At 65.3% G+C, this 57,671-nt stretch carries 46 protein-coding genes, 3 tRNA genes and 1 other RNA gene; 24 read left to right on the top strand and 26 right to left on the bottom strand.

Annotated features, from left to right (window positions below):
• Window positions 1–35 precede the first annotated feature (35 nt).
• The 6 genes from AC13EK_RS22920 (at window position 36) to aqpZ (ending at window position 2,656) form a co-directional block, all read left to right on the top strand.
• Window positions 36–314: a hypothetical protein gene (locus tag AC13EK_RS22920; RefSeq protein WP_483022397.1), complete on the top strand. Its 279-nt coding sequence runs from the start codon at window positions 36–38 to the stop codon at window positions 312–314.
• The gene (locus AC13EK_RS22915; protein ID WP_004211707.1) at window positions 307–642 is read left to right on the top strand and encodes a cell division protein ZapA; all 336 of its coding nucleotides are present in this window, start codon (window positions 307–309) and stop codon (window positions 640–642) included. The genes AC13EK_RS22920 and AC13EK_RS22915 overlap by 8 nt, the downstream gene beginning before the upstream one ends.
• An 11-nt stretch (window positions 643–653) precedes the next feature.
• Window positions 654–810, top strand: a non-coding RNA gene (gene ssrS / locus AC13EK_RS22910) — 6S RNA.
• A 28-nt stretch (window positions 811–838) separates the two neighbouring features.
• Window positions 839–1,420, top strand: coding sequence for a 5-formyltetrahydrofolate cyclo-ligase (locus AC13EK_RS22905; RefSeq protein ID WP_069335836.1), 582 nt, complete (start codon window positions 839–841; stop codon window positions 1,418–1,420).
• Between the two features lie 5 nt (window positions 1,421–1,425).
• The gene (locus tag AC13EK_RS22900) at window positions 1,426–1,668 is read left to right on the top strand and encodes a DUF2842 domain-containing protein (RefSeq protein WP_010337236.1); all 243 of its coding nucleotides are present in this window, start codon (window positions 1,426–1,428) and stop codon (window positions 1,666–1,668) included.
• A 256-nt stretch (window positions 1,669–1,924) separates the two neighbouring features.
• The gene (gene aqpZ, locus AC13EK_RS22895; RefSeq protein ID WP_069335835.1) at window positions 1,925–2,656 is read left to right on the top strand and encodes an aquaporin Z; all 732 of its coding nucleotides are present in this window, start codon (window positions 1,925–1,927) and stop codon (window positions 2,654–2,656) included.
• Window positions 2,657–2,759: 103 nt separating this feature from the next.
• On the opposite strand, the gene AC13EK_RS22890 is transcribed toward aqpZ, so the two are convergent.
• The 3 genes from AC13EK_RS22890 to AC13EK_RS22880 form a co-directional block, all read right to left on the bottom strand.
• Window positions 2,760–2,836, bottom strand: a tRNA-Asp gene (locus AC13EK_RS22890).
• Between the two features lie 80 nt (window positions 2,837–2,916).
• Window positions 2,917–2,993 (bottom strand) — tRNA-Asp (locus AC13EK_RS22885).
• 41 nt (window positions 2,994–3,034) lie between these two features.
• Window positions 3,035–4,189 carry an AI-2E family transporter gene (locus tag AC13EK_RS22880; protein WP_069335834.1) on the bottom strand — a complete coding sequence of 385 codons (1,155 nt, stop codon included), beginning with the start codon at window positions 4,187–4,189 and terminating at the stop codon, window positions 3,035–3,037.
• Between the two features lie 165 nt (window positions 4,190–4,354).
• Here AC13EK_RS22880 and AC13EK_RS22875 point away from each other — a divergent pair, with 165 nt between their 5' ends.
• Entirely contained in the window at window positions 4,355–4,825 is a 471-nt protein-coding gene (locus AC13EK_RS22875) for a hypothetical protein (RefSeq protein ID WP_069335833.1), read from the top strand.
• A 48-nt stretch (window positions 4,826–4,873) separates the two neighbouring features.
• Here AC13EK_RS22875 and AC13EK_RS22870 read toward each other — a convergent pair whose 3' ends face one another.
• The 4 genes from AC13EK_RS22870 to thyA all read right to left on the bottom strand — a co-directional run bounded on the left by AC13EK_RS22870 (window position 4,874) and on the right by thyA (window position 9,670).
• On the bottom strand, window positions 4,874–6,169 hold the full coding sequence (locus tag AC13EK_RS22870) for a dihydrolipoamide acetyltransferase family protein (protein ID WP_277788548.1): 1,296 nt from the start codon (window positions 6,167–6,169) through the stop codon (window positions 4,874–4,876).
• A 94-nt stretch (window positions 6,170–6,263) separates the two neighbouring features.
• The gene (locus tag AC13EK_RS22865; protein ID WP_069335795.1) at window positions 6,264–7,268 is read right to left on the bottom strand and encodes an alpha-ketoacid dehydrogenase subunit beta; all 1,005 of its coding nucleotides are present in this window, start codon (window positions 7,266–7,268) and stop codon (window positions 6,264–6,266) included.
• A gap of 53 nt (window positions 7,269–7,321) precedes the next feature.
• A complete protein-coding gene (locus AC13EK_RS22860; protein WP_069335794.1) occupies window positions 7,322–8,617 on the bottom strand; it encodes a 3-methyl-2-oxobutanoate dehydrogenase (2-methylpropanoyl-transferring) subunit alpha in 1,296 nt (431 codons plus the stop codon).
• 117 nt (window positions 8,618–8,734) lie between these two features.
• Window positions 8,735–9,670 (bottom strand): thymidylate synthase, encoded by a 936-nt coding sequence (gene thyA / locus AC13EK_RS22855; protein ID WP_069335793.1) that lies wholly within the window; start codon window positions 9,668–9,670, stop codon window positions 8,735–8,737.
• A 204-nt stretch (window positions 9,671–9,874) separates the two neighbouring features.
• Between thyA and AC13EK_RS22850 the strand changes: the two genes are divergently transcribed.
• Together AC13EK_RS22850 and AC13EK_RS22845 are read left to right on the top strand one after the other, a co-directional pair.
• Window positions 9,875–10,150, top strand: coding sequence for a JAB domain-containing protein (locus AC13EK_RS22850; protein WP_483022396.1), 276 nt, complete (start codon window positions 9,875–9,877; stop codon window positions 10,148–10,150).
• Window positions 10,151–10,254: 104 nt separating this feature from the next.
• Window positions 10,255–10,331 (top strand) — tRNA-Pro (locus AC13EK_RS22845).
• Between the two features lie 171 nt (window positions 10,332–10,502).
• Here AC13EK_RS22845 and AC13EK_RS22840 read toward each other — a convergent pair.
• Genes AC13EK_RS22840 through AC13EK_RS22830 form a run of 3 tightly spaced genes read right to left on the bottom strand, consistent with a single transcriptional unit; the run spans window position 10,503 to window position 16,583 of the window.
• The gene (locus AC13EK_RS22840; RefSeq protein ID WP_069337550.1) at window positions 10,503–12,320 is read right to left on the bottom strand and encodes a response regulator; all 1,818 of its coding nucleotides are present in this window, start codon (window positions 12,318–12,320) and stop codon (window positions 10,503–10,505) included.
• Entirely contained in the window at window positions 12,310–13,185 is an 876-nt protein-coding gene (locus AC13EK_RS22835; protein ID WP_048937350.1) for a CheR family methyltransferase, read from the bottom strand. The genes AC13EK_RS22840 and AC13EK_RS22835 overlap by 11 nt, the downstream gene beginning before the upstream one ends.
• On the bottom strand, window positions 13,170–16,583 hold the full coding sequence (locus tag AC13EK_RS22830; protein ID WP_277788547.1) for a response regulator: 3,414 nt from the start codon (window positions 16,581–16,583) through the stop codon (window positions 13,170–13,172). Before AC13EK_RS22830 ends, AC13EK_RS22835 begins: the two co-directional genes overlap by 16 nt.
• 205 nt (window positions 16,584–16,788) lie before the next feature.
• On the opposite strand from AC13EK_RS22830, the gene AC13EK_RS22825 reads away from it, so the two are divergent.
• Both AC13EK_RS22825 and AC13EK_RS22820 read left to right on the top strand, forming a co-directional pair.
• Window positions 16,789–18,402: an FAD-dependent oxidoreductase gene (locus AC13EK_RS22825; RefSeq protein WP_069337552.1), complete on the top strand. Its 1,614-nt coding sequence runs from the start codon at window positions 16,789–16,791 to the stop codon at window positions 18,400–18,402.
• Between the two features lie 3 nt (window positions 18,403–18,405).
• On the top strand, window positions 18,406–19,089 hold the full coding sequence (locus AC13EK_RS22820) for a DUF6624 domain-containing protein (RefSeq protein WP_069337553.1): 684 nt from the start codon (window positions 18,406–18,408) through the stop codon (window positions 19,087–19,089).
• A 9-nt stretch (window positions 19,090–19,098) separates the two neighbouring features.
• Here AC13EK_RS22820 and AC13EK_RS22815 read toward each other — a convergent pair whose 3' ends face one another.
• A complete protein-coding gene (locus tag AC13EK_RS22815) occupies window positions 19,099–19,548 on the bottom strand; it encodes a MarR family winged helix-turn-helix transcriptional regulator (RefSeq protein WP_069337554.1) in 450 nt (149 codons plus the stop codon).
• Between the two features lie 128 nt (window positions 19,549–19,676).
• Here AC13EK_RS22815 and AC13EK_RS22810 point away from each other — a divergent pair, with 128 nt between their 5' ends.
• Window positions 19,677–20,105, top strand: coding sequence for an organic hydroperoxide resistance protein (locus AC13EK_RS22810; protein WP_069337555.1), 429 nt, complete (start codon window positions 19,677–19,679; stop codon window positions 20,103–20,105).
• Window positions 20,106–20,163: 58 nt separating this feature from the next.
• On the opposite strand, the gene putA is transcribed toward AC13EK_RS22810, so the two are convergent.
• Window positions 20,164–23,772, bottom strand: coding sequence for a trifunctional transcriptional regulator/proline dehydrogenase/L-glutamate gamma-semialdehyde dehydrogenase (putA, locus tag AC13EK_RS22805; RefSeq protein ID WP_277788546.1), 3,609 nt, complete (start codon window positions 23,770–23,772; stop codon window positions 20,164–20,166).
• 98 nt (window positions 23,773–23,870) lie between these two features.
• Here putA and AC13EK_RS22800 point away from each other — a divergent pair, with 98 nt between their 5' ends.
• On the top strand, window positions 23,871–24,356 hold the full coding sequence (locus AC13EK_RS22800; protein WP_004211443.1) for an Lrp/AsnC family transcriptional regulator: 486 nt from the start codon (window positions 23,871–23,873) through the stop codon (window positions 24,354–24,356).
• On the opposite strand, the gene AC13EK_RS22795 is transcribed toward AC13EK_RS22800, so the two are convergent.
• From AC13EK_RS22795 to AC13EK_RS22755, 9 genes are all read right to left on the bottom strand, one after another.
• Entirely contained in the window at window positions 24,353–24,556 is a 204-nt protein-coding gene (locus AC13EK_RS22795; protein ID WP_069337557.1) for a hypothetical protein, read from the bottom strand. The two genes, AC13EK_RS22800 and AC13EK_RS22795, sit on opposite strands and share 4 nt — an antisense overlap.
• 76 nt (window positions 24,557–24,632) lie before the next feature.
• Window positions 24,633–25,862 (bottom strand): SGNH/GDSL hydrolase family protein, encoded by a 1,230-nt coding sequence (locus AC13EK_RS22790; RefSeq protein ID WP_170828706.1) that lies wholly within the window; start codon window positions 25,860–25,862, stop codon window positions 24,633–24,635.
• Between the two features lie 391 nt (window positions 25,863–26,253).
• A complete protein-coding gene (locus tag AC13EK_RS22785) occupies window positions 26,254–29,118 on the bottom strand; it encodes a TonB-dependent receptor (RefSeq protein WP_069337558.1) in 2,865 nt (954 codons plus the stop codon).
• A gap of 133 nt (window positions 29,119–29,251) precedes the next feature.
• Window positions 29,252–31,933, bottom strand: a complete 2,682-nt coding sequence (galB, locus tag AC13EK_RS22780) for a beta-galactosidase GalB (RefSeq protein WP_069337559.1) — start codon at window positions 31,931–31,933, stop codon at window positions 29,252–29,254.
• 11 nt (window positions 31,934–31,944) lie between these two features.
• Window positions 31,945–33,405, bottom strand: a complete 1,461-nt coding sequence (locus tag AC13EK_RS22775) for a mannitol dehydrogenase family protein (RefSeq protein WP_069337560.1) — start codon at window positions 33,403–33,405, stop codon at window positions 31,945–31,947.
• 4 nt (window positions 33,406–33,409) lie between these two features.
• Complete coding sequence (locus AC13EK_RS22770) at window positions 33,410–34,684, bottom strand: MFS transporter (protein ID WP_069337561.1); 1,275 nt, start codon at window positions 34,682–34,684, stop codon at window positions 33,410–33,412.
• A gap of 138 nt (window positions 34,685–34,822) precedes the next feature.
• The gene (gene manD, locus AC13EK_RS22765) at window positions 34,823–36,034 is read right to left on the bottom strand and encodes a D-mannonate dehydratase ManD (RefSeq protein ID WP_004211435.1); all 1,212 of its coding nucleotides are present in this window, start codon (window positions 36,032–36,034) and stop codon (window positions 34,823–34,825) included.
• 86 nt (window positions 36,035–36,120) lie between these two features.
• Window positions 36,121–38,499, bottom strand: coding sequence for a glycoside hydrolase family 3 N-terminal domain-containing protein (locus tag AC13EK_RS22760; protein ID WP_069337562.1), 2,379 nt, complete (start codon window positions 38,497–38,499; stop codon window positions 36,121–36,123).
• Between the two features lie 3 nt (window positions 38,500–38,502).
• Window positions 38,503–40,827, bottom strand: a complete 2,325-nt coding sequence (locus AC13EK_RS22755) for a glycoside hydrolase family 3 N-terminal domain-containing protein (RefSeq protein ID WP_268801841.1) — start codon at window positions 40,825–40,827, stop codon at window positions 38,503–38,505.
• 201 nt (window positions 40,828–41,028) lie between these two features.
• Here AC13EK_RS22755 and AC13EK_RS22750 point away from each other — a divergent pair, with 201 nt between their 5' ends.
• From AC13EK_RS22750 to AC13EK_RS22740, 3 genes are all read left to right on the top strand, one after another.
• Window positions 41,029–43,188 carry an alpha-glucuronidase family glycosyl hydrolase gene (locus AC13EK_RS22750; RefSeq protein WP_069337564.1) on the top strand — a complete coding sequence of 720 codons (2,160 nt, stop codon included), beginning with the start codon at window positions 41,029–41,031 and terminating at the stop codon, window positions 43,186–43,188.
• Between the two features lie 74 nt (window positions 43,189–43,262).
• Window positions 43,263–44,336, top strand: a complete 1,074-nt coding sequence (locus AC13EK_RS22745; RefSeq protein WP_069337565.1) for a LacI family DNA-binding transcriptional regulator — start codon at window positions 43,263–43,265, stop codon at window positions 44,334–44,336.
• 273 nt (window positions 44,337–44,609) lie between these two features.
• Entirely contained in the window at window positions 44,610–45,488 is an 879-nt protein-coding gene (locus tag AC13EK_RS22740; protein WP_069337566.1) for a hypothetical protein, read from the top strand.
• Between the two features lie 668 nt (window positions 45,489–46,156).
• Here the strand turns inward: AC13EK_RS22740 and purB are convergent.
• On the bottom strand, window positions 46,157–47,473 hold the full coding sequence (gene purB / locus AC13EK_RS22735; RefSeq protein ID WP_069337567.1) for an adenylosuccinate lyase: 1,317 nt from the start codon (window positions 47,471–47,473) through the stop codon (window positions 46,157–46,159).
• A gap of 287 nt (window positions 47,474–47,760) precedes the next feature.
• On the opposite strand from purB, the gene AC13EK_RS22730 reads away from it, so the two are divergent.
• Window positions 47,761–48,174: an EF-hand domain-containing protein gene (locus tag AC13EK_RS22730; protein WP_026109251.1), complete on the top strand. Its 414-nt coding sequence runs from the start codon at window positions 47,761–47,763 to the stop codon at window positions 48,172–48,174.
• A 140-nt stretch (window positions 48,175–48,314) separates the two neighbouring features.
• On the opposite strand, the gene AC13EK_RS22725 is transcribed toward AC13EK_RS22730, so the two are convergent.
• The gene (locus AC13EK_RS22725; RefSeq protein ID WP_004211421.1) at window positions 48,315–48,500 is read right to left on the bottom strand and encodes a hypothetical protein; all 186 of its coding nucleotides are present in this window, start codon (window positions 48,498–48,500) and stop codon (window positions 48,315–48,317) included.
• 223 nt (window positions 48,501–48,723) lie between these two features.
• Here AC13EK_RS22725 and AC13EK_RS22720 point away from each other — a divergent pair, with 223 nt between their 5' ends.
• From AC13EK_RS22720 to pyrF, 7 genes are all read left to right on the top strand, one after another.
• On the top strand, window positions 48,724–49,872 hold the full coding sequence (locus AC13EK_RS22720; RefSeq protein WP_069337571.1) for a fumarylacetoacetate hydrolase family protein: 1,149 nt from the start codon (window positions 48,724–48,726) through the stop codon (window positions 49,870–49,872).
• Window positions 49,869–50,627, top strand: a complete 759-nt coding sequence (gene xylB / locus AC13EK_RS22715) for a D-xylose 1-dehydrogenase (RefSeq protein WP_048937366.1) — start codon at window positions 49,869–49,871, stop codon at window positions 50,625–50,627. The genes AC13EK_RS22720 and xylB overlap by 4 nt, the downstream gene beginning before the upstream one ends.
• A 1-nt stretch (window position 50,628) precedes the next feature.
• On the top strand, window positions 50,629–51,504 hold the full coding sequence (locus AC13EK_RS22710) for an SMP-30/gluconolactonase/LRE family protein (protein ID WP_069337568.1): 876 nt from the start codon (window positions 50,629–50,631) through the stop codon (window positions 51,502–51,504).
• 29 nt (window positions 51,505–51,533) lie between these two features.
• Window positions 51,534–52,946, top strand: a complete 1,413-nt coding sequence (locus AC13EK_RS22705) for a sugar porter family MFS transporter (protein ID WP_069337569.1) — start codon at window positions 51,534–51,536, stop codon at window positions 52,944–52,946.
• Window positions 52,943–53,800 (top strand): aldose 1-epimerase, encoded by an 858-nt coding sequence (locus tag AC13EK_RS22700; protein WP_483022405.1) that lies wholly within the window; start codon window positions 52,943–52,945, stop codon window positions 53,798–53,800. Before AC13EK_RS22705 ends, AC13EK_RS22700 begins: the two co-directional genes overlap by 4 nt.
• Window positions 53,801–53,868: 68 nt before the next feature.
• Window positions 53,869–54,216, top strand: coding sequence for a lipopolysaccharide assembly protein LapA domain-containing protein (locus tag AC13EK_RS22695; protein ID WP_004211415.1), 348 nt, complete (start codon window positions 53,869–53,871; stop codon window positions 54,214–54,216).
• Complete coding sequence (gene pyrF / locus AC13EK_RS22690) at window positions 54,213–54,887, top strand: orotidine-5'-phosphate decarboxylase (protein ID WP_010337957.1); 675 nt, start codon at window positions 54,213–54,215, stop codon at window positions 54,885–54,887. The genes AC13EK_RS22695 and pyrF overlap by 4 nt, the downstream gene beginning before the upstream one ends.
• 57 nt (window positions 54,888–54,944) lie before the next feature.
• Here the strand turns inward: pyrF and AC13EK_RS22685 are convergent, their stop codons facing one another.
• The 3 genes from AC13EK_RS22685 to AC13EK_RS22675 all read right to left on the bottom strand — a co-directional run bounded on the left by AC13EK_RS22685 (window position 54,945) and on the right by AC13EK_RS22675 (window position 57,531).
• Window positions 54,945–56,045, bottom strand: coding sequence for a glycoside hydrolase family 43 protein (locus AC13EK_RS22685; protein WP_234792406.1), 1,101 nt, complete (start codon window positions 56,043–56,045; stop codon window positions 54,945–54,947).
• A gap of 204 nt (window positions 56,046–56,249) precedes the next feature.
• Window positions 56,250–56,672 carry an acyl-CoA thioesterase gene (locus AC13EK_RS22680; protein ID WP_026109254.1) on the bottom strand — a complete coding sequence of 141 codons (423 nt, stop codon included), beginning with the start codon at window positions 56,670–56,672 and terminating at the stop codon, window positions 56,250–56,252.
• 205 nt (window positions 56,673–56,877) lie between these two features.
• Window positions 56,878–57,531, bottom strand: coding sequence for an outer membrane protein (locus tag AC13EK_RS22675; protein ID WP_004211411.1), 654 nt, complete (start codon window positions 57,529–57,531; stop codon window positions 56,878–56,880).
• Window positions 57,532–57,671 lie beyond the last annotated feature (140 nt).

Genomic DNA, 57,671 nt, shown 5'->3' with positions numbered 1-57,671 from the left:
AGTCGATTTGGGTTCCCTTTGTCGCGTCAATCCCCATGCGTCAACCGCAGGCGGGGCATGGTGCGCGGCAAGCCGTCCAAACAGCGCTTTTGCAAGGCGAAAACATTGGCTATGCAGAAAATATGGCAAGCGACCGCATGATGCAGGCGATCGGCACGCTGGAGCGCGCGATCAGTCGGCTTGAACAGAATGTGGCCAGCCTTTCGCAGGCTGTCCCCCATGGCAAGTCCGGCATCGACCAGATGGCCGCCCAGGCGGCATTGCAATCGCTGGACGATCTGATCGGGGAATTGCGGGGGCGCACCGATGGCTGAAATCATGCTGCAGATCGCCGGCCGCCCCTATCAGCTGCGCTGCCGCGATGGCGAGGAAGCGCATATGGCGCATCTGGCCCAGATCATCGAGGACAAGGCCTATCAGGCGCAGCGCAGCACGCCGGGCCTGACCGAGGTGCGCACGCTGCTGTTCGCGGCGCTGTTCATGGCGGACGAACTCAACGAACTGAAGCGCGCCGCGGCGGGCCGGCAGGAGCAACTGGCGCTGGATGGCGATGACGAGCCGGCCGCCCGCGCGGTCGAGGCTTTGGCCGCGCGCGTAGAAAAGCTGAGCGAGGCTCTTGCCGCCCGCGCCGCCGACGCCTAGATTGGCGGAGACGGGCACTGCCTGGTGCGAGCTTTAGCGAACATCCCTGAGGCGATAATCACATCCACGGGGGCTGTCCCTGGGCGGGCTCTGGCCCGATCTACATGGTCCCCACCTGACGTTGAGGCGTCAGAGGATATTCCAGCAAACGGCCAAGGCGGTCCCGTCACCCTCCTCTTCCCAGCAAAGGCACCCCATGCCCGACGACAGTGATGCCGCCGACAAGTCGACCCTGCGCGCGATCGCCCGGCAGCGGCGGCGCAACTTCGTCGCCTCGCTCGACGCGCTGACCCACAGGCTGGCGTTCAAGGCCATCCCCTCCCCGCTCGCCCAGCGCATCGCCGACGCGCAGGTAATCGCGCTCTACATGGCGCTGGATGACGAGGCGCCGGCGCAGCGGCTGGCCCCGCAACTGGGCGTGATGGGCAAGCAGGTGGCGCTGCCGCGCGTGCTCGATCGCCTCGGCAGCATGGATTTCCTGCTGTGGCGGCCGGAGGACCAGTTGTTCCCCGGCCTGTTCGGCACCAGCCACCCCGAGCCGTCGGGCGGTGCGGTGGTGCCGGATGTCATCATCGCGCCGCTGCTGGGTTTCGACCAGCGGATGAACCGCCTTGGCCAGGGCGGCGGCTATTATGACCGCGCCTTTGCCCGCCATCCCGATGCCTTGCGCGTCGGCCTTGCCTGGTCGGCGCAGGAACTGGATGATGTGCCGGCCGACCCATGGGATCTGCCGCTCGACATGATCCTGACCGAAACCGCCGTGATCGAGGCAGCCTGACCCCGATGAGCATCGACCCGCGCCATTATCATCAGCCCAGCTGGCGCAAGCCGGCCGGCATGTTCGCGATCCTGGGGCTGATCCTGGGCTGGGCCGTGCTGGTCGGCAGCCTGTCGCCGCTGATCGGCCAGTTGCCGATGTGGGGCCAGGTGCCGGTCTATATTTTCCTGGGCCTGATCTGGATCTGGATCCTGCCGCTGCGGCGGCTGCTTGCCTGGATGGAAACGGGGCGCTGGCGTCAGGGTTAATCCCGATGCCCAGCCCATGGTGTTTCGCCTTATCCCTGAGCGTTAGGCGACCATAGCGGACGCATCGCGGCCATGCGCGATGCCGGCGGCTCGCCGGAAACGGGGGCAACGGCATGTCCATGCGCCAGTCACCAGCATCGGCCGCCCATGCCGCGGACCGCTCCCTTCGATCATCCTGCATTCTCCGGGCGGCGCCACCCCGCACCGGTCTCAAACCATGTCCGGTGGCAGGCGCACAGTGCAACAGGAGGCGTTGATGGTTCCATTGAGCAAGCGATTGTTTGCCGAATGTTTCGGCACATTCTGGCTGGTGTTCGGCGGGTGCGGCAGCGCCGTGCTGGCGGCGGCCTTTCCCGATGTCGGCATCGGCCTGCTGGGCGTGGCCCTGGCCTTCGGCCTCACGGTGCTGACCATGGCCTTTTCGATCGGCCATATTTCGGGCTGCCACCTCAACCCGGCGGTGACGATCGGCCTGTGGGCCGGCGGCCGCTTTCCGGCCCGCGACATCGCCCCCTATATCGTCGTGCAACTGGTGGGCGCGGTGATCGCAGCCGCCCTGCTGCTGTTCATCGCCAGCGGCCAGCCGGGCTATGAGCTGGCGCCCAATGGCCTGGCGGTCAATGGCTATGGCCTGCATTCGCCGGGCGGCTACACGCTCGAATCAGGGCTGGCGATCGAGGTGGTGCTGACCTTTGGCTTCCTGAGCGTGATCCTGGGTGCGACCGACAGCCGCGCGCCGGCGGGCTTTGCCCCGATCGCGATCGGCCTGGCGCTGACGCTGATCCACCTGATCAGCATCCCGGTCACCAACACATCGGTCAATCCGGCGCGCAGCACCGGTCCTGCCCTGCTGGTCGGCGGGTTGGCGCTGCATCAGCTCTGGCTGTTCTGGGTGGCGCCGATCATCGGTGCGCTGGCCGCCGGCGGCGTCTATCGCTGGCTCGCCAACGAACCGCTGCCGCCGCACGTGACGGGCGAGCATCTCTGAGACGAATCGTCACGGGCCGATGCCGTTGGTGTCGGCCCGCTGGCCTGTATCGATGTGAGGGAAAAAAGGATCGCCTGGCGATCGGATCACTTCGAGAATGAAGTGGCGCGAGTGACGGGGCTCGAACCCGCGACCTCCGGCGTGACAGGCCGGCGCTCTAACCAACTGAGCTACACCCGCGCAGGGCGGCATCCTATCGTGACCCATGGTCACCAGATGATGCAAATCTGTTTACCTTCCGACTTTCCGGTCAGGGAAAGTGGCGCGAGTGACGGGGCTCGAACCCGCGACCTCCGGCGTGACAGGCCGGCGCTCTAACCAACTGAGCTACACCCGCGTTCGGTGTGGGCGGCCGTCTATGCGGGTCCGGCCAAGCTGTCAACCGTCCTCGCCATCAGTTTCTTCACTTGTTGCATTTTCTTTGCGACGGCTGACCGTCAGCGTCCCCTGTTCGAACAGGAAACCGGCAATGTCGGGCGTGCCGGCGGCGGCCACCACGGTCTGCACGATGATGAGCAACGGCACGCCGAGCAGCGCGCCAGGCGTGCCCCAGACCCAGCCCCAGAAGGTCAGCGAGACGAGAATCAGCAGCGGGTTCATCGTCAGGCGACGGCCAAGGATGGTGGGCGTGATGACATTGGCCTCCACCAGATGGAAGCCAATCTGGAGAAAGGCGGGCAGCAGCGCCGTCCAGACATCGTCGAACACCATGAGGCCGCCCAGCGCCAGCAACAGCGCCGCGAGCATCGGTCCGAAATAGGGAATGAAGTTGAGCAAGGCGACGATGCCGCCCCACATCCAGGGCGAGGGCATGCCGATCAACCAGAGCGCCAGCGCCACGGCGAGCCCCAAGCACAGGTTGATGGTGGCGATCGTCATCACATAGGCGGAGGTCGCGTCGACCACATTCTGGATCACCCGCGCGACCGCCATGGCACCGTCGAAACTGCCCCGGCTGTTGATCGTGCGACGGCGCAGCCGGGTCCAGCCGGCCAGGAAGAAATAGATGATGAGCAGCGCGAACACCATCTGGATGATCGCCGACGGGGCGGAGGCGGCCGCGAACTGCAGCAGCGATCCGGGCGTTTCCACCGCTGCCCGGTGCGCGACCGATGCCGGCCCCGCGACCAGCATCTGGACGGTTTCGTCGACGAATCGCTGAGCCTGCGAATAAAAATCGATGAGCGGCGCCAGCGTCGCCTGAATCTTGGGCAGGCGCTGGGGCAGGATGCGGAACCAGTCGGTCGCCGGCACCACGATCAGCACCAGCGCGGTGTTGGCGACACTGAGGAAGGCGACGACTGCCAGCAGCGCCGACAGGCCCGAGGGCAGCCCGCGCCGCTCCAGCCATTCGAGCAGCGGCACCAGCGCGATCGCGATCACCAGCGCGGCGGTCAGCGGCAGGAAGAACTCGGCGCCCGCGCGCAGGGCGAAGGGCAAGGCCAGCAACAGGCCGACACCCGAGGACAAAGCGATCGACGCCAGCAAACGGTCGCGCCGCCGATTGACTTCCAGTTCCTCGTTGGTGGTCACGCCCGATCCGTCCCCTGTGCAGCAGCCCTGCCGCTCTGCACCCGGCGCTGCGGCCGGTCAAATGACATCGGCGAATCGCATCAGGAAGACGGCAAACAGGGACTTAACCAAATATTGGGGAGACTGGCGGTAGGAGATGCGGACATTCGATAAGGGGGATATCGCATGGCAAGAGGGTTGATCGCGGGACTGGGCCTGATCGCAGGCATGACCGCATCCTGGCAGGCCGGGGCGCAGGACATGCGGCTCGACAGCCGGACCTTCGTCGAACGGGTGCAGACCGACATTAATGGCCGCCCGCGCCGCACCGTCGCCAATGCCGAACGCGCCATGTCGGGCGACCAGTTGATCGTCGTGGTCGACTGGCGCCATGAAGGCAGCCGAACGGCCCATGGGCTGACCGTGGTTCGCCAGGTGCCGCGCGGCACGCTGCTCGACCTGACCGATCCCACCATGCAGGCATCGGTCGATGGCGGCGCCCATTGGGGCCGACTGGAGCAACTATGGCTGCCGACGCCGCTGGGCGGTGTCCGCCGCGCCACAGCCGAAGATGTCACCCATATACGCTGGCGCCTGCCCGACAGCGTGGCACCGGGACAATCGGGGCGGCTGACCTATCGGGCGCAGGTGCGCTGACGCAGGCGGGACCGGGGCGACGTTGGCCGTCTCGGTCCCGTGCATTCATCAGCCCTCGAACAGCAGGACCGGCGTTTCCAGCAGCTTGCGCACGGCCTGGACGAAGCTGGCCGCGTCCCATCCGTCGACGACGCGATGGTCGCAACTGATCGACAGGTTCATCAGCTTTGCCGCGACGATCTCCTTACCCCGGAACATCGGCCGCTCGATCACGCGGTTGGGGCCGATGATCGCCACTTCGGGCCGGTTGATGACCGGGGTGGTGGCGATACCGCCGAGCGGCCCCAGCGAGGTCAGGGTCAGGGTGGAGCCCGACAGTTCGGCCGATGTCGCCTTGCCGCTGCGCGCGGCGTCGGCGAGGCGACGGATCTCGGTCGCCAGCTGCCAGACATTCCTGTCCTGCGCGTCGCGGATCACCGGCACCATCAGCCCCGCGTCGGTCTGCGTCGCCATGCCAAGATGGACGGCGCCATGGCGCGTCACCACGCCCGCTTCGTCATCATAACGGGCGTTGAGCATGGGGAAGTCGGGCAGCGTCCTGCAGATCGCCACGATCAGCAGCGGCAACATGGTGAGCTTGGGCCGATCGCCGCGATGGGCATTGAGCTGTGCCCGCGCCTCCTCCAGCGCGGTGACGTCGATTTCCTCGACATAGGTGAAGTGCGGGATGTGACGCTTGGACGCGGCCATATTCTCGGCAATGCGGCGGCGCATGCCGATGACCTTCACCTGCTCGTCGGCGCGCGGTGCCGTGCGGCCAGCCGGGCGATAGCCCTGCCCCGCACCATAGAGAAGATAGGCGTCGAGATCGGCGTGGCGGATATAGTCGCCATTGGGCTTCACCAGGGCGAGGTCGATGCCCAGTTCCCTGGCGCGTGCGCGGACGGCAGGAGACGCGAGGATGGGCGCGGCAGCATCAGCCCCCCTCCCTTCCAGGGAGGGGTTAGGGGTGGGTACCGGCGAAGCCGGTGCTTCTGGCTCAACGGCAGGCAGCTCGCTTTGCTCGCCACCCACCCCCGGCCCCTCCCTGGAAGGGAGGGGAGTATCAATGGAGGCCTCGACCGTTTCGACCAACGGCGCGGGCGCTGCTACCGCCCCTTCGCCTTCCGTCTCGATCTCCACCAGCATCGATCCGATCGACACCTGATCGCCCGGCTCACCCGCCAGGCGGACGACGGTGCCCGCGACCGGGCTTTCCATCTCGACCGTCGCCTTGTCGGTCATCATGTCGGCGATCGGCTGGTCTTCCTCGACCCGGTCGCCGACCTGGACGTGCCAGCCGACAATCTCCGCCTGCGCAATGCCTTCGCCGATGTCCGGCAGCTTGAATGTGAACAGCGCCATTACATCCTCCCCCCTTCGTGCAGGGGCGTAGGAATGATCCGGCAAATGTCGTGCATGGCACGAACGGAACAGGGAGGTGTAACGACCATAGCCCTCAGTCCTTCATGATCTTGTTGATGGCTTCGCGGATGCGCACGGGGCCGGGGAAATAGGCCCATTCCAGACTGTGCGGATAGGGCGTGTCGAAGCCGGTGACGCGCTCGATCGGCGCTTCGAGATGGTAGAAGCAGCGTTCCTGCACCAGCGCCGACAGTTCGGCACCAAAGCCGCTGGTCCGCGTCGCTTCATGTACGATCAGGCAGCGGCCGGTCTTCCTGACCGACGCCTCGATCGTGTCGATGTCGAGCGGCACCAGGCTGCGCAGATCGACGATCTCGGCATCGATGCCCAGCTTTGCCACGGTATTTTCGACCACATGGACCATCGTCCCATAGCAGAGGATGGTCAGCGCCTCGCCGGACCGGGCGATGCGCGCCTTGCCGAGGTCGATGCGATAATAGCCCTGCGGCACCTGGGCATCTGCATGGCCCGCCCAGCTCTTGGCCGGCGTGTCATAATGACCGTCGAACGGGCCGTTATAGATGCGCTTGGGCTCGAAGAAGATGACCGGGTCATTATCCTCTATCGCCGCGATCAACAGACCCTTGGCGTCATAGGGGGTGGACGGGATCACCGTCTTAACCCCGGACACATGGGTGAAGATGCCTTCCGGGCTCTGGCTGTGGGTCTGGCCGCCGAAGATGCCGCCGCCAAAGGGCGAGCGCACCGTCATCGGCGAGATGAACTCGCCGGCCGAACGATAGCGCAGCCGTGCCGCCTCGCTCACCAACTGGTCGAGCGCGGGGTAGATATAGTCGGCGAACTGGATTTCGGGCACCGGCCGCAGGCCATAGGCGCCCATGCCGACCGCAACGCCGATGATGCCGCATTCGGTGATCGGCGTGTCGAACACGCGGTTCTTGCCATATTTCTGCTGGAGGCCGGCGGTGGCGCGGAACACGCCGCCGAAATAGCCGACATCCTCGCCCATCACCACGACATCGGGGTCGCGGCCCATCATCACGTCCAGCGCGCTGTTGATCGCCTGGATCATGTTCATCTGGACGGGTTCGTTCGGGCCGCCGGCGGCGACCGTTTCCATGCGCATGTCGTTCACAGCCCTGCCGCCTTCCATTCGTCGAGCATCTGCTGCTGCTGTTCTTTCAGGTGCCAGGGCATGTCCTCGAACACGTCCTGGAACATGCTTTCCATCGGATGGTGGAGGCCATGGCCCAATATGCCGTTCTTTTCGGCCTCGCGCGCGGCGTCGCGGACCATCTCGGCCAGTTCCTGGTCCATCGCGGCGTGGCGTTCCTCGTCCCAGATGCCCAGCGTGATGCAATGCTGTTTCAGCCGCGCGATCGGATCGCCGAGCGGCCATTTGCTGCTTTCCTCGGCCGAGCGATAGGCGGTCGGATCGTCGGACGTGCTATGCCCTTCGACGCGATAGGTGAAATGCTCGATCAGGGTCGGACCGCCATTGGCGCGGGCGCGGTCGGCGGCCCAGCGGGTGGCGGCATAGACGGCCAGCACGTCATTGCCGTCGACGCGCAGCCCGGCAATGCCATAGCCGATCGCGCGCGCGGCGAAGGTGGTCGCCTCCGCCCCGGCAAAGCCAGAGAAGCTGCTGATCGCCCACTGGTTGTTCACCACATTCATGATGACGGGCGCGCGATAGACGCTGGCGAAGGTGCAGGCCGAATGGAAGTCGCCCTCCGCGGTCGAGCCCTCGCCGCACCAGGTGGCGGCGATGCGGGTGTCGCCCTTGGCCGCGCTCGCCATCGCCCAGCCCACGGCCTGGGGATATTGGGTGGTGAGGTTGCCGGAGATGGAGAAGAAGCCGGCCTCGCGCGCCGAATACATGATCGGCAGCTGGCGCCCCTTCATCCGGTCGCCCTTGTTCGAGTAGATCTGGTTCATCATGTCGACGATGGACCAGTCCCGCGCGATCAGTATGCCCTGCTGGCGATAGGAGGGGAAGCACATGTCGTCGCGAGACAAGGCGAGCGCGGCGCCGATCGACACCGCCTCCTCGCCGGTCGACTTCATGTAGAAGCTGGTCTTGCCCTGGCGCTGGGCGCGGAACATGCGGCCGTCGAAAGCGCGGGTCAGCGCCATGTAGCGCAGCATCCGCAGCAGCGTGTCGGCCGGCAGCTTGGGATCCCAGGCGCCGACCGCATGACCATCCTCGTCCAGCACGCGGACCAGCCCATAGGCGAAGTCACGCATCTGCGAAGGATGGGTCGCCTCGTCCGGGCGCGGTGCCGCGTCGGCCGCGGGAATGTCGAAATGGGTGAAGTCCGCGCTTTCACCGGGCCGCGCGGGCGGCTCGGGCACATGCAGCTGCAGCGGCGGCAGGTTGCGTCCCTGCCCGTCCGTCACAGCGCCGGATTCGATCGAATCGGTCATCCTGCCTCCTATTGTGCGTTGCAATAATATTGCTTGTCGCAATTATTATATTTCAACGCCGCGCAAGGCAAGCCTTACTGACCCAATTCCTTTTCGCCTGTCGCCTTCGCTGTCACCTCAGACGGCAACGGGCGCGGAAATATGGGCCTGCGGCGCATAATCCTGCACCTCGAAATCCTCGATCCTGTAGTCGAAAATGCTCGAAGGCCGGCGATTGATCCGCAGCTTCGGCGCGCCAGCCGGGGTGCGGCTGATCTGCTCCTCCACCAGATCGGCATGGTTGAGGTAGAGATGGACGTCGCCGCCCTGCCAGACCACCTCGCCCGGTTCCAGATCGCATTGCTGGGCCAGCATCCGGGTGATCATCGACAGGCCGAAGATGTTGAAGGCAAAGCCCAATCCCAGGTCGCAGCTGCGCTGGAAGAGCAGGCCGTTGAGGCGGCCGTCCGACACCTGGAACTGATAGGTCATGTGGCAGGGCGGCAAGGCCATCTGTGCCACCTCCGCGACATTCCAGCCGGTGAAGAGCAGGCGGCGCGAACCGGGGTTGGTGCGAATCGCCTCGACCAGTGCTGCGATCTGGTTGTGCCCCTGCGCCGCCCGGCGGAACAGGCCGTCGCCGGCCGGCTCGTAGCGCGGCCAGTTCACCCATTGGGCGCCATAGACCGGACCAAGATCGCCCCATTGCCGGGCAAAGGCCTCATCCTCGATGATTCGCGCCTCGAACGCGTCGCGGTCGATATCCTCGCCGGTCGCCTTGCGGTAGCTGTCGAGCGGCCAGTCGGTCCAGATATGGACATTCTGCTTCACCAACTCGCGGATATTGGTGTCGCCGGTCAGGAACCACAGCATCTCGCGCGCGGCAACCTTCCAATAGACCCGCTTGGTGGTGAGCAGCGGCACCGCGTCGTCCGCCAGCGAGAATCGCAGGGTCGCGCCCAGGATCGACCGGGTGCCGACACCGGTTCGGTCGATCCGCTCGTCGCCATGGCGCCAGATATGGCGCATCAGGTCGAGATATTGCTCTTCATAATGGGGCGGCTGCGGCGACATGGCGTGCAAGGTCGATGATCCTGGGATGGGAATGAATCTGGACGTCCCGTCCATGTAGCATCCCCCCTGCCCCGCTGTCCCGACCAAAGGTCGCGCCATAACGGATACGACTGCCCGCCCGGCCCGCCCCGTGCCGCCACCACGGATCATTCCGCGTCTCCACTCCCCGCTCATTGCTGACAGGCTGCGTGCCCAGGGGGTGCGATGCTGACATTGGCGATTCTCGACGAGGAGGGCCAGCCGCGTGACCGGCTGCACCCCGATGGCAACTGGCCCTGCCTGGTGGCTCATCTGCTGGCCAGCGATGCCCGCCGGGTCATCCTGCACCAGCGGCGCGGCACGGCGGCACCGCAGCCGGTCGACATCGCCCTGACCCGCAGCCTGCACCGCCGGCTGCGGGCGCTCGACATCCACCTGGCCGATCATCGGATCGACACGCCGAACGGCTGTTTCAGCTTCCGCGATGCGGGTCTTTTGTAGAATTTTCAAAAAAGCGCATCAGGTGGCTTGCCAGCCCTCAAACCCCTCTCTATAGGCGCACTCCTGCCTTACGGGGCCGCCCCAAAAGCGGCTTCGGCACCGGTCGGGGAATAGCTCAGCCTGGTAGAGCACTGTCTTCGGGAGGCAGGGGCCGGAGGTTCGAATCCTCTTTCCCCGACCAACTTATTCGCCCGGACTTCGGTTCGGAACGATAAGCAGAAAAACCCCGGACTTCCATCGGAAGTCCGGGGTTTTTGCGTTCTGTTTCCTTGCATGCCCTTTGGACCGCGGACCGACCGAGGGCATAACGAACCCGGTTCGGTACGCCCCCTGTCCTGACTTCAAGAGCCTATTACTTCTCGGTTGCCGGCACCGCCAATTTGGCAATCGCGTCGATCAAGTCGGCGACCTTGAATGGCTTTTCGATCACCGGCACCGCATCGAACGCCTCGGGCAGATGATCGCGCCCATAGCCGCTGACGAACAGGAAGGGTATGGCCCGGTCCGCCAGGACACGCGCAACCTGCTCCACCCCCTCACCCTGGAGATTGCCGTCAAGCAGCACCAGGTCGCACTCCGCCTGATCGATCAGGGCCAGCGCATCGGCCACGGTCGCAGCCTGCCCGACGATATGGCCGCCCGCATCCTCCAGCGTCGCGGCCAGCTCGAAGGCGACCAGCGGCTCATCCTCGATCAGCAGCAGCCGGCGGCCATCCAGATGCGCCTTGCCGTCACTGCCACTGGCGCTCGCGCCCTGTTCGCGGGGCGCCGGACGCGCCTTCTTGCGCAGGCGCGGGCTGGAGGCATAGGGCAGCGTCAGCGTCCATGCCATGCCCTCGGCACCATAATGGGGCTGGGCACTGCCACCGTCGGAACGCAGGCTGCGTTCGATCAGCGCGGTGCCGAAGCCGCGACGGCTGGGCGGTTCGACCGCCGGACCGCCCCGTTCGCGCCAATCCAGAACCAACTGGTCATTGGTCAGGCGCCATTCCAGCTCGACACGGCCTGTCGGCACCGACAGCGCACCATATTTATGGGCGTTGGTCACCAGTTCGTGCAGCACCAGCGCCAGGTGCAGCGCCGGTTCGGGCCGCAGGTCGACCTCCGGCCCGTTCCAATGGAAGCGTTCTCCGTCGATCGCGCCGATCGTCACCTGCCCCTCGATCAGATCGCCCAGCCGCGCGGCCTGCCAGGTTTCGCCGCTCAGCAGCGAATGGGCGCTGGCCAGCGCATGGATGCGACCGATGAAGGTCGGGGCGAAATCGGACGGGCCCGACGAATGGCGCAAGGTCTGAGTGGCGATCGCCTGGACCGACGCCAGCGTGTTCTTCACCCGGTGATTAAGCTCACCGATCAGCAGCTTCTGCGTCGCCTCCGCCCGCTTGCGTTCGGTCACGTCGAGGATCTGCAGGCTGATCGAGAAGAGCCGGCCAGCGGCATCGCGCAGCGCCGAGCAATAGCATTCGCAATCGAGGGTCAGTCCCTCGGCCGTGTGGAAGCGCAACAGGCGGTTGGTGCGCGGCACGGTGCCGGCGATCATCTCGTCCATCAGGCCGGCAAAGTCGCCGCGCTGGCTGTCGTCCAGCCATTTGAGTTCGGACGCACCAAAACCCGCCACTTCTGCCGCACGCCAGCCGAACAGTCGTTCCGCCCCCTTGGACCAGGCGACGACATGGCGCTGCGCGTCGATTTCCACGATCGCCAACGGGCTGTTGTCGCCATGGGCCTGGATGCGGGCCAGCGCCGCGGCATGGCTGTCACGTTCCCGCGCCAGTTCCTGCCGCTGCTGGAACAGCTCGACGAACAAGGCGACCTTGTGCCGCAGGATATGGGGGTCGACCGGCTTGAACAGATAGTCGATCGCACCGCTTTCATAGCCGCGAAACTGGCGCCGCTCGTCGGTCGCCACGGCGGTCAGGAAGATGATCGGCACACGCCGGGTCCGTTCCGTGCCGCGCATCAGTTCGGCCAGCTCAAACCCGTCCATGCCCGGCATCTGCACGTCGAGCAGCGCCAGCGCGACATCCTCCACCAGCAGCAGTTCGAGCGCCTGCATGCCCGATCGCGCCTTGATGAGGGTCACGCCCTCGTCCGCCAGCAGCGCTTCGAGCGCGGTCAGATTTTCCTCGACATCGTCGACCGCCAGGATCTTGGTGGGCTCAGGCTGCATGGTCGAGCGCCTTCAGATCCTGCAGGTTGCGGCGATAGATTTTCTCGCCCTCGTCGAAATCGGCAAAGCCATCGGAATAGCGCGAGAAGCGCAACGTTTCCTTCGAGCCCAGCCCCAGGAAGCCGCCGCGGACCAGCGATTCCCCGAACAGGCCGAGCGCGCGGTCCTGCAATTCGCGATCGAAATAGATGAGCACATTACGGCTGGACACCAGCTGTACCTCCCCGAAGACCTGGTCGCTCGCCAGATTATGTTGTGCAAAGACCGCACGGCGACGCAGCGTCTTGTCGAAGACGGCAGCGCCATAGGCGGCAGTATAATAATCGGACAGCGAGGCCTTCCCGCCCGCGAGCCGATGATTTTCGCTGAATTGCGGCAGACGATCGATCGCGTAGATGCCCGCCTCCGCCTTTTCGAGCGCGGCCGGGCTGATGTCGGTGCAGTAGAAGATCGTGCGATCCTCCAGCCCTTCCTCGCGGAACAGGATCGCGAGCGAGTAGAATTCCTCGCCATTGGCGCATCCGGCGATCCATACCTTGAGCGAGGGATAGGTCTTGAGATGCGGCACGACCTGCTCGCGCAATGCCCGGAAATAGGCGGGATCACGGAACATCTCGCTCACCTGAATGGTGAGGAAGCCCATCAGGTCGGCGAATACGGCGGGATCGCGCAGCAGCAGATGCTGAAGCTGGGACAGGCTGTCGCAGCCATGCTGATGCTGGGCACGGGCCAGCCGGCGATGCAGCGATCCGCGCGAATAGCCGCGAAAGTCGTAATGATAATGGCGGAAGATCGCTTCGAGCAGCAGGTCGAGCTCCAGCTCGTCCCGCGGCCCGAAATGTTCTTCCATCAGCGCGGCATCCATACACGCACCAGGCTGAGCAACTTGTCGACGTCGAGCGGCTTGGCGAGATAGTCGTTGGCACCGGCCGCCAGACATTCCTGCTGGTCCTGCGCCATCGCCTTGGCCGTGAGCGCGATGATCGGCAGGCCCACGCCCCAGCCCTGCTTGCGGATTTCGCGCATCGCGGTCAGCCCGTCCATTTCGGGCATCATCACGTCCATCAGCACGAGATCGACCTTGGGCGCATCGGCGCGCGCAGCCTCTTCGAGCGCGACAAGCGCCTCGCGGCCATTGCGTGCGATACGGACATGAACCCCATGGGGTTCGAAAATGCTCGTGAGAGCATAAACGTTCCGTATATCATCCTCGACAACCAGAATATTTTTGCCTTCCAGCGCCTCGTCGCGGCTGAGCGAACGGGCGATCAACTGCTGCTGGGGTTCGGGCAGTTCCGACACCACCTGATGCAGGAACAGCGTCACTTCATCGAGCAGCCGTTCGGGCGATTTGGCGCCCTTGACGATGATCGACTTGGAATAGCGGCGCAGGCGCAGTTCCTCCTCCGCGCCAAGGTCGCGGCCGGTGTAGACGATGACTGGCGGGAAGCCGACGCTGTCGTCTGCGCTCAACCGTTCGAGCAGATCGAAACCGGACGCATCGGGCAGGTTGAGATCGAGCACCATGCAGTCGAAGGTCTCGCGGCCCAGCATCTCGAAACATTGGGCGGCCGAATGGGCCTCCAGCGTCTCGACCTCACGCGAGGCGAGCAGCAGCTTGATGCTCTCGGCCTGCTGGGCGTCATCCTCGACCACCAGAACCCGGCGCATGCGCTGAGCCATGCGCGCCTCCAGCCCTTCGAGCATGTCGATCAGCGCATCGCGCTTCACCGGCTTGAACAGATAGCCGATCGCGCCGCTGGCCAGCGCCGCCTGGCTGTCATCATCGACCGACACGACATGGACCGGGATGTGGCGGGTGCGCATGTCGCGCTTGATCCGGTCGAGCACCGACAGGCCGGTATGGTCGGGCAGGTTCATGTCGAGGATGACGGCATGGGGCAGATATTGCCGAGCCATCAGCGCGCCTTCGTCGGCGGTGCCGGCGATCAGGCACTGGAAGCCCTGTTCATGCGCGATGTCGCACAGGATTCGGGCGAAGACCGGATCATCCTCCACGATCAGGATCAGGCGCGAATCCCCGGACAGGGTTTCGCGATCATCCTGGGTATCGACCAGGCTGGCGACACGCTGGCGCGCGGGCGCCACCGGCTGGGGCCGCGGCGCTTCGGCCAGGCTGATCGAAGGCAGATGACTGAGCGCGGGATCGAAGCGATCGGGCAGCAGCAGCGAGAAGGCACTGCCCTCACCCGGCTGGCTTTCGACGCGCAGTTCGCCGCCCAGCAGCCGCGCCAGTTCGCGCGAGATGGATAGGCCAAGGCCGGTGCCGCCATATTTGCGGCTGATCGTGCCATCGGCCTGGCGGAAGGGTTCGAAGATCAGCTTCTGCTGCGCTTCCGCAATACCGACGCCACTGTCCTGCACGGTGAAGGCGACCCGGCCATCCGCATGCCGGCCGACGGTCAGCGCGACCTCGCCCCGATCGGTGAACTTGATCGCATTGGACAGGAAATTCTTCAGCACCTGCTCGACGCGCTGCGGATCGGTTTCGATCTCGACCGGATCGGCGCCGGCGGCGAGGCGGAAGGACAGGCCCTTGGCCTGGGCCGAAGGCGCGAAGATCGCCTGCAGCTTGTCCAGCATCGGCGCGATCCGCACCGAACGCGGCTGCAATTCCAGCTTGCCCGCCTCGATCTTGGAAATGTCGAGAATGTCGTTGATCAGGGTCAGCAGGTCATTGCCCGACGTCTCGATCGTCTCGGCATGACGCACCTGATCGGCGCTGAGATTGCCGGCACGATTTTCCGCCAGCAGGCGTGCCATGATGAGCAGCGAGTTGAGCGGCGTGCGCAGCTCATGGCTCATATTGGCGAGGAATTCGGACTTGTAGCGGCTGGCCTGATCCAGCTCGGCGGCCTGTTGCTGGAGCGACAGCTGGGCACGGGCGAGATCGTCGCGCTGCGCCTGCATGTGGCGGGCCTGCTCCTCCAGCTGGACATTGGTCTGTTCCAGCTCGCTCTGCTGCGCCTCCAGGCGGGAGGCGGAGTCCTGAAGCTGGCGGCTCTGGGTTTCCAGCTCGTCATTATTGGCGCGCAGTTCCTCGCCCTGGGCCTGCAATTCCTCTGCCTGGCGCTGGGTTTCCTCCAGCGCGTCCTGCAACCGGGCGCGGAAACGGGCCGAGCGCAGTGCGATGCCCATGCCGGCGCTCGCTTCCTCCAGCAGTTCGAGCACGCGGTCGTCGACCGGATCGAAGGCGCCCAGCTCCAGCACCGCATTGACGACGCCGTCGGTCACGGTCGGCACGATCAGCAGATGGCGGGGACGATCGCGGCCAAAGGCCGAGCCGATCGTCAGATAATGATCGGGCACGTCATGCAGCAGCTGCGCCCGCCCTTCAGCCGCGACCTGGCCGAGCAGCCCTTCCTTGGCGACGAAGCGCTGCGGCATGTCGGCGTCGGCCGGCACGCCCAGCGTCGCGACGCGGTTGAACTGGCCTTCCTCCCCCTTGAACAGCGCCCCGCCCTGGAAGCCGAGATAGCGCGCGAGGAAGGCGAGGATCGCCTCCCCCAGTTGCTCGACGCTCTGGTCGCCACGCATGGCGTCGGCCAGCCCCAGATGCCCCGCCTGCAACCAGGCCTGGCGCGCGCGCGCCTTGCTGTTGCGGCGTACCAGCAGATAGACGGCGATGGTCAGCACCACGCCCAGAAGGCCGGTGACGAGGCCCGACATGATCGCGGTCTGCGAGGCCGATGCCATGTCGGCGAGGCGGATTTCCCGCAGTCGCAATTCCTCACGCGCCATCGTGTCGAGCTGGGCCCGGACGGCGTCCATTTCCTGCTTGCCGCGGCCGGTGGTGACGATCGTCAGTGCCTGGATGATGCTCTGGTTGCGCCGCGCCTCGATCGTTTCCCTGAGTTCGGCAAACTTGGCATCGACATGACGCCGCAGGCGGGCGAGATTATTCTGCTGGGTCGGGTTGTCGCGGGTCAGCCTGGCCAGCGCATCGAGCCGGCCGGGCATGGTCGCCACCGCATTCTCATAGGGCTCCAGATAGCCGCGGTCGCTCGTCAGCAGATAGCCGCGCTGGCCAGTCTCGGCATCCTGCGCGGTCGAAAGCAGCTCATCGAGCGCGATCAGCACATTATGGGTATGGCGGATCGCCCGGTCGCTCTCGCCCAGGCCCTGGATATTGAGATAGGCGACGGCGCCGCTTACCAGGAAGAAGGCAATCCCAAGGAACAGGCCCAGCGCCGCCCATGCATCCGTGCGCCCGCTGACGGAGCCAAATTTCGCCTTGCCCATTATCATCCTGTTGTCGTTGCCGTGACGGAGGTGCCGACTAAGGGGCATTTCCGCACGAAAGCAAGCGCCACCTTGCGCCGGAGCGCCAAGGCTGATCGAGATCAACCTATTGATGCGCCAGATCGCATCCCGAGCGCCCGCGACCATTGCGCACAGGCTGCGCCATTGCCATCATCGCGCGACACGGAGTGGCGGGAGGCCGGCGATGGAAACGATCGGACGCGATCTGCGGGAGATGCAGCGTGTGCCGCTGACGGCCGAGCATGTCGCGGCGCTGCGGGCCGAAGGCAGCGAGGCCATTTATCCCGCCGGCACCTACATCGTCCGGCCCGGCGACCCGGTCGACCGCTTCATCTATGTCGAGGATGGCGAGATCGAGGTGGTCAATCCGTTCGGCGAGGAACGGCATGTCCCCTCCACCATCGGCCCGACCCAGTTCATGGGCGAGATTTCCTTCCTGGGCGGCGGCAGCTGGTCGATCCCGATGCGTGCGGTGCGCGACACCCGCGTGCTGGAAGTGCCGCGCCCGGCGATGCTACGGCTGATGGCGGCGATCCCGGAAATGTCGGACATCATCATCACCGTGCTGGCGGCGCGACGCCGGCGACAGCTCGACATGGGCGACAGCACCCTGGTGCTGATCGGCGAGGATGAGGACCGGGCGGTGCGCTGCATCGCCGAATTCGCCAGCCGCAACCGCCTGCCCTACACATCCCACGCACTGGGCAGCGACGACGCCCGGCGGGTCGCTGCCAGTTGCGGGGCGCAGGCGGACCAGCCCGCCGTGATCTTCGGTCGCGACAATGTCGTTGCCGATCCCACGCCCGAGAAGGTCGCCAAGCTGTTCGGCCTCGACCGCGGCTTTACCGAGAATGAGACGGTCGACCTGCTGATCGTGGGCGGCGGGCCGGCTGGCGTGGCGGCCGCCGTCTATGCCGGGGCCGAAGGGCTGAACGCGCTGGTGGTGGAGGATATCGCGATCGGCGGCCAGGCCGGCACGTCGAGCCGGATCGAAAATTATATGGGCTTTCCCACCGGCATTTCGGGCGCCGACCTCGTCTGGCGCGGCGAGGTGCAGGCGATGAAGTTCGGCACCCGCTTCCTGATGCCGCGTCGGGTGACGGCGCTGGAGGAAACCGGCGACCGCCATTATTGCGGGGTCTTCGACAATGGCCAGCGCATCTGCGCCCGCGCGGTGCTGGTCGCGACCGGCGTGGAATATCGCCGCCTGCCGATCGCGCGGCTCGCCGATCTGGAGGGTGCCGGCATCTATTATGCCGCGACCGAGAATGAGGCGCGCTATTGCCGCCAGGCCGAAGCCGTGGTGGTCGGTGGCGGCAACAGCGCCGGCCAGGCGGCGATGTTCCTCAGCCGCAGCGCGCGCCATGTCCATCTGCTGGTGCGCGGGCCTTCGCTCGCCTTGTCGATGTCCAGTTACCTGTCCAGCCGGCTGGAGGCCGACCCGGCGATCAGCATCCATTATGACACCGAAATTGACAGTCTGCATGGCGATGTGCAGCTCGACGCTGTGACCATCCGCCAGGCCGATGGCAGCGCGCGCGAGATCGCCTGCTGCGCCCTGTTCATCATGGTCGGCGCGGCGCCTAATACCGGCTGGCTGTCGGGACTGGTGGCGCTCGACGACAAGGGGTTCGTGCTGACCGGCGATGCGGTCGAGGCCCCCTCCCCCTATGAAACCTCACGCGCCGGCATCTTCGCGGTCGGCGACGTGCGCGCCGGATCGGTGAAGCGCGTCGCCTCTGCCGTGGGCGAAGGGTCGGTCGTGATCTCGCGCATCTGGAGTCATGTGAATGGGTGAAGCATGAAGGCAGCGCTTCTTTTCCTGCAGGCCGCCACCGGCGCCATGGCCCCTGCCCCGACGATGGACGCCATGCGCCAGCAGGTGACCGATGCCTATCGCCAGGAGGAGGCGCGGCAGGCCGCATTGCCACCGGCGAAGGACGATGCCGAGAAGATCATCCGGCTGGGCACGCTGGATCAGGTCGGTCGCATCACCATGATGAAACTGGACTGGTCATCGGTGCCCGCCGACCAGCAACCGGTATGGCGCGGAGCCATATTGGCCGAGATCAGTCGCCATGACAGGCTGAATCAGGAACGGCTCAAGACGTTGATCCCGGACGAAGGATGGTTCCGGATCAGCGTCTACGGCAAGGAAGCGGCCCGCGCCGCCTTCCTGATCGTCCAGCATGCCGTCGAAGATCCGGCGCTGATGCGCGGGACGCTGAACCGGATGGAGGCCTTGCTGCCGGATGGCGAGGCCGAGGGCCAAGCCTATGCGATGCTCTATGACCGGGTGGCGATGACATTCGACAAGAAGCCGCAGCGCTATGGCACCCAGGTCAATTGTGTCGACGGCCGATGGCAGCCGACCGACCTGGAAACACCCGATACGGTGAATTCGCGCCGCCAGGCGATCGGCATGTCACAGACCATCGAGCAATATCTGGCGATGTTCGATAACGCCCAGTGCCCGAGGGCATAGCGCGCCCGGTCAGGCCGCGCGCTGCAGCTTCTCCCGCAGCGTTACCAGCGACTGGTTGAGCGCAGCGATTTCCTCGATCGAGATGCCGACGGCCTCCATCAGTTCGGCGGGGACGCAGGTCGAGACGTCCTGTGCCGTGGACTGGCCCTGCTGCGTCAGGCGCACCCGCACCACACGTTCATCGGCGGTGTCACGCTGGCGGGTGACGAGGCCCGCCGCCTCCAGCCGCTTGATCAGCGGGGTCAGCGTGTTGGATTCGAGGAAGAGCTGCGCCCCCAGTTCGCCGACCGTCTGGTCGTCGCGCCGGGCCAGCGCCACCATCACCAGATATTGGGGATAGGTGAGGCCGTAGCGATCGAGCAGCGGCTTGTAGAGCCGGTTGAAGGCCAGCCCGGTCGAATAGACGCCGAAGCAGAGAAAATCGTCGAGCGCGCCGCGCGCGGTATCTGGGCTGGTCATGGCGATACTCCTTGCCCCGAAATATAAATCGCACGCGATATGATCGCAAGGGTTGACGACTCGCATCGACTGACACATATAGATCGCACGCGATTCAATCGCAGATGATTAAACAAAAGGACCGACCGATGAGCAGCAAGATCCTCTATTCCACCAGCGCCACCGCAACCGGCGGCCGCGACGGCAAGGCCGCAACCACCGATGGCAGCTTCGCGGTGACGCTAGGCACGCCCAAGGAACTGGGCGGCAATGGCCAGGGCAATAATCCCGAACAGCTGTTCGCGTCGGGCTATGCCGCCTGCTTCCTGGGCGCGATGAAGTTCGCCGCCAGCCAGGACAAGGACCTGCCCCGCGTGCCCGCCGACGCCAGCGTCACCGCCACGGTCGGCATCGGCCCGCGCAGCGGCAAGGGCTTTGGCCTGGACGTCGCGCTGGAGATCAGCCTGCCGGGCGTCGACAAGGCTGCTGCCAAGGCGCTGGTCGCCGAAGCGGATACGATCTGCCCCTATTCGCACGCCACGCGCGGCAATATCGACGTGCGCCTGAGCGTCGCCTGACGCGCGGCGACCTGCCACAAAGAAAAAGGGCGGCCCGTGCAGGCCGCCCTTTTCATCATCAGCCGATCATCATCAGGCTGGCATTGCCGCCCGCGGCGGTCGTGTTGATGGAGGTCGACACCTCCTCCAGCAGCCAGTCGAGATGCCAGGCGCGCTCGTCGCCGGGCGCGGCTGCGTGGACGGTGACGATCGGCCCATCCAGTTCGGCCACCGCCTGGGTTGCGGCGAGGATCTGGTCGGCATCCCCCTCCACCAGCATCGCGGCGAAAGGCGCGTCCGGCTGGGCGAGGAAATGAGCGGCGACGCTGGCGGGCAGGCCCTGCGGCAGCGGAGCGCCCTCGATCACGGCGCGATTGCCGGTCGCCAGCACGGCGGCCATCTGCGCGAGCAGGCCGCGCCGCGTGCCCGGACGCAGCAACAGCAAGCCGCGCGGATGCAGCGCATAGAGGTTGCTCTCGCCGACCGGGCCGGGCAGCGCCAGTTCGACACCCAGCGCCGACGCATCGCCATAATGGCGCGCGACCGCCGCCGCCTCATGATCGTCCTGCGCTTCCAGCCAGCTGACGAAATCATGGATCGGCGAAGCGAGATAGCCGACCCGCTCGGCAAAGACCGGCGCGGTGCGGGTCAGGCGGCCGAGATAGAGCGGCCCGCCCGCCTTGGGTCCGGTGCCCGACAGGCCGCGCCCGCCGAACGGCTGAACCCCGACGATCGCGCCGATGACGTTGCGGTTCACATAGATATTGCCGGCCTTCACCCGCGCGGTGACGCGCGCCACCGTCTCGTCGAGACGAGTGTGCAGGCCGAAGGTCAGGCCATAGCCGGTGGCGTTGATCGCATCGACCAGCGCATCCATCCGCTCGCGGCGGAAGCGGATGACGTGCAGCACAGGGCCGAATATTTCGCGGCTGAGGTCCGCGATGCTGTCCAGTTCGATGATGGTCGGCGCCACGAAGGTGCCGTGCGCCGCCTCTTCGGGCAGTTCCTGCTGCTCGACCTTGCGGCCGAGCGCGCGCATCGCGGCGATATGCTGTTCGATGCCCGCCTTCGCCTCGGCCGTGATGACCGGGCCGGTGTCGACCGCCAGCCGATCGGTACGGCCGATGCGCAATTCCCTGAGCGCCCCCTTCAGCATGGTGAGGGTGCGATCGGCGACATCCTCCTGCAGGCACAATATGCGCAGCGCCGAGCAGCGCTGGCCAGCGCTGTCGAAGGCGGAGGCGATGACGTCGGCCACCACCTGTTCCGCCAGCGCCGAACTGTCGACGATCATCGCATTCTGGCCGCCGGTTTCGGCGATCAGCGGGATCGGCTTGCCCGCGGGCGAGAGGCGGGTGGCGAGCTGGCGCTGGATCAGCCGGGCGACCTCGGTCGAGCCGGTGAACATGACGCCTGCCGTTTCCGGCGCAGCGACCAGCGCGGCGCCGATCCGGCCGTCGCCGGGCAGCAGTTGCAGCGCATCGCCGGGCACGCCGGCTTCATGCAGCAGGCGCACGGCTTCGGCCGCGATCAGCGGGGTTTCCTCGGCGGGCTTGGCCAGCACCGGATTGCCGGCGACCAGTGCCGCCGCGACCTGTCCGGTGAAGATGGCGAGCGGGAAGTTCCACGGGCTGATGCAGACAATCGGCCCCAGCGGCGCCTGATCCGGGCCGAAGGTGCCGCGTGCCTGCGCCGCATAATAGCGCAGGAAGTCGATCGCCTCGCGCACTTCGGCGATGGCGTTGGGCAGCGACTTGCCCGCTTCGCGCATGATGAGGCCCAGCAGCACCGACATCCGGTCCTGCATCGCGTCGGCCGCCCGCTCCAGCAGGACGGCACGATCGGCGACGGCCGTGTTGGGCCAGCAGGCGTTGGCGGCGCGGATCACGGCGGCACGGGCGTGATCCGCGCTCGCTTCCCAGACGGTGCCGACAATGTCGCGATGGTCGGCGGGGTTGCAGACCGGGCGGGCTTCCCCTTCCCCGCCCTCGGGCGCGGCGGTCCAGGCGATGGTGGCGCTGTGCTGCAGCGCCTGTGTCAGCTTAGCTAGCGCGCCTTCATCGCTGAGGTCGATGCCATCGGAATTTCGGCGATCGGGATAGAGGCCGGCGGGCGCGGCGATCTGGTCGTGCCGGGCGCCGGGATGCGGCATGGCGCGGACGATCTCGACCGGGTCGGCGATCATCTCCTCGATCGAGACATCGGGATCGGCGATGCGGTTGACGAAGCTGCTGTTCGCGCCATTTTCCAGCAGACGGCGGACCAGATAGGCGAGCAAGGTCTCATGCGTGCCGACCGGCGCATAGATGCGGCACGGCCGGTCCAGTCTGTCCTTGCCGACGACCTGTTCATAGAGCGGCTCGCCCATGCCGTGCAGGCACTGAAACTCATATTTGCCGATCGCGAAATCCGGCCCGGCCATCTGGTAGATGGTGGCGAGCGTCTGGGCATTATGCGTCGCGAATTGCGGGAAGACGGCGTCGGGCGCGGCCAGCAGCTTCCTGGCGCAAGCGACATAGGCGACGTCGGTATGGACCTTGCGGGTATAGACCGGGAAATCGGCGAGGCCATCGACCTGCGCGCGCTTGATCTCCGCATCCCAATAGGCGCCCTTGACCAGACGCACCATCATCCGGCGATCGGCGCGGCGGGCAAGGTCGATGATCCAGTCGATGACGAAGGGGCAGCGCTTGCCATAGCCCTGGACGACGAAGCCCAGGCCATCCCAGCCGGCAAGGTCCGGATCGAGCGCCAGGCTTTCGAGCAGGTCGAGCGAGAGTTCGAGCCGGTCGGCCTCCTCCGCGTCGATGTTGAGGCCGATGTCGTAGCGCTTCGACAGCAGCGCGAGTTGCTTCACCGCCGGCAGCAATTCGCCCATCACCCGGTCGGCCTGCGCGCGGACATAGCGCGGATGGAGCGCCGACAGCTTGATCGAGATGCCGGGGCCGGCATAGATGCCGCGCCCGGCCGACGCCTTGCCGATGGCGTGGATCGCCTTTTCATAATCGGCATAATAGCGCGCGGCGTCGGCGGCGGTGGTCGCCGCCTCGCCCAGCATGTCATAGCTATAGGCGAAGCCCTTGGCCTCCAGTTCCTTGGCGCGCTTGACCGCTTCCTTGATCGTCTCGCCGGTGACGAACTGTTCGCCCATCATCCGCATGGCAAGGTCGACGCCGCGCCGGATCACCGGCTCGCCGGCGCGGGCGACCAGACGGGCGAGCGCGGCCGCCAGGCCGCGATCATCGACGCTGCCGACCAACTTGCCGGTGACGACCAGGCCCCAGGTCGCAGCGTTGACGAACAAAGACTTGCCGCCGCCCAGATGCGAACTCCAGTCGCCATCGGCGATCTTGTCGCGAATGAGGGCGTCGCGCGTGTCATTATCCGGGATGCGCAGCAGTGCTTCGGCGAGGCACATCAGCGCCACGCCCTCCTGACTGGAGAGCGAATATTCCTGGACCAGCCCCTCGACCCCGGTGCCCTTGTGATTGGCGCGCAGGGTGGTGACCAGATGGCGCGCCGTGTCCGCCACGGCGGCGCGGGTGGCGTCGGGCAGCGTCGCCGCGTCGAGCAGCGGGGCAAGGCATTCAGCCTCGTCCCGACGATAGGCGGCGGTGATCGCCTGGCGCAGCGGCGACTGGTCGCGGATGGCGGGGGCGAAGGCGGCAAAGGGATGCTGGTCGGTCATGCGACCAGAATATCCGATTGGCGCATCTCATTCCGTCTTATGAATGCCCCGATGAATGCCAAAGTGACTTATTAATGGCAGCATGATAGGCAAATTGCATGAGCAACAAGCCCGCCATGGTCGAAATGGATGAGTTCGACCGGCGTATCATCGCCGCGCTGGTCGAGGATGGCCGCATGACCGTGACCGATCTGGCCGCCAGCGTTGGCCTGTCCAAGACGCCCTGCCAGGTGCGGTTGAAGCGGTTGCAGGAGAGTGGCGTCATTCGCGGCTTTCGCGCGATCGTCGATCCGGCCAAGCTGGGGATGGACCATGTCGCCTTTACCGAGGTGAAGCTGAGCGACACGCGAGAGAGCGCGCTGCGCGAGTTCAATGCGGCGGTAAGGCGCATCCCGGAGGTCGAGGAATGCCATATGCTGGCGAGCAATTTCGACTATCTGCTCAAGGTCCGCACGTCCGATATTCGCCGCTATCGCATGGTGCTGGGCGAGAAGATTTCCGCCCTGCCCCACGTCGCCAGCACATCGACCTTCGTGGCGATGGAGACGGTGCTGGAATCCGGCAGCAAGCGGCCGCGCCGTTAACGCGGGACCGAAGGCCCTTCCACCCGGATGCCGCGCCGCTGAAGCTCGGCCCGCGCCGCCTTCTGATGCGGGGTCAGGCGCTGATAGTCGGTGGTCGAACGCCAGATGTCGAGCACATCCTGATCGCTGCGAAACGCGACGTCAGCCTCTGCATTGGCATAGTCCTGCAGACGATATTTCCTCGGCGCTTTTTCGATCACCCGTCATCCCTTTCGCGGGAGACGTAGCGGATTTTACGTAAAAGCCGCGTGATGGCCATCACGCGGTTAAGGCGTGTTAATCAAACAGGGTCAGCGGCACGGCGTCACCCATGGCGCGATAGCCGGCCGGATTGGGATGGAGCGCATCGCCGCCATCATAAGCGGGCAGCAGCCGGTCCGGCCGCGCAGGATCGCGGGCGGCACGGTCGAAATCGACCAGCCCGTCAAAATGGCCCGGCGCGCGGATCCAGGCATTGACCGCCTGCCGGTCCGCCTCATTCTGGGCATCGGCATGATAATAGGCATTGCCGACGAAGGGCATGATGGTGGCGCCGATCACCTTGATCCCGCGCGCATGGGCGCGGGCGATGATCTGGCGATAGGCGCCGATGATGCGGGCGACATGGGCCTTGTGATCCGCGACACTGACGGGCGCGTCGCGGGTCAGGGTGCCAAGATCATTGACCCCTTCCAGCAAGACCAGATGGGTGACGCCGGGCTGGGCCAGCACATCGCGGTCGAGCCGGGCCAGCGCATTGGGGCCAAGCCCGTCGTTCAGCAGCCGGTTGCCGCCGATCCCCTGATTGACGATGGCGATGTCGCGCCGCTTGGGATCGGCCTGCAGCCGCTGGGCGAGCCGGTCGGTCCAGCGATCATTGCCGTTGGTGGTCGAACCCTTGCCATCGGTGATGGAGTCGCCCAGCGCCACGACCAGCCGTGCGGGCGCGCAGCGTTCGACCTCCAGCGCGGCGAGATTGAACCAATGATCGAACGAGGCGGCGCCCGCCATCACCGTGTCGGTCAGATGATCGCCGGGCAGATGCCAGGAAGTGGCGCGCGAGCCGGGATGCGAAGTCTGTTCCGGTTCGCCCTGATAGCGGATGGTGATGGCGATCGTGTCGAGCGCGGCGACCGGCAGCGATACCGGGTCGGAGAGATAGTCGGCACCGGCGGGCACGATCAGGTCCGGGCTGCCATCGAAGCGCAGCGAAATGAGCGTGCCGGGATCGATCGCCGGCGAGGTGCTGGCAGGGGCACGGGCGATGCTGACGCCGGCGATATGGAGCGGCGCCGTGCCGGCAAGGTTGGAGATGCGCACCCGCAGCCGTTCGCCGGCGATCGAGGGACGGACGATCTGGCGCAGCGACTGGTCCTTGAGCGTGCCGGCGGGCAGTGCCGCGTCGCCGGTCGGGCGGAATTGCGAGGAGGCCCAGCCCGACACCCAGGTCGGCGTGCAGGTCTTTGCCATGGCGGGCTGGGCCAGCAGCAGGGCCAGCGGCAGGCTGGCGAGCAAGGGGCGGATCATCAGCTTCCTTTCGGTCGGGGATGGCGGGCGGCGCGTCCCCAAAATGGGCATATGAGGATCACGGTATCGAAGTTCACAGTGTCGTGCGGCAGGCGTTGACGCATTTCCGCGCCTTTCCGGGCCGGCCGCGACCTGCGACGCGCCGGTGACGCGACACCAGGGTCATGGCCACGCGCCAGTGACGCGCCCATGAGGCGACAGGGACGCGACGATCGGGTCACGACGAGGTCATGGCAAAGGCGTCAGCGAAGACAGGGTCATGGCCAAGGGTAGACCAAATATCCTCCAACATTGGAAGGCCCCTGCCCTATGCCAAGCCGCGGTCCCAACGACTTCCAAGAAAAAGGGCCGGCGTTGCCGCCGGCCCTGTCAGTGTATCCCTGGGGGAGGATCAGAAGTTGGCCCGGATACCGGCCAGCACGGTGCGGCCGGGATAATAGACCGAATAGGCCGCGTTCGAATATTCGAAGGTGGTGCGGATCGGCTCGTCGGTGATGTTCAGCACATCGAGCGTCAGGCGCAGCGCCTTGTTGAAGAAGGGCAGCTGATAGCCGGCCGACATGTCGAGCTGGCCACGGGCGTCGGACTTGAGGTCGGCGCCGTTGATGCCGTTCTGCGGACCGTTCACGGCGATCGCCTCGTCATTCCAGACATAGTTCACGCTGACCGACAGACCGCCATTTTCATAGAAGCCCTGCAGGTTGTAGCTCCAGGGCGACACGCCGGTCGCGACCAGCCCCGACGAGGAGGACTGCTTGAGATAGGTGCCGTTGGCCGAGAAGCCGAGGCCCTTCACCAGGAAGTCGAGCGGCTGCACCCAGGTCGCTTCGATACCCTTGATCTTGAGATCGCGCAGGTTGACCGGGCGGTTCACGGTGATCGGCAGCTGAGCGACCGGGATGCCGGTCTGGAGCGATCGGTCGTTGAGGGCGTTCTGCTGCGTCGAGATCAGGCTGTCGAACGGAATGTTGAGCGACCCGAAGGCAACCTGTTCGGAGGTGGTGACGGTGAAGCCCTGGATATTCTTCATGAACAGCGACACGCCGACATAACCGATGCCGCCAGTGTAGATTTCGCCGCCCAGGTCATAATTGTCCGAGGTGTAGGGCTTGAGGTTCGGGTTGCCCGCCGTGGCGGTCAACGCCGAAGGATCGGAGAAGGTGATGCCCGGCAGGATCGCGCCGGCATCCGGGCGGGTCATCGTCCGCGAGGCCGACGCACGCAGCTTCACATTGTCGGCGACATCATAGGTCAGGTTGATCGACGGCAGGAAATTCTCGTAGGTCGAGGACGAGGTGATGTCGACGATCGCCGTGCCGACCTGGCTCGGACCGACCACCAGCTGGTCGGTGTGGGCGTAGCGCATGCCGGTGTTGATGTGCAGGTCGCGGCCGGCAATGGTGGTGACGCCGTTCAGTTCGAAATAGGCACCCCAGACCTTTTCATCCATGTCGCCGGTCGCGCCGCCAGTGACGGCCCCGCGTGCTTCGGGCGCGCTGTCGCGATAGCTGGCATAGTTGGTGGCCTGCTTGAGCGCGTCGAAGTCCGGCACGATGAAGCCGGCGGTCGAGGAACTGCGCAGATATTGGGCGATGGCGCTGGTCGGCACGGTGCCGGTGGCGCCGGTGCAGCCAGTGCCGCAGACCGACAGCTGATAGGCGGTGCTGTTGTCATAGGCGCGGATCGAACGGGTTGCCTGGTCATAGGCGCCGCCGACCTTCACGTTGAACATGTCATCGCCATAGGTCACGTCGAGATGCGCGCCCTTGGTCTCGGTCTTGCGACGGACCAGCTGGATATTCTGGCGATACCATTGCCAGCTGCCGTTGTTCGGATCGTTGAGGTCGAGATTGCTGGTGATCGACGGATAGTCGCCACCCGTATTGTCATAATAGGTTTCGACGCCCGACTGCGGCGTGGTCTGGAACGCCCAGGTCGGCTGTTCGCGGAAGAAGCGGCTCTTCGACCAGTTGGCGCTGAGGTCGACCTTCAGATCCTCGGTCGGCTGCCAGCTGACGCTCGGGTTGACGTTCCAGAATTTGGTCGTCTGCTTGAACAGGCTGGCTTCGAGGAAATAGGAGGAGTTGGCGAAGGTGCCGCTGGTGACGACGCCATTGTCATCGACGGTCAGGTCGATCGGCACCATGCCGCCGGTCGACTGGGCGCTGGTGCCCGGCCCCGAGTTGCGGACCTGCCAGTTCATGTTGACCTTGCTGTAGTCGCGCTTGGACTTGGCCCAGATGCCGTCCAGGGCGAAATGCAGCTCGTCCGACGGGCGCCATTCGAGCGAGGCCAGCGCCGAGATGCGCGAGCGATCGCCTTCGGTCAGGCTCTTGCGGCCAAGACGCGGGATCAGTGCGGTGCTGAGCTGGTCGCGGGTGAGGCCCGACGTGGCGACGACATCGACCGGCTGGCCGGCGACCAGGCCATGGCCGGTATTGTTGGGAACGACCGAGGCCCAGGAGAAATTATTGCCGCCGGCGTCGCCGGTGCCGAGATTACCGTCGGTCCAGCCGACCGATTCAAAGCCATCGACGCGGGTCTTGGTCTTCACGCCGGCAACGCCGACGAGGATGCCGAACGTGTCGGTGGTGTGGCTGGCGACGATCGCCCCGCGCGGGCTGAACTTGTCGTTATTGTCGGTATATTGGCCCTGCGCCACGACGGTGACATGGGTGCCTTCCTTGTCGAAGGGACGGGCATTGCGCAGGTTGACGGTGCCGGCGATGCCGCCTTCGAGCGTCGAGGGCGACGGGCTCTTGGCGAGGTCGAGGCGGGTGAAGAGTTCCGACGGGAAGAAGTCGAGATCGACTTCGCGGTTGGCGCTGCCGCCGTTGGTGCCGCCATCCGATGCAACCTGAAGCTGCGAACCGTTGAGCAGCACGCGGGTGAAGCTGGGGCCAAGGCCGCGGATCGCGACCTGGGTGCCTTCACCGTTGATGTCGCGGTTGAGGCGCACGCCGGGCATGCGGTTCAGCGTTTCAGCGAGGTTGGTGGCGGGCAGCTTGCCGATATCTTCCGCGAAGATCGAGTCGCCAAACGCAACCGCATTCTTCTTGGCGTTGGTGGCGCTTTCCAGCGAGGCGCGGATACCGGTGACGACGATGTCGGCGGTTTCGCTGTCCTGCGGCGCAGCGGCGGTTTCGGCCGGTGCAGCGGTATCCTGCGCAGCGGCGGCCTGGGCTAGGCCCAGCGCGCCGAAGGCGGATGCGGCGAACAGGGCCGCACGGATATTATTGTGGCGTGAAATGTTCATACAACCTCTCCCCGAGCGCTGCCCCCGACTATCCGGTGGGCGTATCTGGTAGCGCTATCAGCTACAGACCAATAAAGTGCCCGTCCCAATTGTCAAGATATGGGACGGGTGAAAATGGTAACGTTATTAATTTTCAGCGGACTGTGGCATTTGTGCTGATGACGGCCTGCGCCGCGGTCAGGCCCGGTGCGCTGGCGCGGACGGTTACCCGCCCCTTCTCGCCCGGCTTGGCCTTCACGATCACCAGCGCCAGGCCATTGAAAGCCTTGCGATCATGCGACGGAAAGGCGGTCAGATCGGTCGGGTCGCCATTATCGGTGGCAATGATCTCGCCCGGTCCCTCGATCGAGAAGCGGATGTCCTGCTTGGCTGCAGGGACGACATTGCCGTCCTTGTCGAGAACCTTGAGCGTCACGAAACTGAGGTCCCGGCCGTCGTCCGCAATGGCGCTGCGATCGGCGATCAGCGACAGCTTCGCCGCCTCGCCCACGGTGCGGATCGTCTCCGTCGCCCAGGGCTGGCCCTTCTTCCAGGTGACGACCTTCACCTCGCCCGGTTCATAGACGACATAGTCCCAGCGGAAGCGATATTCATAATCGCGCTTCTTGACCTTGCCCTGCGACTTGCCGTTGACGAACAGTTCCGCCTCGTCGGCCGAGGAGAAGACATGAACCGGCGTGATCTGGCCGACGCGGTCGGGCCAGGTCCAGTGCGGCAGGATATGCGCGAATTTGAGGTCGGGCCGCCAGCGCGCCTGGTAGAGCCAGAAGCGGTCCTTGGGGAAGCCGGCGAGATCGAGGATGCCGGAATAGCTGCTGCGCGACGTGTAATAGGGGGTCGGTTCGCCGAGATAATCGAAGCCGGTCCAGACGAACTCGCCCGCGACATAGGGGTTCTGGTCATCGGCGGCCCAGACCCGGTCGGGCGAGGAGCCGAAATCGGCGGCATGCATCTCATAGGCCGACACCTGATGCGTGTCGGGATTGCCGCCGGACCAGGGACGGACCGGGCCGCTGATCGCGCCGGCGACCGGGAACATATATTCGCCGCGACTGGAAAGGGCCGAGGCGCTTTCGGTGGACAGGATGACCTTGTCCGGGAATTTCGCGCGGAAGGCGGGATATTGGCCGACGATGCCGCGAATGCCCGCGCCTTGATAATTGAGGCTGATGACGTCCACGGTGGTCGGCAGCAGCATGTCCGCCTTGGCATAGTTCATCGCGCTGGTGGCGGGACGGGTCGGGTCTTCCTGATGGGCGATGGCGACCAGTTCGCGGCCGATCTTCGCCCCCGCCTCGCCATCATATTGTTCGCCGACCTCGTTGCCGATGCTCCAGATGATGATCGAGGGATGGTTGCGGTCGCGGCGCAGCATGGCGCGCGCGTCGGCCTCATGCCAATCCGGGAAGATCAAGTGGAAGTCGTGCGGGGTCTTCTTCTTCTCCCAGCTGTCGAATACCTCGTCCATCACCAGGAAGCCCATGCGGTCGGTGAGTTCGAGCAGTTCGGGCGCGGGCGGATTATGGCTCATGCGCACGGCGTTGGTGCCCATGTCGCGCAATATTTCGAGCTGGCGCTCGGCCGCGCGGGCGTTGAAGGCGGCGCCCAGCGCACCGAGATCATGATGATTATTGACGCCGCGCAGGGGGATCTGCTCACCATTGACGATCACGCCCTTGTCGGGATCGAACTTGATGTCGCGCACGCCGAAGCGGGTTTCGTAGCTGTCGATCAGCTTGCCGCCCTGGGTCACGGTGGAGACGGCGACATAGCGGTTGGGTTGCTGCGTCGGCGGCGGACCCCAGAGGCGCGGGTTGCTGAGGATCGTGCTGCCCTTCAGCTCCGCCTTGCCATGGGGGGCGATGCTGGTGGACTGGCGGGCGATGCTGGCGACCGGGCGGCCGATGCGCTTGCCGCTGGCGTCGATCGCATAGAGAGCGGTCGCGACCTCGACCTGCGCCGGGGTGTCGCCGTCATTGTCGAGGGTGAGGCTCAGGTCCACGCTGGCCTGCGCCTTGCTGACCTGCGGCGTGCGGACGATACTGCCCCACTGGCCGACATGGACCTTGTTGGTGGTGGTGAGATAGATGTCGCGATAGAGGCCGCCGCCCGGATACCAGCGCGCCGAAGCCTGCGGATTGTCGAGGCGGATCACGAGCTGGTTCTGGCCGCCCGGCACCGCATAGGGGGTAAGGTCGAGGCGGAAGCTGTTATAGCCATAGGGCCAGCCGCCGACGAGCTTTCCATTGAGCCAGACGGTGGCGTAGGACATCGCCCCTTCGACATCGAGGAAGATCGACTTGCCCTTGTCGCTGGCGGGGATGGTCAGCGCCTTGCGATACCAGCCAATGCCCCAGCTGGGCAGGCGGCCCATGCCGCCATAGGGGCCGTCCTTGATGAAGGGGCCGGCGATGGCCCAGTCGTGCGGCAGGTCGACATGGGTCCAGCCGCTGTCGTCGAAGCCTGGCTGGACATAGGAGACGGTGCCGCCCGGATTGCCGGCGGGACGGGTATGATGCTTGGCGGTATCGGCGATGAAGGGATTGGCGCTGGGCAATATCCAGGGCTTGAGCACGCGGGCGCCGCTGTCGTCCACCTGCACCGCCGCGTCGGGACGGGCGTCGGCCACCTTGCCGTCGCAGGCATCCTCAATGGGCGGGCGTACATCATAGCGCAGATCCTCGGTCAGGCCGGCAGGATCGCCCTTGGTGAAGCGCCAGTCGCGACTGATCGAGACGCTGTCGCGCGGCGCTGCCAGCAGGGCGGCGGGGCTGAGCAGGCAGGAGGCGAGCAGGATGGTGCGCAGGGTCTTCATCAGGGGCTCCGTCAGAGCTGGGCGAGCGCGGCGCGGGCGCCGTCGGCTTCGAGGATGGCGAGCCAGCGGATCAGCGCGGCGCGGAAGGCGGCGTTGCCGGCAAGGTCGGCGGGCACCACGGCGTCGAAGGCGAGGATCGCGTCGACCCGAGCCTCGGTGGAAGGGGCGTCGGCAAGGCGGGCCGCGATGGCAGCGGCGAGCGGATCGTCGACGACATGCGCTTCGCCCCGATCATCGATGCCGGCCTGCCAGCGGACCCAGGCGGCGACGGCGAGCGACAGGGCATCGATCCCCTGCCCTGCCGACAGCCGCGCGGCGATGGTGGCGAGCAGGCGCTGGGGCAGCTTTTGCGAGCCGTCCATCGCGATCTGGCGGGTGCGATGCTGCAGGGTCGGATTGTCGAAACGCGCCATCAGCTCGCGGCGATAGGCGGCGACGTCCAGTTCGGGCGGCGGCGACAGCGTGGTCTGCGCCTCGTCCCACAGACTTTCGACGAAATGCCGGGCTTCGGGCAGCGCGAGCACTTCATGGACATGGTCGATGCCGGCGAGGCCGCCGAGATAGGCGATGCCGCTATGCGCGCCGTTGAGCAGGCGCAGCTTCGCCTCCTCCCAGGGGGCGACGGCGGCGGTCACCTGAACCCCGGCGCCGAAATCCGGGCGCGGACCGCAGAATTTATCCTCGATCACCCATTGCAGGAAGGGTTCGGTCTTGACCATGGCCTGATCCTCGACGCCGAGCCGGCCGGCGAGCGCGGCGATGTCGGCGTCAGTGGTGGCGGGGACGATGCGGTCGACCATGGTTTCGGGGAAGGCCCCTTCTGCCGCGATCCAGTCGGCCAGCGCCGGATCGTGCCGGGCAGCGAGCGCCAGCACGGCGTTGCGCAGCCGGGTGCCATTGTGCGGCAGATTGTCGCAGCTGATCGCGGTAAAGGGCGGCAGGCCCGCGGCCCGTCGCGCGGCGAGCGCGGCGACGAGGAAGCCGGGCGCGGTCTGTGGCGCGGCGAGCGAGGCAAGGTCGGCGGCGAGCTGGGGATCGCCCTCAATCAGGGCGCCGGTCGCGGGGTCGAGCTTATAGCCCTTTTCGGTCACGGTGAGGGTGACGATATGGGTGTCGGGCGCGGCGAGCGCGGCGACCAATGCGGCCGGGTCTTCCGGCGCGACCAATACCTGGCTGACCACGCCGATGATGCGCGCCTGCTCGGCCGATCCGTCGCGCACCAGCATGGTGTAGAGGCAGTCCTGCGGCATCATCTGGTCGCGCACGCCGGGTGAGCGCAGCGACGCGGCGATCACGCCCCAGCGCAGGTCGCCGGCGGTCAGCGCATCATCGAAGATCACCGCCTGATGCGCGCGGTTGAAGGCGCCGATGCCGAGATGGACGACGCCGGGGCGGACCGCCGCGCGATCATAGCCGGGACGGACGATATCGGCGGGCAGGCCGGCGAGCGTGGCGGACGATAGACGGGTCACGGGATCAGGCAGCCTCTTGCGAGAGAGTCACGGGCGCATAGCGCGGGACGATAAGGTGCAGCACCAGCAGCGCCAGCAGATAGGCACAGGATGCGACGATGAAGATCGGCTGGAAGCTGCCGACGGTTTCCAGGATGATGCCGGCGAACTTGGCCATCAGCATGCCGCCGATCGCGCCGGCCAGCCCGCCAAGGCCGACCACCGACCCCGCCATCCAGCGCGGGAAGAGATCGCCCGGCAAGGCATAGACATTGGCCGAGAAGCCCTGATGCCCGGCGCAGGCGAGGCCGATCAGGCCAACCGCGATCCACATGCTGGGCGCCTGTGCGGCGAAGGCGATCGGCAGGGCGCAAAGCCCGGCGCAGAACATCGCCGTCTTGCGGGCGGGATTGATGGCCATGCCCCGGCCCATCAGCCGCGACGACAGCCAGCCGCCCGCGACCGAACCGACATCGGCCAGCAGATAGACGGCGATCAGCGGCGGGCCGAAGTCCAGCATCTTCACGCCATATTGCTTGTTGAAGAAATCGGGCAGCCAGAAGAGGAAGGTCCACCAGACCGGATCGATCAGGAAGCGCGAGGTCATATAGGCCCAGGTCTGGCGATAGCGGAACAGGGTGCGCCACTTGACCGGACGGGCCGGTTCCTGCGGGTCCGCCTCGATCCAGGCCAGTTCCTCGGCGCTCAGCCCCTTCTTCTCGCGCGGGCGACGGTAGAAGCCCAGCCAGGCGGCGAGCCAGAAGACCGTCAGCAGGCCGGTGAGGATGAAGGCCCAGCGCCAGCCCAGCGTCACGGCGATGACCGGGACGATCAGCGGCGTCAGGATCGCGCCGACATTGGAGCCTGCATTGAAGATGCCGATGGCGAAGGCGCGTTCCTTCTTGGGAAACCATTCATTGGTGGCGGCGATCGCCGCCGGGAATGTCCCCGCCTCACCAATTGCCAGCGGGATGCGGGCGAACAGCATGCCGGCGGTCGAGGTGAAGAAGATGTGCATGACATGGCCGACCGTCCACAGGCCGACCGCCAGCGCATAGCCGGCCCGCGCGCCGATCCGGTCGATCAGCCGGCCGAAGGCGACATAGGCGATGCCGTATCCGGCCTGGAACCAGATGGCGAGATCGGCATAGCCGCTCTCGCTCCAGCCATAGCGGGCCTGAAGATCAGGCTTGAGCGTCGGCAGGACGAGCCGGTCGATATAGCTCAGCACCACCGCCGCAAAGAGCAGGCCGCAGACGATCCAGCGGACCTTTCCGGACGGTTTGGGAATCGTGGTCATTGGCCACTCCGACAATGGTTCGTCATTCCCGCGAAAGCGGGAATCCACCTCCGGACCTCGCGATTGGGGCTATGACAGGAGACGGATCCCCGCTTTCGCGGGGATGACGGAGTGGAGTGGCCAAAGCAGGTCAAGCGATCACCAGTTGAACATGGTGCCGTCTTCGAGCCGGTTCACCGGCAGGAAGGCGCGATTATATTCATATTTGGCGGCCAGTTCCTCGTCGATGTCGACGCCCAGGCCCGGCTTGTCGCCCGGATGCATGGCGCCGTTTTCGAACGTATAGGCATGGGGGAAGACGGCATCGGTCTCGGGCGTGTGGCGCATATATTCCTGCACGCCGAAGTTCGGGACGCTCAGATCGAAGTGGAGCGCGGCGGCCATGCAGACCGGCGACAGGTCGGTCGCGCCATGGCAGCCGGTGCGGACCTGATAGAGATCGGCGAGGTTCGCGATCTTGCGCAGATGGCTGATGCCGCCGGCATGGACCACGGTGGCGCGGATATAGTCGATCAGCTGGTTCTGGATCAGTTCGCGGCAATCATGGATCGAGTTGAAGATCTCGCCCACGGCCAGCGGCGTGGTGGTGTGCTGGCGGATCAGCTTGAACGCATCCTGATTTTCCGCCGGGGTCGCATCTTCCAGCCAGAAGGGGCGATATTGTTCCAGATCCTTGCCCAGACGCCCGGCCTCGATCGGGGTCAGGCGATGATGGATGTCGTGCAGCAGATGCACGTCCCAGCCCAGCGCTTCGCGGGCCGCCTTGAACAGTTCGGGGACGATGCGGAGATATTTGCTGGTATTCCAGACATTTTCGGTCGGCAGGTCGGCGTCGGCGGGTTCGTAGAAATATTTGTCCTTCGACACGCCATAGGTCGATGCCATGCCGGGGACGCCGCACTGGATGCGGATCGCCTTGTACCCCTGCGCCTGATATTCCAGCGCGACCTTGACCGTATCCTCGATCGTCGTGCCATTGGCATGGCCATAGACCATGACGCTTTCGCGGCTGGCGCCACCGAGCAGTTGATAGACCGGCAGGCCGGCAATCTTGCCCTTGATGTCCCAGAGCGCGGTATCGACGGCGGCGATGGCCGACATCGTCACCGGGCCGCGGCGCCAATAGGCGCCCTTGTAGAGATATTGCCAGATATCCTCGATCTGGTGCGCGTCCCGGCCGATCAGGCAGGGAATGACATGGTCCTGCAGATAGGAGGCGACGGAGAGTTCGCGGCCGTTGAGGGTCGCATCGCCCAGACCATAGACGCCCTCTTCGGTCTCGATCTTGAGGGTGACGAAATTGCGGCCAGGGCAGGTGACAATGACCTTGGCGCCGGTAATCTTGGGCATGGAAGCTCCCCTAAAACTGGTATGACCAATCATGGCCATAGGCGATAATCAAAATTCCTTCAACGATATTGGTCAGGCCAATACCGTCAGGCGATTTCCAATGTAACCGTCTGAAGAGTAGCGCTGTCCGGCCCGACCATGATGTCGAACAGGCCGGGTTCGACCACTTCGCGCATGTCGAGATTCCACAGCGCGAAGGCTTCGGGACCGATGGTCAGGCGCACGGTGCGGCTTTCGCCCGGCGCCAGCGCGATCCGTTCGAAGCCCTTCAACTCCTTGAGCGGACGCGTGACCGAGGCGGTCTGGTCATGGACATAGAGCTGCACCACTTCCTCGCCCGCGACATTGCCGACATTGCGGACATCGACCTCCACCGTCACGTCGCCGCCCACGCCAATGCGGCTGGCCGACAGGCGCGGCGGACCAAAGACGAATTTGGTGTAGCTGAGGCCGAAGCCGAACGGGAAAAGCGGGCTGGCATCGGCGAAGAGATAGCCGCGCCGAGAGGATGGCTTGCGGTTGTAGAAGATCGGGATCTGACCGGCGTCGCGTGCCACCGTGACCGGCAGCTTGGCACCCGGATTGACGTCGCCGAACAATATGTCGGCCATGGCCGTGCCGCCCTCCTGCCCCGGATACCAGCATTCGATCAGCGCATTGGCGCCATCGACCACGGCCGGATAGCTGGGCGGGCGACCGTTGATCGCGCACACCACCACCGGCTTTCCGGTCGCCTTCATCGCGGCGAACAGGTCATTCTGTTCGCCGACCAGATCGAGGCTGGTGCGGTCGCCCAGATGGTTTTTGGCGAAGCCTTCGCGGCTGGTCTGTTCGGTGTCGCCGATGGCGAGCAGGATGATGTCGGCGGCCTTCGCGACCTCGACCGCTTCGGCGATCAGCTGGCGGTTCTTCGCCGGATCGGCGAGGAAGACCTCATCCACCGAGCGATCCTCGCTCTGGGTGATGAAGACGCCCTGAGCATGGACGATGTCCGCCCGGTTGCCGAGCTTCGCCTTCACCCCGTCGAGCAACGAGATCGCCTGGCGCGGGATCGAGGAATAGCCGCCCAGCCGCGCGATCGCGGCATTGGGGCCGATCACGGCCACCTTGCGATGGGCGCCGGGCTTCAGTGGCAGGATGCCGTCATTCTTGAGCAAGACGATCGACTTGTGCGCCGCCTTGAGCGCCAGCGCGCGCGCCTCCGCATTGCCGGTGAGCGCATCATAATCGGCGCGTGGCCAGGGATTTTCGAACAGGCCCGCGCGGAACTTGAGCGTCAACATGCGCTTGGCTGCGAGGTTGACGGCCTCAAGGGGCACTTTTCCGGCGCGGACCTGTTCGACGAGCGTGCGATAGGCCAGGCCATCGGGCAGCTCGCAATCGACCCCGGCGCGGAGCGCGGCACGGGCCGTCGCCTCCAGGTCGGGCTGGACATGGTGGATGGTGTCGAGTTCGGGGACGGCGCCATAATCGCTGACCACGGCGCCATCGAAATGCCATTCGCCGCGCAGGATATCGCCGAGCAGCCACTTGTTCTGGTGGCTGGGGACGCCGTCAATCTCGTTATAGCTGGGCATGACGGCGGCGATGCCGGTGCGCTTGACCACCTGACGGAAGGGCGGGAAGAAATTCTCGCGCAGTTCGCGCTCGCTGATCGGCGCGGGTGCGATATTCTCGCCCGCCTGCGGCTGGCCATGGCCGGTCATATGCTTGAGCGTGGCCATGACCTTGTCCGGGCCGATCTGCTTGCCCTCCCCCTGCAGGCCCAGCACGGCGGCCACGCCCATCTCGCCGCAGAGATAGGGGTCTTCGCCAAAAGTCTCCTCGATCCGGCCCCAGCGCGGGTCGCGGGCGATGTCGACCACCGGCGAGAGGGCGAGATGGACGCCGCGCGCGCGGACCTCCCGAGCGATAACCGACTGGACATCGGTCATCAGCTGGCGATCGAAGCTGCCGGCAAGGCCGATCGCCATCGGGAACATGGTGGCGTCGGTCGCCATGTAACCGTGGAGCGATTCCTCGTGGAAGAGGATCGGGATGCCGAGGCGAGTGTCCTCCACCGCCCATTTCTGGACGGCATGGATGAAGGCGACGGTGTCGGCCGGGGTGCGCCAGCGCGCGCCGACGCCGCCGGCCTGGGTCGATCCATTGGGCGCGCCGCGCCGGTCGGACGGGCGGGTGATCTGGCCGAAGCTTGCCGGATAGGCCTTGCTCGCCTTTGCCGGCGAGAAGGTGAGATCATCCATGATGTCGGCCTTGGTCGCCCAGAGCGCGATGATCTGGCCAACCTTTTCCTCCAGGGTCATGCGGCCGAGCAGGTCGCGCACGCGCAGGTCGATGGGGGCGGAAGCATCCTTGTAGAGCGGGCCGCCCTTCCCCTTCGCCGCCAGCGGGGCGGCGGCGAGCGCAGAGGTGGAGGCGAGCAGGCCGAGCGCCTGGCGGCGGGCGAAGCGGGTCGTCATCATGGCTTATTGCACCGTCAGGGTGGTGGACTGGAGCGCGACCGAGCTGTTGCCGGTCATGATCTCGAAATCGCCGGGTTCGACGACGCGGTGCATCTGGTCGTTCCACATCTGCAGCGCCTCGGGACCGACGCTGAAGGTGATGGTGCGGCTCTCGCCGGGTTTCAGCGTCACGCGCTGGAAGCCCTTCAGCTCCTTGACCGAGCGGGTGACCGAGCTGACCTTGTCGCGAATATAGAGCTGGACGACCTCGTCCCCTTCCCGCGCGCCGGTGTTGCGGACATCCACCGAGACGCTGGTCTTGCCGCCGGTGCCGATCTTGGCGGCGGATAGGCGCGGCGCCGACAGGCTGAAGCTGGTGTAGCTGAGACCGAAGCCGAAGGGATAGAGCGGGTCGGTGGTGTCGAACAGATAGCCGCGCCGGGCCGAGGGCTTCATATTGTAGAAGAGCGGCAACTGGCCGGCCGAGCGCGGGACGGTGACAGGCAGCTTGCCGCCCGGATTGACGTCGCCGAACAGGATGTCGGCCACGGCATTGCCGCCCTGCTCGCCCAGATACCAGCCTTCCAGGATGGCGTTGGCCTGTTCGCTGACCTTCACCGTGGAAGCGGGACGGCCGTTGATGAGGACGACGGTGATCGGCTTGCCCAACGCCTTCAATGCATCGAACAGCTCCTGCTGCTCGCCGACCAGGTCGAGGCTGGGGCGGTCGCCCAGATGATTGTCGGCCCAGCCCTCGCGGCTCGACTGTTCGGTGTCGCCGAGCGTCAGGATGATGCGGTCGACATTGCGCGCCGCCTCGACCGCCTGCGCGATCAGCTTGCGGTTTTCGGCCGGGTCGGACTTGGTGACGCTGTCGGCCCACCAGTCGTCATCCTCGGTGATCTTCACGCCCTGGGCGAAGACGATGTTGGCCTTGGCGCCGACCCGCGCCTTGATCCCTTCGAGGATCGAGACGCTGTGCGGCGGCTGGCCATAATAGCCGCCCAGCCGCGCGACCGCCGCACTGGGGCCGATCACCGCGATCGTGCCCTCGGGCTTCAGCGGCAACATGCCGTCATTCTTGAGCAGGGTGATGGAGCGCTGCGCGGCGGTGCGGGCGAGCGCGCGGGCCTCTTCATTATTGGTGATCGCGGCCGCCGCATTGGCGTCGGCATAGGGATTTTCGAACAGGCCGGCGCGGAACTTCAGTTCCAGCATGCGGCGCACGGCGAGGTCGACCTTCGCCTCGCTGACCTTGCCCTCGCGCACCAGCTTGCCGAGCGTGGCGTAGGACAGGCCTTCGGGCAGGTCCGCGTCGACACCGGCATCGAGCGCACGCATCGCCGCCTCTTCCAGATTGGCGGCGATATGGTGGATGCTCATCAGCTGATCGACGGCCGAATAATCGGAGACGACGGCGCCGCGAAAGCCCCATTCTTCCCGCAGGATATTTTCCAGCAGCCAGCGATTGGCATGGCTGGGCACGCCGTCAATCTCGTTATAGCTGGCCATCACCGCCTCGATGCCGGTGCGTTTCACCACCTGCTCGAAGGGCGGAAAGAAATTCTCGCGCAGTTCGCGTTCCGACACCGGCGCCGGGCCGATATTGGTGCCGCTTTCGGGCTGGCCATGGCCGGTCAGATGCTTGAGCGTGGCGAAGACATGATTGGGCTGAAGCGTGCGCGAACGGCCAACGCCCTGAAGCCCCTCCACCGCAGCAACGCCCATTTCGCCGACCAGATAGGGATCCTCGCCATAGGTTTCCTCGATCCGGCCCCAGCGCGGGTCGCGGGCAATGTCGACCACGGGCGAGAGCACCATCGGCACGCCGCGCGCGCGGATTTCGCGGGCGATCACCTGATTGACCTGGCGCAGCATGGCCGGATCCCAGCTCGACGCCATGGCGATCGACTGGGGGAAGCTGGTGGCGCCAACGGCGGCATAGCCGTGCAGCCCTTCCTCATGGAACAGGATCGGGATGCCGAGCCGGGTCTGCGTCATCGCCCATTTCTGCAGGCCGTTGACCAGCGCCACGGTGCGGCGCGGATCGCGGCCGGGCACGACGCGCGGGCTGAAACTGCCGCGCCCGTCGGAAGGCCGGGTGAAATGACCGATGCCGTTGGGGAAGGTCGGGCTGAGCTTGCCGGGGTCCAGTTCGCCCTGCGCGTCCAGCAGCTTCACCTTGTCGGTCCAGACGGTGGTGATCTGGGCGATCTTTTCATCCAGCGTCATGCGCGCCAGCAGATCATCGACGCGCGCCTCGATCGGGGCGGACGCATCCTTGTAGAGTGGGCGGGCCGACTGGCCGGTTGTGGGCGCCGCCGTAACGGGCGTGAGCGGCGCCGCCATCACCAGCGACAGCGCTGATGCTGCGCACAAAAACTGAACTGACCGGATCACGACGCCCCTCTCCAATTTTGTCGCGGCTTTCCTTTTTGCTTGCCGCCGATCAACTGATAGCGTTACCATCACAACCCAAGAGCTGCTTGTCAATGCCACCGTTGGCAATGCACCAAAAAATTGCCTGCGGGCCAAGGGGGAGAGGACCGAATGTTTGCGCGCCTGTTTTGCTGGATCATGGCCAGTATCTTGCTAATTGGCGCCCTTTTGATCGGCGCGCCCCGCGCGCTGGCGGAAGACGGTTATGATTTGTGGCTGCGCAATGCGCCGGCCGACGCCGCCGGCGCCCAGCGGATCGGGGCCAACGCGCGCAGCATTGTCGGTGGGGCCAGCCCCACCCTGACGATCGCAAGGCAGGAATTGCAGCGCGGCATTGCCGGGTTGACCGGCGCCACTCCGCCCCTAACAGCAACAGTGCAGCAAGGTGCGATCCTGCTGCAGTCGGCAGCGCAGCAGGACAAGCCATCGGTGCCGACCGACGGCCTGGGGCCTGACGGCTATGCGATTCGCACCATGACGGTCGCCGGCAAGCCGGTGACGGTGATTGCCGGCGCGACCGATGTCGGCGTGTTGCATGGCGCCTATGCCTGGCTGCGGCTCGCTCGCACCGGGGCGGCGCTTGACCGGATCGATATGCGCAGCGCGCCGCGCATCGGCCTGCGCCTGCTCAACCATTGGGACAATCTGGATGGCACGGTGGAGCGCGGCTATGCTGGCCAGTCGATCTGGGACTGGTGGCGCCTGCCCGACTACAAGGGGCCGCGCTATACCGACTATGCCCGCGCCAATGCCTCACTGGGCATCAACGGCACGGTGCTCAACAATGTGAATGCCAAGTCGGACAGCCTGACCGCCGCCTATATCGCCAAGGCGGCGGCGCTGGCCGACCTTTTCCGCCCCTATGGCATCAAGGTCTATCTGTCGGTCAAATGGACCGCGCCGATGGAACTGGATGGCCTCAAAAGCGCCGATCCGCTCGACCCGGCGGTTGCCGCCTGGTGGAAAGCCAAGGCCGACGAAATCTACAAGGCGATCCCCGATTTCGGCGGCCTCCTGGTGAAGGCGAACAGCGAGGGCCAGCCCGGCCCGCAGGATTACAAGCGCACCCATGCCGACGGCGCCAACATGCTGGCGGCCGCGGTCAAGCCGCATGGCGGCATCGTGATGTGGCGCGCCTTCGTCTACGCCCATGACAATCCCGACGATCGCGCCAAGCAGGCCTATAGCGACTTCAAGCCGCTCGACGGCCAGTTCGCCGACAATGTCATCGTCCAGGTGAAGAATGGCGCGATCGACTTCCAGCCGCGCGAACCCTTCCACCCGCTGTTCGGCGCGATGTCCAAGACGCCGCTGATGATGGAATTCCAGATCACCAAGGAATATCTGGGCCAGTCGACCCACCTTACCTATCTGGGCACGCTGTTCGAGGAGACGCTGAAGAGCGACACGCTGGCCAGGGGCAAGGGATCGACCGTCGCCAAGGTGATCGACGGTTCACTGGAAGGCCACAAGCTGACCGGCATTGCCGGGGTTGCCAATATCGGCGTCGACCGCGACTGGAGCGGGTCGATCTTCAACCAGGCGGACTGGTATGCGTTCGGCCGCATGGCGTGGGACACGGACCTGACCGCCGAGGCTGTCGCGCGCGAATGGGCGGCGCAGATCTTCTCCCCCGATCCAAAGGTGGTCACGCCGATCGTCGCGATGATGATGGGATCGCGCGAGGCGGCGGTCGACTATATGACGCCGCTGGGCCTCGCGCATATCATGGGCACCGGCCATCATTATGGCCCCGCCCCCTGGGTGTCGGAACTGGCACGGCCCGAATGGAACCCGGTCTATTATCACAAGGCCGACAAGCAGGGCATCGGCTTTGACCGGAGCAGGACGGGCAGCAATGCCACCGGCCAATATGCGCCGGCGCTGGCCAAGCTGCTCGACAATCCGAAGACCACGCCGGAGCGCGAACTGCTGTGGTTCCATCACCTGCCCTGGGACTATCGCTTGGCATCGGGCGAGACGCTGTGGGATGGCCTCATCCATCATTATGACCGGGGCGTCGAAACGGTGTCAGCGATGCAGCGGGACTGGGCCAAGATGAAGCCCCAGGTCGATGCCGAGCGCTTCGCGCAGGTCGAGACCTTCCTGGCGATCCAGCATCGCGAAGCGCAATGGTGGCGCGACGCCTGCATCGCCTATTTCCAGTCGGTGTCCGGCCGCCCCCTGCCCGCCGGCAGCGCGGCACCCGCCCATCCGCTCGACTGGTACAAGGCGCTGAGCTTTCCCTATGCGCCGGGGCACCCGAAATGAGATTTTACTTAAGCTTGCGCAATGATCCCGCTAGCAGAGAGGTTTAGTCCCATGTCGAAGGCCCCGAAAACCTGATGGAAGCCAGAAGTTCCCGCCGCCAACGCAACGCGCCCACCATCAACGATGTGGCGAAACATGCCGGCGTGTCGCCGATGACGGTGTCGCGGGTCATCAATGGCGAGCAGGTGGTGCGGGCGGCGACCAAGGAGAAGGTGGAGGCGGCGATCGCCGCGCTCAACTACTCCCCCAGCGCCGCCGCGCGCAGCCTGGCGGGCGGCGACGAGACGCGGATCGGCCTGCTCTATTCCAACCCGTCGGCATCCTATCTGTCGGAATTCCTGGTCGGGAGCCTGGACCAGTCGAGCCGCGCCGGCATCGACCTGGTCGTCGAGAAATGGGACGAGCAGACCGCGATCAAGGCGGTGGTCGACCATCTGGTGCGCGGCCGGATCGACGGCGTCGTGCTGCCGCCGCCGCTGTGCGACCATGAAGCGATGATCGATGCGCTGCGCGAGGCGGGCATCCCCGCCGTCGTCGTGGCGACCGGCCATGCGCCGGCCAGCCTGGCCGCGGTCAGCATCGACGACCGGGGCGCGGCCTATGAAATGACCCGGCACCTGATCGGCCTTGGTCATAACCGCATCGGCTTCATCAAGGGGCATCCGAACCTGAGCGCGAGCGAGGAACGCTATCAGGGCTATATCCGCGCGCTGGGCGAAGCCGGCATCGCGCTGGACGATGCGCTGGTGGAACAGGGTTTTTTCACCTACCGATCCGGGCTGGACGCGGCCGAGCATATATTGGCGCGGGACAATCCGCCGACCGCCATCTTCGCCAGCAATGACGACATGGCCGCCGCGACGGTGGCGATCGCCCATCGCAACGGGCTGGACGTGCCGGGCGACCTTACCGTCTGCGGCTTTGACGATACCTCGCTCGCCACCACCATCTGGCCGGAACTGACCACCATCCGCCAGCCGATCAGCGCCATGTCGCGGGCGGCGGTCGACCTGCTGGTGCGCCATATCAAGGGCCGCCGCGCCCAGAGCGAGGATGGCCCGCCGCACATGCTGCTGGACTATGAACTGGTCCGCCGCCAGTCCGACGCGGCGCCGCGATTGCGCCCCAGGCACAAGGGCCGAAAATAGGATCGGCCGCGCTTAACTTCGCATATTTCCCGCACATTGTGACATTTTCGTGCGCGCGTTGGAAATCTTCGTGCGAGGATGGACGGCGCGCGGACGATGGGAAAGAGCCTTGGATGATGTAGCAGGGGTGGCTGGGTGTAGGACAGATTTGGGTGGTTTGCGGACTGTCGGCTTCTGGAGGGAGGGCTGAAGATAACGGACGTTGGACAGTAAAAATCATGCGGCAACAATCGTCGATAGCGAGCTTGCGCCGGAAGTGGCATCGTCATCATCATGATCATGCGGATTACACTTCTCGCGATTGTTTTTGGATTGGGCGTCTCTCCAACCTCCAACTCCTCGCCTGTCTCAGCGCGGCTCTGCCCATCGGACCCAAAGCTCGCCACGCTGCTCGCTGGGTCCAGCATTGTACTTATCGGCAAGATGGATGTGCCGAAGCAACAACTTACCGAGGAAGCGGCAAAGCCGTCACCGGGGTATCTGGACATCCCTATAAAGGTCGAGAGCGTCGTGAAAGGCGAAGACATGAGCAGTGCGACTGTCCGCTTCTATCCGCAGGATGCCACATACAAGCCATCTAATGCTGCGATGCTTGGCTTAGCTGGCGAACCGACCATCCTATTTCTTAACCGAGGAGATGATGGTCCTGTTAGCCTATACTTTGCTGGCTATACGCCGGACGCATTGAAGCGGGCAACTGACCTGACGGTCGCCGCTACACGCACCGAAGCTTCACGGCAGGCGAAGATCGTCGCATCGTGGCGGGCCAATACCACGCTTCCCCACTTCGCGAAGGTGCGCACGCTCATCGCCAATCTCGGTCAAGTCGATGGCGATCAGCAGCAGCATGTATTCGACCAGCTTGAAGCGTTGGGTAACGTAGCAGTGCCTGCCATCATTGCCCAGATGGATGATCGTCGCCATCTACGCACGCAGGCGATCTCCCTCGTGAACCACGCCCCAGACGCGTTCGAAGGGATGCGCCACTACGGGCCAGAGCAGGTCGTAGATGGACTTGATGCGGTGCTCAATCAAATCACCGGCGAGAGCTTCGGATCAATTGTGAACGGCGGTTCGAGTCGTCAACGCGATGCAGTGGTTGCCGGCTGGAGGGTCTACGCCGCCGATCTTGCATGTAAGCAGGACAAGTAACGCCCGGCTGTTTCTATCCTTCAATAAGCTTTATTGGCCAGATTTGGTCATGTAGCCTTCAATGTGCCACCTGAATGAGTGTCCGGTTTCAGCGATACGGACGATTTTGGGGAGTGGCCAAGAATGGTCGTGTCGCGCCGGGCAGCTTTTCCGGCCATAAGCGGACAGGTCGCTGCGGGGAGCGCTTTGTAGCGATCGGCTCTGTGGACAGCAATCGAGGGTGGGTTGCGGCCATCCCACCTACGTCATGCTGAGCTTGTTCCAGCAGCTATCAAGCCTAACAAGCCATTGGTCTATTGGGAGGAATGGACCCTGAAACAAGTTCAGGGTGACGATGATGGGATGGGCCGCTTCTGATCGCTTCCAGACCATCCTTCCCTGAAAGGGGAGGAATTTACAGCAGCAATTAGTCGGAGCCTGCCAATCACCACGGACGTCATCCTGACGAAAGTCAGGATCCATTCTGCGCTGCGACGGATGGGGAGCGTTGAATGGATCCCGGATCAAGTCCGGGATGACGACGATGGTGAGGGCACCTCTTGATCATCAGCGGGCAAAATCCGTTATCGTCATGACTTCGCCATGCTCGCAAAGACGCAAAAGGGCGCCGGACCGGGTGGTCGGGCGCCCTCTTCTTTACTTTCGCGCGGTGCTGGCCGCGTGCGAGGTCAGGCTTCGCCGAAGACGCGGGCGAAGATGGTGTCGACCTGCTTGAAGTGATAGTCGAGGTTGAACTTGTCCTCGATTTCCTGTGCGCTCAATGCCTTGGCGACGTCTTCGTCGGCCTTGAGCAGTTCGAGCAGCGAGAGCTGGCCATCGGATTCCCAGACCTTCATCGCGTTGCGCTGGACGTAGCGATAGCTGTCTTCGCGGCTGACGCCGGCCTGGGTCAGGGCCAGCAGCACGCGCTGCGAGTGGACCAGGCCACCCATCTTGTCGAGATTCTTCATCATCCGCTCGGGGTAGACGAGCAGCTTGTCGATCACGCCGGTCAGGCGGCCGAGCGCGAAGTCGAGGGTGATGGTCGCGTCGGGGCCGATATAGCGCTCGACCGAGGAGTGCGAGATGTCGCGCTCATGCCACAGCGCCACATTTTCCATGGCGGGCAGCGCATAGCTGCGCACCATGCGGGCGAGGCCGGTGAGGTTTTCGGTGAGGACCGGGTTGCGCTTGTGCGGCATCGCCGACGAGCCCTTCTGGCCGGGCGAGAAATATTCCTCAGCCTCCAGCACTTCGGTGCGCTGCAGGTGGCGGACCTCGACGGCGAGGCGCTCGATCGAGCTGGCGATGACGCCCAGGGTGGCGAAGAACATGGCATGGCGATCGCGCGGGATCACCTGGGTCGAGACCGGCTCGATCGCGAGGCCGAGCTTTTGCGCGACATGCTCCTCGACGCGCGGGTCGATATTGGCGAAGGTGCCGACCGCACCCGAAATGGCGCAGGTCGCGACTTCCTCGCGGGCCGCGATCAGGCGGGTCTTGCAGCGCGAAAATTCGGCATAGGCTTCCGCCATCTTGAGGCCGAAGGTGACCGGTTCGGCATGGATGCCGTGGCTGCGGCCGATGGTCGGGGTCAGCTTATGCTCGAAGGCGCGGCGCTTGATGACGTCGAGCAGCTTGTCGAGATCCTCGATCAGCAGGTCGGCGGCGCGGGTGAGCTGCACGGCAAGGCAGGTGTCGAGCACGTCGGAGCTGGTCATGCCCTGGTGCATGAAGCGGGCTTCGTCGCCCACCTGTTCGGCGACCCAGGTCAGGAAGGCGATGACGTCATGCTTGGTGACGGCTTCGATCGCGTCGATCGCGGGCACGTCGATCGCGGGGTTGGTGGCCCACCAGTCCCACAGCGCCTTGGCGGCCGACGGCGGGACGACGCCCAGTTCGCCCAGCTTCTCGGTCGCGTGCGCCTCGATCTCGAACCAGATCTTGAAGCGGGCTTCCGGCTCCCAGAGGGCGGTCATTGCGGGACGGGAATAGCGAGGGACCATGGGCGAATCCTGCGGCTGGAGGGTGGATATTGCCGCGCCGCCTAGCAGCCCGCGCCCTTTGGGGCAATTGAGGAGGCTCCCCTGCCCCGCGCGCGCCTCATCCGGCCGCAATTATCCAAGCAAAGACAGTCGAACCGAAGCATTTCATAAGTCCAAATGCGTAGATGAACCGATATTCAGGAACTTTTCCTAGTCTTCATGTATTATGTGATGGCAATTAAGGCATGAAGCCAAAGCAGGCGCCCAATGCAGGCCCTACGCGTTTCAATGATATAAAGGATGTCGCCATGATCCGCACCTTGCTTCTGACGAGCGCCATGCTGGTCGCAGCGCCCGCATTGGCGCAGCAGGCTGCGCCGGCCGATCCGGCAGCGCAGGCCGCACAGCCGGCCGCGCCCGCAAGCCCCGCCGAACCGCAGGCTGCGCAGCCGGCAAACCCGGCCAATTCGGTCGCCGCGATCGTCGAGTCGGAATTCCCAGCCTATGACACGAACAAGGACGGACAGCTGGACCAGGGCGAGTTTTCGCGCTGGATGGTGGCCCTCAAGGATCAGGAGATGAAGGCCACCGGCAAGACGCTGCCGCCGGCCGAAGTCACTGCCTGGGCCAGCGGCGCCTTCACCACTGCCGATGCCGACAAGAGCATATCGGTCAGCAAGCCCGAACTGATCAGCTATCTGAGCGGCAGCGCGGGCGCATAAATATTTCCCTTCCCGTCACGAAGGCAGGGAAAATACAGAACCCCAAGCGGGTCGCACCGGGGCGGCATGTCACAGAACATGCCGCCTCCTTTTTTTTTGATGGCGGATGGCCGCGGGGCCTGGACCAGGCCCCGACCGGCTCAGCGACGCTTCTTGGTATAGAGCAAAGCAGCGACGATCGCGGCCGAGCCGATGCCCACGGCAGTCCCCATCCACACGGCCTTTCCGGCAGACTTGCGCGCCGCATCGGCGAGATCGGGGGCATTATCCTCTGGCTGGAGGGCTTCTGCGCCGGCGTCCGGCACGCTCTCTTGGTTCTTCTTCATAGTCCCCCTTCTATGCCGCAGCCCGGCGGGACTGAAAAGGGCTGACGTAGCGGCAAGGCCGGAAATTCGCCGTGCCACGCGCACGCCATGACGCCTGACCCGCGGCCAGCAAAGCCCCGACGCCCCGTCGCTGCGAGCGATTTTCATCAGGGGGTCTTGACTTGCACCGCCCTTCCATGTTGGTAGCGCTATCAATCAACAACCAGGTGCATAGGAGAAGATGATGCCGGGGGATACCGCCTTGCTTGACTGTCTGCCGCATGACTGGCGGACCGGGCTTTTCCTGGGCCGCATCCAGACGAACGCGGGCCCGAGCCCGATCCTGGTGTCGCAGGGCATCGTTTACGACATGAGCGCGATCGCGCCGACCAGCGCCCAGCTGGTCGAGAAGCTGCCCTTCGTCGCCGCCACCGATGGCGAGAAAATCGGCGATCTGGACGCGATCGAAGCGGCCCTGCTGAGCCCGGTCGACCTGCAATGTGTCAAGGCCTGTGGCGTGACCTTTGCCCTGTCGGCGCTGGAGCGCGTGATCGAGGAACGGGCGCGCGGCGATGCCGGCGCTGCCGCAGAAATCCGTGGTCGCCTGGAAGAACGGGTGGGCGGATCGATCCGCGCCGTGGTGCCGGGCACCGAGGAAGCCGCAGCGCTCAAGGCCGCGCTGATCGAGGACGGCCTGTGGTCGCAATATCTGGAAGTCGCGATCGGCCCGGACGCGGAAGTCTTCACCAAGGCGCCGGTGCTGGCGACGGTCGGCCCGATGGCGGAAATCGGCATCCGGTCCGATTCCACCTGGAACAATCCCGAGCCCGAGGTCGTGCTGCTGGTCAATGCCGATGGCCAGGCCGTGGGCGCGACGCTGGGCAACGACGTCAACCTGCGCGATTTCGAAGGGCGCTCCGCCCTGCTGCTGGGCAAGGCGAAGGACAATAATGCGTCCTGCTCGCTCGGCCCGCTCGTCCGCCTGTTCGACGGCGACTTCACCATCAACGATGTGCGCAATGCCGAAGTCGGCCTGACCATCGAGGGGCCGGAAGGCTATATGCTCGAAGGCACGAGCCGGATGGACCAGATCAGCCGCGATCCGCTGGAACTGGTGCGCCAGACCCTGTCGGAACATCAATATCCCGATGGCTTCGCCCTGTTCCTGGGCACGCTGTTCGCGCCAGTGCAGGACCGTGACGAGGAGGGCCGCGGCTTTACGCACAAGGTCGGTGACATCGTTGCTATCTCCACCCCGCGCCTGGGCAAGCTGATCAATCCGGTGGTGACGTCGAAGGACGCCGCACCCTGGACCTTTGGCCTGACCGCACTGATGACCAATCTTGCCGGGCGCGGTCTGCTCTCGGCCGTCGACCAGAAAGAAACTGCATGAGCCGCGCCATCTACCCGAGCCTGAAGGGCAAGCGGGTCTTCATCAGCGGCGGCGGCAGCGGCATCGGCGAAGGGCTGGTCGAAGCCTATGCGATGCAGGGCGCACATGTCGCCTTCTGCGACATCGCCATCCCCGAGAGCGAGGCGCTGGCCGCACGGTTGAGCGGCTGTGCCTTCACCCCGATCTTCCACGCCTGCGACCTGCGCGACATCGACGCGCTGCAGGCGATGATGGCGCGGGTCGAGGCGGAACTGGGCGGGATCGACATCCTGATCAACAACGCCGCCAATGACGATCGCCACACGATCGAGGACGTGACCCAGGCCTATTGGGACGAGCGGATGGCGGTCAATCTGCGCCACCAGTTCTTCGCGGCGCAGGCGGCGATCCCGGCGATGAAGCGCGCAGGCGGCGGCGTGATCCTGAACTTCGGTTCGATCAGCTGGCACCTGGCCCTGCCCGACCTCATCCTCTACCAGACCGCCAAGGCGGCGATCGAGGGGCTGACCCGCAGCCTGGCCCGCGACCTTGGCCGCGACAATATCCGCGTCAACACCATCATTCCGGGCAATGTGAAGACGCTGCGCCAGGAAAAATGGTACACGCCCGAAGGCGAGGCCGAGATCGTCGCGGCCCAGTGCCTGGACGGCCGCATCCTGCCGGTCGACGTCGCCGCGCTGGCCATGTTCCTGTCGTCGGACGATGCGCGCTATTGCACCGGCCATGACTATTTCATCGACGCCGGCTGGCGCTGAGATGAGCGACGCCGCACCGCGCAGCGTCCTGTCGGTCGGGGCGATACTGGGCGAAGGGCCGATCTGGGTCGCGCGCGAGGCGGCCTTGTGGTTCGTCGACATCAAGGGCCATGCGATCCACCGCTTCGACCCGGCGCTGGACGTGTCCAAGAGCTGGACCACGCCGGGCCAGGTCGGCTGGATCGTGCCGACCGACGACGGGCTGTTCGCGGTCGGCCTGCAATCAGGCGTGCATCGCTTCGATCCGAAGAGCGGCGCCTTCACCCTGCTCCACGCGCCCGAAGCGCATCGGCCGGGCAACCGGCTGAACGACGCCACGGTGGCGCCCGGCGGCGCCCTGTGGTTCGGGTCGATGGACGATGCCGAGGCAGAGGAAAGCGGCCGTTTTTACCGGCTGCATCGCGGCGACCTGGTCGAGAGCGGGCTGGCCGCCGTGTCGATTACCAACGGCCCAGCCCTCTCGCCCGACGGGCGTATCCTCTATCATACAGACACGCTGGGCCGCGCCATCTGGCAATGCCCGGTAGATGCCGATGGCGTCGCCGGCGCCGCCACCCTGTTCACGCGGATCGAGGATGGCGCGGGCTATCCCGACGGCCCCACGGTCGATGCCGAAGGCTGCCTGTGGACCGGACTGTTCGGCGGATGGGCGGTGCGCCGCTATGACCCGGCCGGGCGGCTGATGCGGGAAATCCGCTTCCCCGTCGCCAACATCACCAAGATCGCCTTTGGCGGCCCGGAGCTGATGACGGCCTATGCCACGACGGCGCGCAAGGGACTGGATGTGACAGCGTTGACAGAACAGCCCCTGGCGGGCGATCTGTTCGCCTTCGACGCCGGCGTCGCGGGGCTGCCGGGCCATGTCGCCACGATATAGAAGAAATAGAGAGCTGGAAGGACAAGCAGATGAGTGAGGGGAGCGCCGGGAAGGTCAATATGGCCTTCATCGCAGCGATCGTGGCCGTCGCCACGATCGGCGGTTTCATGTTCGGTTATGATTCGGGCGTCATCAACGGCACCCAGAAGGGGCTGGAAGCCGCCTTCGACCTGGGCAAGCTGGGCATCGGCGTCAATGTCGGCGCGATCCTGGTCGGTTCGTCGATCGGCGCGTTCGGCGCGGGCCGCATGGCCGATATCATCGGCCGTCGTGGCGTGATGATGCTGGCGGCGATCCTGTTCCTGGTGAGCGCGCTGCTGGCCGGTGCCGCCGGTTCCTCCGCCATCTTCATCATTGCCCGCATCATCGGCGGCCTGGGCGTGGGCGCGGCGAGCGTCATCTCGCCCGTCTATATCTCCGAAGTCACCCCCGCATCGATCCGCGGCCGGCTGTCGAGCGTGCAGCAGGTGATGATCATTTCCGGCCTCACCGGCGCGTTCGTCGCCAATTTCGTGCTGGCCCGCTATGCCGGCGGTTCGACCGCGCCCTTGTGGCTCGACTTCCCGGCATGGCGCTGGATGTTCTGGCTGCAGGCGATCCCGGCCGCCATCTATTTCCTGGCGCTGCTGGTGATCCCGGAAAGCCCCCGCTATCTGGTCGCGCGCGGCCAGGACGAACGCGCCCGCGCGGTCCTGACCAAGCTGTTCGGTGCCGAGGAAGCCAATCGCAAGGTCAGCGAGATCCGCGCCAGCCTGGCCGCCGATCATCACCGCCCCAGGCTGAGCGACCTGATCGACAAGGCCAGCGGCAAGGTGCGCCCGATCGTCTGGGCAGGCATTGGCCTGGCCGTATTCCAGCAGCTGGTCGGCATCAACGTCGTCTTCTATTATGGCGCCACCCTGTGGGAAGCCGTCGGCTTTTCCGAGGATAATGCGCTGCAGATCAACATCCTGTCCGGCGTGCTGTCGATCGGCGCGTGCCTGGGCACGATCATGCTGGTCGACAAGATCGGCCGCAAGCCGCTGCTGCTGATCGGCTCTGCCGGCATGGCGGTGACGCTGGCGATCGTCGCCTATGCCTTCTCCACCGCCGTCACCGGCGCAGATGGCGGCGTGGTGCTGCCGGGCCATAATGGCCTGATGGCGCTGATCGCGGCGAACCTCTACGTGATCTTCTTCAACCTGAGCTGGGGTCCGATCATGTGGGTGATGCTGGGCGAGATGTTCCCCAACCAGATCCGTGGTTCGGGCCTGGCCGTCGCCGGCTTTGCCCAGTGGATCGCCAATGCCGCGATCTCGGTCAGCTTCCCCTCGCTCGCCGTGTCGCCGGGCCTGGTCGTGACCTATACCGGCTATGCCCTGTTCGCCGCCATTTCCTTCTTCTTCGTGCGCGCCATGGTCCATGAGACCAAGGGCCGCGAGCTTGAGGACATGGTCGGCTGAGCAAGATCGTCACCCTGAAGGCGGGCGCGCTCAGTTGCGCGCTCGCCCCGGACATTGGCGGGTCGATCCTGTCCTTCGATCGCGACGGCGTGGCCCTGCTGCGCCGCGCGCCGCAGGACAGCCATGATCCGCTGGACATGGCCAGCTTCCCGCTGGTGCCCTATGCCAACCGCATCGCCCATGGGCGCTATGTGGTGGACCGGCAAAGCTATCAGTTGCCGCTCAATTTCGGCGATCATCCCCACAGCATCCATGGCTTTGGCTGGCAGCGGCCCTGGCATGTGCTGGAGCAATCGGGCCATGACGTCAGGCTGGAACAGACGCATGAGGGCGATGCAGGCTGGCCCTGGGCCTGGCGCGCGCAGCAGCATGTGCGGCTGGGCGAGGATGCGCTGGAAGTCACGCTGCTGGTGCAGAATCTGGGCGACAGCCCGATGCCCTGCGGCCTTGGCTTCCATCCCTATTTCGCGCTGGACGGCGACACGATGCTGCGCTTCCACGCCGACACGCTCTGGCTCTCCTCCCCCGACATGCTGCCCGAACGGGAAGTGTCGGCCGATGCGCTGGGCGACTGGTCGCAGGGCGCGCGCGTGACCGGCGACAGCCTGATCGACAATGTCCATGGCGGCTGGGACCATGTGGCGCTGGTCGATCGCGGCGACGGCATCCGCCTGACCTTGACGGCTAAGGGCGCGGACTGGCTGCATGTCTTCCGCCCGCCCGCCGGTGACTTCTTCTGCCTGGAGCCGGTCAGCCATATGCCGGACGCGATCAACCGGCCCGTGGGCATGGCGATGCTGGCGCCAGGCGCCACGCAAAGCCTGTCGATGATGGTCGCCGTCCGCGAAATCTGAACAGGCGCTTTCGCCTTTCGCCAAAATCGCCTAGGCTGACCGCCCTATCAGCAGCGAGAGGATCGCCGATGCAATTTCTGCGGACTGCCTTCTGGGTCGTCATCGCCGTCGCCCTCGCCTTCTTCTGCATGGCGAACTATGTCCCCGTGACCGTGCGCCTGTGGGGCGACATGGTGATGGAAACCAAATTGCCGGTGCTTCTGATCGGCGCATTCCTGCTGGGCGCCATGCCCTTCTGGATCATGGCCCGCGCGACGCGCTGGCGCATGAAGCGCCGGCTGGAGAGCACCGAGCGTGCGCTGGTCGCCGCGACCGCTTCCGCCGCGCCGGCCACACCCGTGACGCCTGCGACGGTGACAACCCCGATCTTGCCCGACGCCACGCCGTCGCCCCTTACCCCTACAGGACAAGCATGAGCAGCCCGATCTATGTCGCCATCGACACGCCCGACCTTGCCAAGGCCCAGCATCTGGCCGGGCAGGTCCGCAACCATGTCGGCGGGCTGAAGCTGGGGCTGGAGTTCTTCTGCGCCAATGGCCATCATGGCGTGCATGAGATGATGAAGTTCGGCCTGCCGATCTTCCTCGACCTCAAGCTGCACGACATTCCCAATACGGTGGCCAAGGCGGTGCAGGCGCTGCACGGGCTGGAGCCGGCGGTGCTGACGGTCCATGCCGCCGGCGGCCGGGCGATGCTGGAGGACGCCAAGGCGGCGGCCGGCACCAAGACCAAGGTGGTGGCGGTGACGGTGCTCACCAGCCTCGACAATGGCGACCTCAATGACATCGGCGTCAATGGCGCGGCGGAGGAGCAAGTGACGCGGCTCGCCGAACTGGCGCGGGACGCGGGCCTGGACGGCATCGTCTGTTCCGGCGAGGAGGTCGCGCTGGTCAAGAAAATCTGGCCCGACGGCTATTTCGTCGTGCCCGGTGTGCGCCCGGCGGGCGGCGCCATGGGCGACCAGAAGCGCGCCGTGACCCCGCGCGAGGCGCTGGACCGGGGGGCGTCGATGTTGGTGATCGGTCGCCCGATCAGCCAGGCCGAAGATCCCGACCAGGCGGCGCGCGCGATCGAAGCGACGCTGTAAGGATGGTGGATCGCCCCGGTGGCGTTCAGCCGGTCCGGTGCGATCCTCCCCTGCCCCTTATTTCTGGAAAAACGTCTTCAGCCGCTCCGCTTCTGCCGGGGTGATCGGGATGACGGCGCCGTGCTTGGGCTGGGTGAAGTTGGTTGCCTTCATCGGCGATCCCGGCGCGTTGAAATGACCGATGTCGCGGAAATGGACGAAATCCTCCGTCTCCGAAAAGCCCATATTGTTGACCGGCTTGGCGCCGAACACATCATACATCAGCACATAGGTGTCGGTGCCGTGGCGCCGCCACAGATTGGGCGCTTCGGTGCCGACCGTTTCCGGGTCGATCTTGGCGGGATCGAAGACATAGCCGCCATCCATGCGCGATGAGGTCGCCTGACGCAGATGGCCGGGCTTGTCATGCGCGACATAGAAGAGGCGGTAGCGATCGCCGACCTTGGTGATGTCGCCGTCGATCGTGCCGATGCCGGACTTGGGATAGGTGAACAGGTCGCGCGGTTCGCTGGTCAGCGTGGTGAAGGCGTCGTCCGCATAGGCATAGACCATATGGTCGGTCTCCTTGCCGTTGCGGGTGCTGAAATAGACCATGATCTTGCGCTTGTCGGGATCGTAGATCATTTCCGGCGCCCAGGCGGTGCCGGCATTGGCAGTCGACTTGAACAATTGATCGATGGTCACGGAAGCCAGCGTCCAATGGGTGAGATCATAGGATTTCATGAAGATCATCGAGCGGTTATTGCCCCAGCCATAGCTGTCGGTCGGCCGCTGCCAATCGGTATCGCGCAGCCCTTCGCGCTTGGCGAAAATATGCAGGTCGGTCATGGCGAGGTAGAAGGCATTGTCCGGGCCGCGCATGATATAGGGATCGCGGATGCCCTTCTGTTCGGCGACGTCGCGGCCATTGAGGACCGGCGCACCGTCATTGACGTCAGTGAAGTTGTAGCCGTCCGCCGAGGTCGCGAAATGCAGCGAGTGGGTCTCGTCCTTGAAATAGACGAGGAGATAGGACGTCCGGGCGCTGGCTTCGTCCTTCGCTTCCGGCTTGGCCTTGGCGATACGCTTGACGATGTCGAGCTGGCGCGGCGGCGTGGCGGGGGCCGCGATCGCCATGGTGGCGCTGCCCAGCAGCAGGCCAAACCCCAGATATGTCATTCCCGACTGCCACCGCATCAACGCCCTCTCCTGTAGCCTAGGCGAGCGCATGATGATCGACAGATGCGCTTCGCCGACAGGGCCGCAGCGGACGGCGCTTTTCGCCGCCCCGTCACCGGCCCTTTATTTGTCGGACTAATGCAAACATCCGGGCATGGGTCAAGCGCGTTCCCGCGCTGCAAACCTGCCGTTCATGAGGTGGGATCAGTCGGCGGTGGTGCCGCTGTCGTCGGGCGCGAAGAAATGCTGCATCACTTCGCGGGCAATGCGGGCCGGGCGCAGGGTGGAGGCGTCGACGCAGCACCAGCTTGACTTGACCTCTGCCAGCACTTCCTCGCCACGGCGGATCACCGTTTCGTAGAAGGCACGGGCGCCCTGCACCTTTTCGAGGAGGACGGTGGCGATCACCTCATCATCCAGGAAGGTGGGCTTGCGATAGGTGATCTCATGCTTGAGCGCGACCCAGAGATGCTGGGCCACCGCCTCGGCCGGGGCGAGCGCGCGCCAATGGTCGAGCACGGCATCCTGCACCCACTTCAGATAGCTGGCATTGTTGACATGTCCCATGAAGTCGATGTCGTCGGGCTGGATGCCAACCGGGTACAGGTGGGGAATCGCGTTACTCACAAGCGTGTAAGTAACACCCCCGCAGGACGGCTGATAGAGGCTAAGGGCGGATGCTGCAAAAAAGGGGTCGATCGGTGACCGGCCCCTTTTTTTTCTGTCTCGAACGCCCCCGGCCCCGTTCGTTTCGAGCTTGTCGAGAAACGCTTATGCATCGCACTTCTCAACTTCGCTCGAAGCGAAGGGATGGGGAGGATAGTCTGACGTCTTAGAAGCGCCAGCCGACCGAGGCGACGACCTGATGGCGGTCGGTGTCGACGTCGAATTCGCTGCTGGTCGAGCCGTCCATGAAGTCGATATGGGCGCTGTCATATTTGGAGTAGCGATATTCGATCTTGGCGAAGGTGTTGGCGTTGAGCGCGCGCTCCACGCCGCCGCCGACGCGCCAGCCGTCCAGCTTGAACGAGGTGTCGGTGACCTGATTGGTGTCGCCGGCCAGCACGCCCAGCTTGGTGTTGGTGTAGCCACCCTTCACATAGATGAGGGTCGAGGGATCAGCGAGGATACCGGCGCGGGCACCGATATAGAGATCGCGGCCCTGCTTGACGCGGCCATAGCCGAACTGGTCGGTGAAATCGTTGCGGCTGCTCTTGGCGGTGGAGTCGGTGAACTCGCCCTCGACGCCGACGACGGCACCACCGACATTCACGTCATAGCCCGCGCCGACACCGTAGAGCAGGCCGTCGATCTTCTGATCGTCGCTGCCATTGTCATTGTCGATCGAGCTGCCGGCCCCGGTATGGTCATAGCCCAGGATCGCTTCGACACGCGGGCCGGTGAAGGTCGGGGTGGCATCCTGTGCGAGCGCCGGCGCGGCGACTGCACCACCGGCCAGTAAAGTGGCGACCATCAACTTACGCATAAACATCACTCCGTTGTCTTTCTCTTCCCCTTGGGGGTGAGACGCTCAAGCCGGAGCGGTCATATTTGTTTCATGAACCTCAGATAAACAGCTGATAATGTGGCATTAATGCCACGAAAGCCGCTCAGTTCGGCGCGTTC

The organism is Sphingobium sp. L-44 (assembly GCF_056859495.1).
Note: the sequence above shows the minus strand (reverse complement) of the source record. Positions and strands in the feature narration are given on the sequence as shown.

Excerpts from the sequence above, each read along its gene's own strand:
- AC13EK_RS22920 (WP_483022397.1), top strand. The coding sequence starts at position 36 with ATGCGTCAACCGCAGGCGGGGCATGGTGCGCGGCAAGCCGTCCAAACA.
- AC13EK_RS22915 (WP_004211707.1), top strand. The coding sequence starts at position 307 with ATGGCTGAAATCATGCTGCAGATCGCCGGCCGCCCCTATCAGCTGCGC.
- AC13EK_RS22905 (WP_069335836.1), top strand. The coding sequence starts at position 839 with ATGCCCGACGACAGTGATGCCGCCGACAAGTCGACCCTGCGCGCGATC.
- AC13EK_RS22900 (WP_010337236.1), top strand. The coding sequence starts at position 1,426 with ATGAGCATCGACCCGCGCCATTATCATCAGCCCAGCTGGCGCAAGCCG.
- aqpZ (WP_069335835.1), top strand. The coding sequence starts at position 1,925 with ATGGTTCCATTGAGCAAGCGATTGTTTGCCGAATGTTTCGGCACATTC.
- AC13EK_RS22875 (WP_069335833.1), top strand. The coding sequence starts at position 4,355 with ATGGCAAGAGGGTTGATCGCGGGACTGGGCCTGATCGCAGGCATGACC.
- AC13EK_RS22870 (WP_277788548.1), bottom strand. The coding sequence starts at position 6,169 with ATGGCGCTGTTCACATTCAAGCTGCCGGACATCGGCGAAGGCATTGCG.
- AC13EK_RS22865 (WP_069335795.1), bottom strand. The coding sequence starts at position 7,268 with ATGAACATGATCCAGGCGATCAACAGCGCGCTGGACGTGATGATGGGC.
- AC13EK_RS22860 (WP_069335794.1), bottom strand. The coding sequence starts at position 8,617 with ATGACCGATTCGATCGAATCCGGCGCTGTGACGGACGGGCAGGGACGC.
- thyA (WP_069335793.1), bottom strand. The coding sequence starts at position 9,670 with ATGTCGCCGCAGCCGCCCCATTATGAAGAGCAATATCTCGACCTGATG.
- AC13EK_RS22850 (WP_483022396.1), top strand. The coding sequence starts at position 9,875 with ATGCTGACATTGGCGATTCTCGACGAGGAGGGCCAGCCGCGTGACCGG.
- AC13EK_RS22840 (WP_069337550.1), bottom strand. The coding sequence starts at position 12,320 with ATGCAGCCTGAGCCCACCAAGATCCTGGCGGTCGACGATGTCGAGGAA.
- AC13EK_RS22835 (WP_048937350.1), bottom strand. The coding sequence starts at position 13,185 with ATGGATGCCGCGCTGATGGAAGAACATTTCGGGCCGCGGGACGAGCTG.
- AC13EK_RS22830 (WP_277788547.1), bottom strand. The coding sequence starts at position 16,583 with ATGGGCAAGGCGAAATTTGGCTCCGTCAGCGGGCGCACGGATGCATGG.
- AC13EK_RS22825 (WP_069337552.1), top strand. The coding sequence starts at position 16,789 with ATGGAAACGATCGGACGCGATCTGCGGGAGATGCAGCGTGTGCCGCTG.
- AC13EK_RS22820 (WP_069337553.1), top strand. The coding sequence starts at position 18,406 with ATGAAGGCAGCGCTTCTTTTCCTGCAGGCCGCCACCGGCGCCATGGCC.
- AC13EK_RS22815 (WP_069337554.1), bottom strand. The coding sequence starts at position 19,548 with ATGACCAGCCCAGATACCGCGCGCGGCGCGCTCGACGATTTTCTCTGC.
- AC13EK_RS22810 (WP_069337555.1), top strand. The coding sequence starts at position 19,677 with ATGAGCAGCAAGATCCTCTATTCCACCAGCGCCACCGCAACCGGCGGC.
- putA (WP_277788546.1), bottom strand. The coding sequence starts at position 23,772 with ATGACCGACCAGCATCCCTTTGCCGCCTTCGCCCCCGCCATCCGCGAC.
- AC13EK_RS22800 (WP_004211443.1), top strand. The coding sequence starts at position 23,871 with ATGAGCAACAAGCCCGCCATGGTCGAAATGGATGAGTTCGACCGGCGT.
- AC13EK_RS22790 (WP_170828706.1), bottom strand. The coding sequence starts at position 25,862 with ATGATCCGCCCCTTGCTCGCCAGCCTGCCGCTGGCCCTGCTGCTGGCC.
- AC13EK_RS22785 (WP_069337558.1), bottom strand. The coding sequence starts at position 29,118 with ATGAACATTTCACGCCACAATAATATCCGTGCGGCCCTGTTCGCCGCA.
- galB (WP_069337559.1), bottom strand. The coding sequence starts at position 31,933 with ATGAAGACCCTGCGCACCATCCTGCTCGCCTCCTGCCTGCTCAGCCCC.
- AC13EK_RS22770 (WP_069337561.1), bottom strand. The coding sequence starts at position 34,684 with ATGACCACGATTCCCAAACCGTCCGGAAAGGTCCGCTGGATCGTCTGC.
- manD (WP_004211435.1), bottom strand. The coding sequence starts at position 36,034 with ATGCCCAAGATTACCGGCGCCAAGGTCATTGTCACCTGCCCTGGCCGC.
- AC13EK_RS22760 (WP_069337562.1), bottom strand. The coding sequence starts at position 38,499 with ATGATGACGACCCGCTTCGCCCGCCGCCAGGCGCTCGGCCTGCTCGCC.
- AC13EK_RS22755 (WP_268801841.1), bottom strand. The coding sequence starts at position 40,827 with ATGGCGGCGCCGCTCACGCCCGTTACGGCGGCGCCCACAACCGGCCAG.
- AC13EK_RS22750 (WP_069337564.1), top strand. The coding sequence starts at position 41,029 with ATGTTTGCGCGCCTGTTTTGCTGGATCATGGCCAGTATCTTGCTAATT.
- AC13EK_RS22745 (WP_069337565.1), top strand. The coding sequence starts at position 43,263 with ATGGAAGCCAGAAGTTCCCGCCGCCAACGCAACGCGCCCACCATCAAC.
- AC13EK_RS22740 (WP_069337566.1), top strand. The coding sequence starts at position 44,610 with ATGATCATGCGGATTACACTTCTCGCGATTGTTTTTGGATTGGGCGTC.
- purB (WP_069337567.1), bottom strand. The coding sequence starts at position 47,473 with ATGGTCCCTCGCTATTCCCGTCCCGCAATGACCGCCCTCTGGGAGCCG.
- AC13EK_RS22730 (WP_026109251.1), top strand. The coding sequence starts at position 47,761 with ATGATCCGCACCTTGCTTCTGACGAGCGCCATGCTGGTCGCAGCGCCC.
- AC13EK_RS22725 (WP_004211421.1), bottom strand. The coding sequence starts at position 48,500 with ATGAAGAAGAACCAAGAGAGCGTGCCGGACGCCGGCGCAGAAGCCCTC.
- AC13EK_RS22720 (WP_069337571.1), top strand. The coding sequence starts at position 48,724 with ATGCCGGGGGATACCGCCTTGCTTGACTGTCTGCCGCATGACTGGCGG.
- xylB (WP_048937366.1), top strand. The coding sequence starts at position 49,869 with ATGAGCCGCGCCATCTACCCGAGCCTGAAGGGCAAGCGGGTCTTCATC.
- AC13EK_RS22710 (WP_069337568.1), top strand. The coding sequence starts at position 50,629 with ATGAGCGACGCCGCACCGCGCAGCGTCCTGTCGGTCGGGGCGATACTG.
- AC13EK_RS22705 (WP_069337569.1), top strand. The coding sequence starts at position 51,534 with ATGAGTGAGGGGAGCGCCGGGAAGGTCAATATGGCCTTCATCGCAGCG.
- AC13EK_RS22695 (WP_004211415.1), top strand. The coding sequence starts at position 53,869 with ATGCAATTTCTGCGGACTGCCTTCTGGGTCGTCATCGCCGTCGCCCTC.
- pyrF (WP_010337957.1), top strand. The coding sequence starts at position 54,213 with ATGAGCAGCCCGATCTATGTCGCCATCGACACGCCCGACCTTGCCAAG.
- AC13EK_RS22685 (WP_234792406.1), bottom strand. The coding sequence starts at position 56,045 with ATGACATATCTGGGGTTTGGCCTGCTGCTGGGCAGCGCCACCATGGCG.
- AC13EK_RS22675 (WP_004211411.1), bottom strand. The coding sequence starts at position 57,531 with ATGCGTAAGTTGATGGTCGCCACTTTACTGGCCGGTGGTGCAGTCGCC.